Genomic DNA, 57,671 nt, shown 5'->3' with positions numbered 1-57,671 from the left:
GATCATCGTGTTCAGCATCCGTCTCGCCTCCGGCGCCCCGCGGCGCACCTTCCTCTGGATCTGGATCGGGCTTTCGGCCTTCCTGTTCCTGCGCGCCGGATCGGCGACCGCGTACCTCACTGCCGCCGCCGTCGTCGTCGTGCTCGTCACGGTGCTGCTGATGCGTCGGGCGACGAAGCCCGGCGAGCGCACGAAGTACTACGTGGGGTACGTCGTCGTGGGTCTCGGCGGTCTGCTCGCGTTGTGGCTTCTGCGCGACACGATCTTCACCGCCCTCGGCCGCAGCGCCGACCTCACCGGCCGTGAGGGGATCTGGGAGGAGGTGCTGAGCCGAGCCGCCGAGCGCCCGTGGACCGGGTGGGGCTTCGCGACCCCGTGGGTCACCGCCGACCCCGCCTTCGAGATCCGCATCATCGACCACGGGCAGCTCGTCATGCAGGCCCACAACATGTGGGTCGACGTTTCGATGCAGCTCGGCATCATCGGCGTGGTGCTGCTCGCGGTGCTGTACCTCGCGTTCGTGTGGCGTGCGTGGTTCTTCGCCATCGACCGGCCGCGGTGGGACCTCCGCGCCGATCGGCCGTACTCGCCGCTCACACTCCTACCCACGCTCGTCGGGGCGATCCTGCTCGTGCAGGGGCTCGCCGAGTCGAGTCCACTCCTGCTGTGGGGCTGGCTCTTCCTCGTCATGCTCGGCTCCAAGATCAAGCAGTCGCCCCACGTCGGCGTGGGGCCGGCCGAGCAGAGGCTCGCGATCGAGCGCGGCGACGCCGTCGAGCGCGACGAGCCCGGCGGACGCGAGCCGGGCACGCCGGCGGCCGCGGGCGGTGCGGCGGCGGACGACCTGCCGGCAGGGCGCGGCGCGTGACCGACTCGCCGCATGCCGCAGCGCCCGGATGGTTGGGCACACTGCTGGCCTCGGCATCCTTCGCCCGCGCGTTCACCCTCGTCGTCTTCGCCACCGTCTTCTCGGCGTTCGCGATCGAGCGGGTCGCCGGCCGCGTCACCTACGTGACCATCGTCAGCGGGCTCTGCGTCCTCGGTCTCGCGGTGATGATCTCGCGGCGCCGCGAGCTGTCGCTCTTACGGCTCGTGCCGACGACCGTCGTGATGTTCGTCGCGTGGGCGTTCGCGAGCATCTTCTGGTCGAGCGATTCGAGCGCGTCGTTCTGGAACTGGGTGTCGATGGCGGCGCTCGCCTTCCTCGCCGTCGTCATCGGGCACGTGCGCGACACGCTGCAGACCGTGCGCGCGCTCGGCGACGTGCTGCGCGTGCTGCTCGGCGTCTCGCTCGCCCTCGAGGTTCTTTCGGGCATCCTGCTCGACATCCCGTTCACCTTCCTCGGCATCCAGGGCAGGATCGCCGAGCTCGGGCCCGTGCAGGGCATCTTCGGCACGCGCAACCTGCTCGGGTTCGTCGCCGTGATGGCGCTCATCACCTTCCTCATCGAATACCGCACGCAGTCGGTGCGCCCCGGCGTCTCGCTGGCGTCGGTGGTGCTGGCGGGAGGCCTGGCGGTCCTCAGCGACTCCCCCACCGTCGTCGTGCTCGCCCTTGGTGTCGGGCTCGCCGTCGGCGCCCTCGCCCTCGTGCGCCACGCCCGGCCCGAGCGTCGCGCGGGCCTGCAGCTGGCCCTCGGAGCCCTCGTCGTCATCGGGGTGTTCGCGGGCTACATGGCGCGGCATCCGATCATCGCCCTGCTCGGCGCCGGCACCGACTTCTCGATGCGGGTCGAGCTGTGGAACTTCATGGTCGACATCCTGCGCCAGAAGCCCGTGCAGGGCTTCGGCTGGTTCGGGGTCTGGGATCAGGGCGAGTACCCGTTCAACGCCATCAACTTCTGGTTGAACAAGGACCACGCCACCGGGCTGAACGCCTACTTCGACGTGGCGCTGCAGCTCGGCTGGGTCGGGTTGGTGCTGTTCCTCGCGCTCGGGGCTCTGGCTCTGGGGCGGTCGTGGCTGGTCGCGGGTGAGCGGCGGTCTGTGGTGTACGCCTGGACGCCTTTGATGCTCGTCGCTCTGCTGGTGGACTCGATGTTCGAGAGCTTCACGCTCACGGGGCTCGGGTGGCTGATGCTCGTGCTGTGCGCGGTGCGTGCGGGTCAGTCGCGTTCGTGGCGCGAGAAGCTGGACAGCGGGACGGATGCTGAGGGGCCGGGCGCTGCGGAAGGTTCGGGGCTTCCGCACGCCCAGGGAGAGCAAGGGACGGCAGGGTAGGCTTCTCTCCGGCCCGACGTCTCGGCGCCCCGCCACCTTTCTCCGGAGATCATCCCCGTGACCCACGTTCCGTCTGCCGCGTTCGACCCCAGCTCAGCGACCATCGCCGTCGTGACCTTCAACCGGTCGGGCCTGCTGTCGCGTCTGCTGACGAGCATGACGACGATGGACCCGAAGCCCGGCCACATCGTCGTGATCGATAACGCTTCGACGGACGACACCACCGATGTCGTCGAGTCGTTCCGCGACGCCCTCGAGCCTTCCACCCTTGTGTACCACCGCATGGAGACCAACACCGGCGGCTCGGGCGGGTTCAGCGAGGGCATGCGGGTCGCGTACGAACTCGGCTCCGAGTGGATCTGGCTGATGGACGATGACGTCGAGGTGCTCCCCGACGGCCTCGCCAAGATGGGCAAGTGGGCGCCCCGCTTCAAGAGCATCCAGGGACGACGCTACGACTACGACGGCAGCGCCTTCTACTGGCAGTACCGGGTCGCCGAGCCCCTCGGCATCCCCATCCCCTTCGCTCCCGCTGAATTCGACGAATCCGGTTACAAGCCGATGAACTCCGGATGCTTCGAGGGCATGTTCATCCACCGCGACATCGTCCAGCAGATCGGCCTGCCCGACCCGCGCTTCTTCATCTACTGGGACGACCAGATGTACGGCTGGCTGGCGTCTCGCAAGACCCAGTCGGTGATCGTCGACGAGTTCGTGCTGCGCCGCACGCGCGAGATCAAGCAATGGGACATGGGCATCCGCCACATGAACGCCTCGAGCAACGCGTACCGCTACTACATCATGCGCAACCGCGCCTACATCAAAAAGTACTACCGCTCGCTCAACGTCTACAACCCGCTCCTGTTCGGACTCGGGACAAGCCTCACGTTCGGCAAGGAGCTCATCCGTCTGGTGTTCGTCGAGCGCACATTCCGCGGGACGTCGAACCTGTTCCGTGGCCTACGGGATGGGCGGAAGATCGCGAAGGATGCGTCGTGGCAGCCGATGCCGCCGCTCGAGGCCGCGACGGCACAGGCCTGACGGACGTTTGGAATTCGAAGTACCAAACGCCTGCTAGATTCTGATCACCCGACCGCCTGGGCGGGCTCATCGGCTCGTTTCTGGGGTGTTACGTGTCATCATCGCGCACGCAATCTCGCATCACCATCCTCCGTCCCTACCGTGCTGGTCGAACCTGGATCCTGAGCGCAGCGGTTGCCGCATCAGCGCTCGCGATCGGACTCTTCGCGAACGGCACTCCGCCCGCAGCGGGGGCTGAGACCGATCGTTCGGTGTCGGGTGTGGTGTCGCTGCCGGCAGGTGCGCCGGTGGAGTGGCTGGGTGCGGTTCAGGTGTCGGCGCAGCCTGTCTCGGGTCCGGGGTACAAGTCAGTGTGGGTGGATCCGGTGACGGGCACGTACTCGCTGACGGATCTGGCTCCGGGGTCGTATCGGATCCAGTTCTCCGTGAATCAGGTCTGGGACGGGTCGGGATTTTCGCGACCGAATCTCGTGAGTGAGTACTACGACAACACCACGGATTGGAACTCGGCGACGGTGGTCGATGTGTCCGAGGCCAGCGCCTCGAGTATCGATGCGCAACTCGCAACCGGCCGGACAATCAGCGGACGCGTGACCCTGCCGGAGGGGGCCGACCCTGCCTGGTTGAGCGCGATCTCGGTCAACGCTTCCGCGACGACGAGCGGATCCGGCTACACCCAGGTCGACCCAGCGACCGGAGCGTACTCGATCATGGGTCTCGCCCCAGGTGCGTATCAGGTGCAGTTCAACGTGGGTACCTTCTGGGACGGCAGCACGTCGGTGAAGCCGAACCTGGTGTCGGAGTACTACGACAACACCACCGATTGGACCACAGCGTCTCCGGTCGATGTCTCCACCGGAGACAAGTCCGGCATCGATGCGGCGCTGGAGCAGGGCCGCAGCATCACCGGAACCGTGACTCTCCCGACCGGTGCGCCGTCGGAATGGCTGAACTCTGTGAGTGTCAGCGCATCAACGGTCAACGGGAGCATGGTGGGTGGCCTCAGCGCGAGGCCAGACTCGACGACCGGGGAATACACCCTTACCGGGCTCGCTCCCGGCGCCTATCAGGTCGCGTTCCGGGTCATGACGCTCATGCCTGGCGCCGAGCTGCCCAATCTCGTCGACGAGTACTACGACAACGTCTACACGCCGTCTGCCGCAACACCCGTCGACGTTACAGATGCCGACGAGTCCGGCATCAACGCGACCCTGGAGTCCGGCCGCAGTATCTCGGGCACGGTGAGTCTCCCCGCCGACGCGCCAGCCGCGTGGATGCAGGCTGCTCGCGTCTCGGTGATGACCCCCCACGGCGAGTACCTCGGCTACGGCAACAACGCGCAAGTCGACACCACGACCGGCGCCTACACCCTCAAACGCCTGCCCGCGGGCGACTTCATCGTCCACTTCTCCGCCTCGAGCTACTATGACGGCACGAACTGGACCTACCCTGACATCGCGCCGGAGTATTACGACGACGCCGCCACCCGCGACGATGCCACCATCGTGTCCACGACCGTCGGCAACGCCACCGGCATCGATGCCAACCTCGGACACGGCAGCGGCTTCGACCTGGACCTGGACGCGTCCGCACTGCTGGGCACCGGCAACGGCATCGGCATCTCGATCACCGATCTCGACGGCAACGTGCTCACAAGCTATGGCGACCCGCTCCCCGAGGATGGCGACTACCCAATTCGCATGAGCAATCTCGTGCCCGGCGGCTACCGGATCTCGGTCACCACCAGTACCTGGAACGACCAGACGAACACGGCCAGCATCGGCTCTGCACAATTCCTGCGCTTCGGATCCGCGACCAGCATCCAGCTCACCGCCGGCGAGACCGCGACCGGACAGGTCACTGCCCGGCCCGCCGACGCCACTATAAGCGGAAACATCCGTGCTGAGGGGTTCACCACCACCGGCGGCATCCTCGGCAGCGTGCTTCCCTACGAGAACCTCGACGGCAACTGGACCCGCATCCCCGAGGTCCACTTCGACACCACCCAGAACGGCAACACGCCCTACTCCCTCAACGTCCCCGCTGGCACCTACACCATCGGCTACGAAACCGACCATTCCCCGAGCGGCGTCGACACCACCGAGCAATGGTGGAACAAGAAGACTTCCCTCGCAGCGGCAGACCGCATCACCCTCACCCCCGGCCAGACCCGCACCGACATCAACGGCACCATCCACCCCGAAGGAGTCGGCCCCGAGACGGAGACCCGCGTTGATCGGCTGGCCGGCGACCTTCGGTTCGACACCGCGGTAGCCATCAGCCGCGACACCTTCGATGAGAACGTGCCCGTCGCTTACATCGCCAACGCCTACAACTTCCCCGACGCGCTCTCAGGAGCCGCCGCTGCCGGCGTGAAGAACGGACCGGTCCTACTCACCCCAGCCGACAGCATCCCCGATGTCGTCAAACAAGAGCTCGTCCGACTCAAGCCACAACGCATCATCGTCCTCGGCGGCCCCAACGCCATCAACGAGGCGGTACGTCAACAACTCAACGGATTCACGACTGGCAAAGTTGATCGGCTGGCCGGCGACCTTCGGTTCGACACCGCGGTAGCCATCAGCCGCGACACCTTCGATGAGAACGTGCCCGTCGCTTACATCGCCAACGCCTACAACTTCCCCGACGCGCTCTCAGGAGCCGCCGCTGCCGGCGTGAAGAACGGACCGGTCCTACTCACCCCCGCCGACAGCATCCCCGATGTCGTCAAACAAGAGCTCGTCCGACTCAAGCCACAACGCATCATCGTCCTCGGCGGCCCCAACGCCATCAACGAGGCGGTACGTCAACAACTCAACGGATTCACGACTGGCAAAGTTGATCGGCTGGCCGGCGACCTTCGGTTCGACACCGCGGTAGCCATCAGCCGCGACACCTTCGATGAGAACGTGCCCGTCGCTTACATCGCCAACGCCTACAACTTCCCCGACGCGCTCTCAGGAGCCGCCGCTGCCGGCGTGAAGAACGGACCGGTCCTACTCACCCCCGCCGACAGCATCCCCGATGTCGTCAAACAAGAGCTCGTCCGACTCAAGCCACAACGCATCATCGTCCTCGGCGGCCCCAACGCCATCAACGACGCTGTAGTGACTGCTCTAGCCGAGCAACTTGCGAACGACTGATCGAGATCAAACGGACAGAGTTTCAGGGCATCGCGGCCGCCCCGACTCCCGATCAGCCGACGGGATAGTCGGCGTTGTAGCGATCGAGCACCTCGTCGATCGGCGCATCCATTGCGAGGTGGTGCTTGTCGAGGTAGAGACCGCGCGTGCAGAAGCGGCGCAGGTCGCGCTCGCTGTGCGATACGAAGAACAGCGTGCGCCCGTCGCCGAGGAGTTCGTCGATGCGCTTGTAGCACTTCTCACGGAATGCCTTGTCGCCGACGGCGAGGACCTCGTCGACGAGGAGGATTGGCTCTTCGAGCTGCGACACTACGGAGAACGCGAGCCGGACCTTCATGCCGTTGCTGAGGTGCTTGTACGGTGTGTCCACGAAGTCGTCGAGTTCGGCGAAGTCGATGATGCCGTCGAAGCGGCGGGCGACCTCGGCTTTCGACATCCCGTGCAGGCCGGATGTGAGCCGCACATTCTCGCGCACCGTGAGGTCGCCGACGAATCCGCCGGTGATCTCGATGAGCGGTGCGACGCCGCCGTTGACCGATACCGACCCCTCATCGGCCAGGAGCACCCCCGCGACGAGTTTCAGCAGTGTCGACTTGCCCTGACCGTTGCGGCCGACGACGCCGATCGACTCGCCAGGACTCACGTCGAAGCTCACTTCTCGCAGCGCCCAGAACTCACCTGGCTTAGACCGGCGGGTCGAGTCGGAGAACAGGTCCTTGATGCTGCGCCGACCTCGTCTGTTGCGACGGAAGCGCACACCGAGGCCCTGCACCTCGATCGCGAGACCGGATGCCGTCATCACAGCTCCTTCAGCACGGGGCGCTCGAGCCGCCGGAACACCAAGATCCCGAGGGCGAGGAAAAGAAACGACATGATGGCGCCCATCCCGATGACCCACGAATCCCATTCCTCCACGAAAAAACCGACCCGGTAGAGGGCGAAGATGCCCGACAGCGGGTTGAACGCGGCGAGCGTCTCGAAAGCGCCAGGGAGATCCTCGACGCCGTAGATCACCGGAGACGCGTAGAACAACGCGCGCAAAATGAGCTTCGTTGTGCGCTCGAGATCGCTCCAGATGACGCACAGCGGGGCGACGAGGAGGCCGAGGCCCACAAGGAGCACCGTCTGCAACGCGATCGCGACGGGGATCCAGAGGAGCCCCCAGTTGAGTTGCGCGGGGTGGTCCGAGAAGAACGAGAGCACGACGAACAGAGCCAGAACGGGCAGCGAGCACAGAAACTCGATGCCCTTGCTGAGCACGATCCGGTTGACCCAGATCGACCGGGGAATCGCGGTCGACCGCACGAGGCGCGCATCCTTGTTGAACGCGCGCGTGAAGTCCGACACCGAGGAGTTGAACCATACCCAGGGCAGCAGCGCGGTGATGAGGAACACGATGTACGGCTCGTGACCCACCGTGCGCTGGAATACCTGGGTGAACACGAACCAGTAGATCGCGCTCATGACGAGCGGGTCGAGGATCGACCACAGGTATCCGAGTGCGCTCGTGGCGTAGCGCACCTTGAGGTCGCGCGCCGACAGCAGCCACAGCGAGTGGAGGTAGCGCCGGGGCGATCCGGGGGCGCCGACGGCGGCAGTGGTCACGATGTCGAGTCTATGCGGGCGCGATCACGCCAGCTGGTTGTTCCACATCGATAGGGCGGAGCCGATGGCCATGTGCATGTCGAGATATTGATACGTGCCCAACCGGCCACCGAACAGAACGTCCGACTCTCCCTTGGCGAGATCACGATACGCGATCAGACCCGCCCGATCCTCCGGAGTGTTCACCGGGTAGTACGGCTCGTCGGTGCGCGACGCGAATCGCGAGTACTCCCTCATGATGACGGTCCGGTCGGCGGGATAGCGCTCGGCGCGCTCAGGGTGGAAATGCCTGAACTCGTGGATCCGCGTGTACGGGACGTCCGCGTCCGCGTAGTTCATCACCGGGGTGCCCTGAAAGTCTCCCACGTCGAGCACTTCACGTTCGAAGTCGAGGGTGCGCCACGAGAGGGCGCCTTCGGCGTAGTCGAAATAGCGGTCGACGGGGCCGGTGTACACGATCGGAACCTGGCCTACCGTTGCCCGCTTGTTCAGCGGCTGCGACTCGTCGAAAAAGTCCGTGTCGAGTTCGACGGCGATGTTCTCGTGGTCAGCCATGCGCTCGAGCCATGCGGTATATCCGTCTGCCGGCAGCCCCTCCCACGTGTCGTTGAAGTACCGGTTGTCGTAGTTGTAGCGAACCGGGAGACGGCTGATGACCTCGGCCGGCAGGTCCTTCGGATCGGTCTGCCACTGCTTCGCCGTGTAGTCCCGGATGAAGGCTTCGTAGAGCGGGCGCCCGATCAGCGCGATGCTTTTTTCCTCGAGGTTCGCGGCGTCCTTCGCATCGAACTCGCCGGCCAGCTCGTGCACGAGCGCACGCGCCTGTTCGGGCGAGTACGCGGCCTGGAAGAACTGGTTGATCGTCCCGAGGTTGATCGGGAGCGGGAACACCACCCCTTTATGGTTCGTGTACACGCGGTGCACGTAGTTCGTGAACGTCGTGAACCGGTTGACGTACTCCCAGACCACGGCGTTCGACGTGTGGAACAGGTGTGCGCCGTACCGATGCACCTCGATGCCCGTCGTGGGCTCGTTCTCGCTGTACGCGTTGCCCCCGATATGGCTGCGACGATCGATCACGGTGACTTTGCGGCCGGATGCCGCGGCCCGCTCCGCAATGGTGAGGCCGAAGAATCCGGAGCCTACGATGAGCAGATCCATGCGACAGGCTTTCTGGTCTGGCCGAGGAGCGATGTGCGGTCAGGCGGAAACTCCGCCGATCTGGAAGTCTACGCAGGGACGAACACGGGAGAGAATCTCACGCCGATGGACTGCGCGGCTCCCAGACTGATCTCGTAGGCTCTTCGCGCCATGACACACGAGATCTTCGTCCCCTTCTGGGGAGACCCCGGGCTCCTTTACCAGACCGTCGAATCCGTCCGCGCCCAGCGCAATCCTGACTGGCGACTGGTCGTGATCGACGACTGCTATCCCGACGAGGGCGTCCCGGCCTGGTTCGCGGGGCTCGACGATGAGCGCATCGTGTACGTGCGCAATGAGGTCAACCTGGGCATCACTGAGAATTATCGTGAGGCGATCCGGCGGGCCACGACGCCCTACATCACGATCCTGGGCTGCGACGATCTCCTGCACCCGAACTACCTGGACGTCGTGCTCACGACGATCGCCGCCGTTCCCGATGCCGACGTCGTACAACCCGGGGTGGAGGTGGTCGACGAGAACGGCGCGGTGGTCCGTCCGCTCGTCGACCGAGTGAAGACCCGCATCCTCGCTCCCAGGGGCGGACCGGGGATCGCCGTCCTGCGCGGCCAGGCGATGGCGACAAGCCTGATCAAGGGCGATTGGCTGTACTGGCCCTCGCTTACTTTCCGCACCGAGACGCTGCGGCGCATCGACTTTCGGGAAGGCCTCCCGATCATCCAGGACCTCGCGCTGCTCATGGACGTGGCCTTCGACGACGGGTGCCTCGCCTACAACCCGACGCTGGCCTTCTCCTATCGCCGACACGGAGCGAGCGCATCTCAGAAGACACTCCTCGACGGCCGACGCTTCCGGGATGAGCGCACCTACTATTCGCAGGCGCAAGCGCTGGCCACCGCCAAGGGATGGAAGAGGACAGCTGCGACGGCGCGTCTGCGGCTCATGTCCAGGCTGCATGGCATCGTCGAGCTCCCCGGTGTGATCCGGCACGGAACGGGCTCGGGGCTACAATCTACGCTGGCGCACATCTTCGCCATCGCCATCTAACGCACGCGCGGCGCTTCGAACGAGCGCGTCCGCCATTCTTTCGTTCTGGAGTTCGCGTATGCCCGATCACGTGCTCATCACCGGCGGCGCCGGCTTCATCGGCACGCGTCTCGCACGGCGCTTCGTCGACGCCGGCCACACGGTGACCGTATTGGATTCGCTGATCCCACAGGTGCACGGCGACGACCCTCACGCCACCTCGGCGCTCTTGCGATCGCTCGACGGTGTCGCCGACGTGATCGAGGGCACCGTCACGTCCAGCGACGACCTGCGGCGCGCGCTGTCCGGCGCCGGCATCGTCGTCCATCTCGCCGCCGAGACGGGCACCGGCCAGTCGATGTACGAGATCGACCGGTACGTCGAAGCGAACGTCGGCGGCACCGCCAAACTGCTCGACCTCCTCACGAATGAGCAGCACTCGGTGACACGCATGGTGATCGCCTCATCGCGTTCGATCTACGGCGAGGGCTCCTACCGCACCAAGGACGGTCGGATCGTCTACCCGCCGCACCGCGCGGACAGCGACATGGCCGCCGGGGACTTCGAGGTGCACATGCCGGGTGAGGGCCCGATCGAGATCGTCCCCACCGACGAGACCGCGAAGCTTCACCCGTCTTCGGTCTACGGCATCACCAAGCAGATGCAGGAATCGCTCATCATGACGGTCGCCCCAACGATCGGCATCGAGCCCGTCGCGCTCCGCTACCAGAACGTGTACGGTCCAGGACAGTCGCTCAAGAACCCGTACACGGGCATCCTCTCGATCTTCTCGACGCTCATCCGTCAGGGTAAGGAGATCAACATCTTCGAGGACGGCCTGGAGAGCCGCGACTTCGTCTATATCGACGATGTCGTGGAGGCCACGTTCCTCGCCGCGACGTCACCCGCCGCGGTCGGCGGCGTCTTCAATGTGGGCTCGGGAGTCGCCACCACCGTGAACGAGGTCGTCGCCGCACTGTTCGAGGCCTTCGGGCGCGACGTGCCCACTCGCGTGTCGGGCAACTACCGACTCGGCGACATCCGACACAACGTGGCTGACACCACGAGACTCCGCACCGTTCTCGACTACGCGCCCGGTGTGCCTTTCCGCAACGGCGTCGCCCGATTCGTGGAATGGGTCCTGACCGAGCCGGTTGAGGGTGACATGTACCAACGCTCCCTCGACGAGATGGCGGCCAGAAACCTCTTGAAATGAGTATCGCCACCGCGCTCCGCGGCGCGCCTTATCCGTATCGTGCGAACAGCCTCAATCTGTTCCGGCTGTTCCTTGCAGCGCTCGTCCTCTTCGCCCACAGCTGGTACATCGCCGGTCGCGGCGAAGGTCCGCATCTGCAGGGCGAGAACCTCGGTGGGTGGGCCGTCGCCGGGTTCTTCGTGATCAGCGGCTTCCTGATCACCCGCAGCCGTATCCGAACGCCGGCAGGGGACTATCTGCTCCACCGCGTCGCACGAATCTACCCCGCGTTCATCGTGTGCCTGGTCCTGACAGCGGCGGTCTTCGGTCCGATCTCGATGCTGATCGACTACGGCTCACTGGCCGGATACGCCACGACCCCCGTGACGCCGGCGCAGTACGTATGGGGCAACCTCGGGCTCAACATCACCAGCTACGACATCGGCCGCACACTGGACACCGTGCCGTATCCGAATGCCTGGAACGGTTCCCTGTGGACTCTCTACTATGAGTTCCTCTGCTACCTCGCCGTGTGGCTTCTGGGGGCGTGGGCGCTCTTCCGCCGTTCGCTCCTCCCCGCGATCGCGCTGTTCCTCGCCAGTGTCGCGATGTGGGCGAACATCGGACTGGCGTCGCGTCTCGGACTGGATCCGAGCTACACCCTTCTTTTCAAGCTCCTCCCCTTCTTCCTGGGAGGTACGGTCGTCTACTTCGTCATCGATCGGTGGGGACTGAACAAGTGGGTCGGCATCGGATCCATCGCCGTCGCCGTCCTCATCATCGGGCTCGTGCCAGGGTGGGGCGGACAGGCTGCGTCGCCGTTCATGGCTTACGGACTGCTGTTCCTCGCCACGATCGTGCCCCAGCCGCGGTGGATCGCGCGCAACGACGTCTCCTATGGGTTCTACATCTACGCGTGGCCCGTTCAGCAACTCACGGTGCTGTTCGGAGGCACTCAATGGGGAATGGTCGCCTACATCCTGATCACGATCCTGGGCACGGCCTGCCTTGCGGTCGCGAGCTGGTTCCTGGTGGAACGTCCGGCGATGCTGCGGGTTCGCCCCACCTCTACACGCGTCCGCCCACCCGAACCCCTCCCGGGAGATATGCGGCGCGTGTGACGTAGGCTGGGACACCGTGCCTCGCGTCCTCGTCGATCTGCTCTCATACTCCGGAACCAAGGGGGGGATGGAGACGTACACGCGGGAGCTTTATCGCGCTCTGGGCGCATTGGGCGACGACTACGAGTACATCGGCTTCATCAGCAAGGAAGGCGCGCGACTCGACCGCAGCTGGTTCCCCGGCCGGATGGTCGAGTCGGGAATCAGCGGCGAGAACCGTTTCGAGTGGGCGTGGGGCGAGTTGACGCAGGTTGCGCGGGCCGCCGGTAGGCACGACGTGGATCTCGTACACTCGCCGGCCACGCTGGGGCCGCGGAAGACATCGATGCCGACCGTCGTAACGATGCACGACATGCTCTACTGGAGCCACCCGGAGCACATGTCCACCCCGCTCTACACCGCGCCCGTGAAGTGGATGGAGAGAGTGGCGGCCCGGAATGCCGCGCGTGTCATCACGATCAGCCCGACGTCTGCCGACGAGATCGTGAAGTACCTCGGCGTGTCTCGGGACCGGCTCGACGTGATCCCCCTGGCCGGCTCGGCGCCGGAGGGCATCGACCGATCACGCGCGGGAGCGAATGGGCCGATGGTCCTCGCGATGGGCAATCGCCGGCCGCACAAGAACTGGGCGGCCCTGATTCGGGCGCTGCCGTTGCTCGCCGCGGAGGATCGACCCCGGGTGATCATCACAGGCGGCCGCGGTGACGATCCGCTCAAGGCGATCGTCGACGAGACCGGCATGCACGCGTGGGTGGAACTGCGCGGGTGGGTGGGCGAAGAAGAGGTGAGCGACCTCTACTCGACAGCAAGCGCCCTCGCAATCCCGTCACTCGCCGAAGGCTTCTCGCTACCCACATTGGAGGCGATGGGGGCGGGGCTTCCCGTCATCCTGAGCGACATAGACGTTCACCGCTACGTCGGCGGCGATGCCGCGGTCTACTTCGACCCCCTTGACGACCGCGCCGTCGCGGACGCGCTGAAAACCGTTGCCACCGATCCGACCACGCTCCGGCAATTGGCCGACGCCGGCCGCGCCCGCGCTGGCGAGTTCACATGGGAGCGCACCGCGAGCGAGACGCGCGCGTCGTTCGACTCCGCATTGGGGCTTACGCGCTGAACGGATGCGTGCACGACCTCAGCGCCCCAGTCGGTCAGGCGCCGTGCTGCGGTGTGGGCGTCGTCTGCGAGGTCACCCGTCCTGACCGGATGAGCGCGACCAGATGCAGGGTCAGCCCCACGACGGCGGGAAATGTGAGAGCCAACGCGACGCGGGTGACCCAGTCGATCGGCACCACCAGCAATGCGATCGTGAGGACTGCGGCGGCTGCCCACCCGACGAGATTGGCGGCATGACGGCGAGCCGAAATCAGTGCCGGACCGGTCACCGACATCGCGGCTACGAGACCCGCGCTCAGGACGACGACCGAGACGATCCAGCCGTCGATGTGGAATCGCTCGTCGGAGACCCACGCCACCACGGGGGGCCCGACGAACGCGGCGGCCACCGCCAGCACGACCACGGCTGCGAGCACTGACGCGAGAACCCGGAAGAGCTTGACCGGGCGCACACGTCCACCCCGGAAGACGGCCGAGATCAGGAAGCTCTGCAACGCGATGATCGGGATCACGATGGGAGCACGCGTGAGGGTGACGGTGAGGAGCAGAGCGCCGAGGGTCTCAGGCACCACTCCGTCGCTCGTGACACCGATGAGCAGCGGCAATCCTGTGATGAGGACCCCGGATGCGACGGCTGCGCCGACCGTTCCGACAGTGTGGGCTGTGAAGCGACCCAGCGGCACATCGAGCCGGAAGTGGCCTGTCACTTGTCGCCTGGCGGCCAGCCAAGTGATGGCGAAGGCGAAGCCGAACGGCACCGCCACGAGGAGCGCGAGCCATTCCATAGGGAGTTGCATCGCAAACCCGCCGAGTAGCAGAGCCGCTCGGATCGCGGAGTCCAGGATCGTGATCGCGGCCACCGCCCTCCATAGCCGCAGCCCGTAGAGGAGGCCGCTGAGGACGGCTACGGCGAGGTAGCCGACCAGTCCGATCGCGAGTACAGCCGCAAGCACCAGGACCGAGCCGGGAAGGATTCGCCCACCGAAGACGGCAGCGACCACGAGACTGGTGACCACGAGAACTGCCGCTGAGACGAGCGTGAACACCCGGAGCACGGGACTCGGCTTCTGGCCGGTCGCAGGGTGGGCGGCCCGCGACACCTCCTGCTGGACACCGGCCATCGCCGATACTCCGAGGTAGATGGTCGACCAGAACACCGAGAACGCGACATAGACCGATTCCTCGGTGAGGAGCGCCGGAGCCGTCAACTGGATCGCGTAGCCGAGCACGCCGGCGACCGCAGTGGAGATCAGGACCGCGCGGAGACCGCTCGCGGTGGAGTCACTCGCTGCCATTCGGATCCGTGTCATCGGACGCGGCACGCTGCGGCGCTTCACCCGCGAGCGTTGCATCTGATCGCCGATCCGCGGATGTCACGGGCCGACCGCGGAGCTCGTCGACATCGGCACGCAGGATAGCGACCTCCTCCGCCACGCGGCGCACCTCGTCCTCCGCGAGCGAAAGCTCCCACGACAGGTGGAGTGCGACCCCGACCAGCAGGACGATCGACAATGCGAAGATCAGGTTCGAGGGCACCTCCACGCCCAGCAGATCCGACAACCCAAGCAGCAACTGGGGGAAGAGGGCGAGGACGAGCAACGCCACGCCGATGATGATCCAGAGGATCGCGTACTTCTCGCGAAGCTGGCGCCGCAGCAGCAGACTGACGATGAGAACCAGGACGACGACGGCGAAGGCGATACCCGCGAAGACGATCACGCTCTCACCTCGTTCGACTGTCGGCGTCCCCGCATGAGCGCCAGCGAGAGGGCGAAGACGCTTCGCAGCAGATAGACGGTGGCTCCGGCCGGGTTCTGACTCGGACGCCCATGGGCACGCGGCCTCATCGAGACCGGGACCTGCGTCACCGACAGACCTGAATGCACCGCACTGACGAGCGAGTCCACGGTGTCACCGAGATACTCCGCCGGATAATAGAGGACGTACTGGTCGATCGCGCGCCGATTCGCGGCGCGGAACCCGCTCGTGACATCCGTCAGGCGTGTCTTCGCAACCCGCGACAGGACTCCGGCGAGGAACTTCATGGCCCACTTGCGCGGGCCCCGCACCTCGTAGTCCCCCGCGTCGGCGAATCGCGCTCCGATGGAGATGTCGGCCCGGTCGAGGCCGCTCAGAACGCGAACGATGTCACGGGGATCGTGCTGCCCGTCGGCGTCCACCTGGATCGCGCGAGCGTAGCCGTGGCGCTGCGCGTAGGTGAAGCCCGTCCGCATGGCTCCCCCCACGCCCATGTTGAACGGGAGTCGCAGGACGCGGGCCCCCGCCTGGGCGGCGACATCCGCGGTGGCATCGGCGGATCCGTCGTCTACCACGACCACATCCATCCCCTCGATGCGATCCAGGATCTCGCGTACGGTGTTCCCCACGTTGCGGGCCTCGTTCCACGCCGGGACGATGATGAGCGTACGCTCCGACTGGGCAGGCATGATGTTCGAGTCTACGCGACCGGGATCATCCCCAGCGATCCGGACCGGGCCCAGCATGCATTCAGGAGCCGTCGTCGGAGCCGTGTTAGCCTTCCGATGCCCCGCAACGTTTCCTCGCCATCCAGGACCTCAATTGTCAACTTCAGCAGCGGAGAGCGTAGCGGTGAACTCGCCGGTCGCCTCCAATGACGCTCGCGACAGCGAGGCTCCCACAGCCCCTCGACTCAAGCGCTGGCTGCCGTTCGTCCTGCCGGTCGTCGCGTACCTCGTCCTCATCCTCCTGGGGATCACGACCTCGAACATCGGGATCGACTCGCTGCGTCAGGATCCCTCGGATCCCCTGGGGCTTCAGCTCGGCCACACCCAGGCCATCCGTTCGGATGAGTACGGCACCGGATCCCCGTTGTGGCTGGGAGAGATCGCGCGGGGCGGGTCCGACGCCACGACGCCGCTCAGCGCCCCGGCGGACTTCATCCTGCAGCTCCCCGACGGCCCGATCTCGGGGATCGTCTTCTTCGAGGGCAGCGCGCTTGCGCTCGGACAGTTCGTGCCCGCGCAGATGCTGTTCGCCATGAAGTGGTGGCTGCCGACACTGCTCCTGTTCCTCGGCCTGCCGATCTGGTTCCGACAGATCACGGGAAAGCTCCGATGGGGCTATCTGGCAGCGGTCCTCATATTCCTCGCGCCAGGCAACGCCTGGTGGTCGGGACTCGCCGTCAACACCATCGGTTTCGTCTCGGCCGCGTGCGCCCTGACGATCTTCTCCTCTTCCTCCCTCGCACGGAAGAGATACGGGACCGCCGTAGTCGGATTCGTTGTCGCGGGAATCCTGTTCGCCCGCACCCCCACGTACTATCAGCCCTTCGCCATCATGCTGTCGATTCCGTTCGTGATCGCGACAGCGTTGGTCCTCATGCTCCAGGACGTCCGCCTGCGCTCCCGCGTCCTCAGCCTGGCAGCCATCACGGCCTCGGGAATCCTGTGGACCGCAGCCCTTTTCTGGGAGAGCCGAGACGTCCTCACCGCGGGGCTCACCACGGTTTACCCCGGTACTCGACTCAGTTCCGGCGAGGCGGTGCTGCCCGGGTTCGCGCTCGGCGCCACGAACCTCGCCGGCCTCTTCGATCCCGCATCCGTCGCGCAGACCAACCAGTCCGAGATCTCGACCTCCTTCACACTGCTGCTGGGCGTCACCGCCGTGCTGGTGGCGTTCGGTGGACGATGGTGGGTCGGCAAGAAGACGTTCACTGCGGTCTTCCTGACGATGGCGGTCGCGTCGTTGTTCTGGCTGGCGTGGATCAGTTTCGACTGGGGCTCCTGGAGCGCGGCGATCCCGCTCGTCAACCGCGTGCCCGCCGGCAGAGCTGTCCTCGGCCTCGGTTTCCTGGCAACGATCACCTTCTGCCTCTTCATGTCCCAGTACCGGCCGGGGTGGGGCGGGAAGTGGATCGTCCCGTCGACGGCTGCACTCGTCGCGGGCGCCCTCTCCGCTGCCGGCGGCATCCTGTTGCGTTTAGAGGGCTTCCTGCCAGGTCTTGGCCCTCGCCGCGTCGCCCTGGCAGCGCTCATCTGCGCTCTGGTCATCTTTGCTCTGGTGCGCTGGCCCGGAAACGTGTGGAGCATGGTGTCCGCGGGAGTCGCCGCCCTGTCGTTGTCGATCGTCGTGAACCCCGTGATCTTCGGAGTCGGCGACCTGCGCGACAGCCCAACCGCGCAGAAGTTCCTCGACTGGGCCGAGACGAGTCGAGAAGACGGCACCGTGTGGGCGTCCGATTCCCCGTACGTCGACTCGCTCATGATGGCGACTGGAACTCCGTCACTGAGCGGTCGTCAGATCATCGGGCCCGATATGAGCGAATGGCGCAAGCTCGACCCGGGAAGCGCGAACGAGAACGTGTGGAACAGGGGGGGAGCACACGTGAAGTTCGAGTGGGCGGACGAGGGTCTGCGTTTCGAGCAGCCGTACCCCGATGTGATCAAGGTCGTCGCCTCACCGTGTGTGGTCCAGTCCAGGTTGACCGAGCTCGAGTACGTCGTATCGTCTGAGGAGCTCGACGCCTCCTGCCTGACGCAGATCGACACCGTCGAGTGGTTCGGGCAGTCGCAGTACGTATACGAGCTGACGCCCGAGGGCTGACACCGGAGGCGCGTCGCCCGGCCCAGCGACTGGTTCAGGAACTCAGGTCGAAGCGGACGCCCGCGGCTGCGCCGCGCAGCGCGGCGCGGATCTTCGACCACCGGCCAGATTCGAGGAGGACGACCTTCACCCAGGCCTTCGTGGTGAACCACAGGTCCTCCCAGAACCAGCGCCCCAACCCATACCGCCGGATCACGATGATGCGATTCCTCGTCGCGTAGAAGTGTCGCATCGGCGAGTAGTCCGCCAGGTAGACCCGGCGGCCGAAGAGCCGCACGGGGTGCGCATCGCCGAACCGGTGATCGAGGATCGCGTCGTAGACCTTGAGATTCTGGAACCCACTCGCCGTCGCACGCAGGCAGATGTCGTGGTCCACGTAATCAATGAAGAGTGGCTCGTCGTGCAGACCGATCTCGCCCAGCAGCTCGCGAGAGAAGAGGGACCCTGAGCTGATGAGCACGTCGGTCGGAACGGCCCCGGTGCCGGACTCCCTCGAATAAATGATCCCCGTCGCATGCGATCGGAGAGCGGGAGCGACGATTCCGACACGACCCGTGACTCCCGCACGGGCCGCAGCCAGGACCTCCAGCATCCCCCCGGTGACGGTACTGTCCTGATCGAAGATCCACACGTTGCGGTACCCCGCCGCCAACGCAGCCCGCATTCCCGCGTTGAACCCCGCCGCGACGCCGACGTTGCCGTCCTGAGGGAGTATCGTCACCGATCGATCCGCTGCCAGCTCGGAGAGCACGGAGGTCGACGCCTCCGGCGAGTTGTCGACGACGTAGACGTGGTCGACCTGATCGCGCAGCCGACGGATGTTCTCCAGGATCTCCGGCTCAGGCTTGTACGCCAGCACGACGCCCGCTGTCGTCAGCCCGATGGAATCGTTGGTGTCCGTCACAGCGGCCTTCCGCGTTCGAGTCGGGTTCGGAGGTAGTCCCAGAAGAGCGGCTTCGTGTCGAACAGCGCCAGGTATTGGTTCGAGTCCTCGCTCGTGAGCGTGAACGGCGTGTCGACCTTGCGAAGCCGCCATCCACGTGAAGCAGCGTATGCGCTCAGCCACAGGTCCTCGATGAAGCCGTATCGCGCCGGGATGCGTGTGAAGAACCCGATGTCGTGCGCGACGCTCGAGTCGCAGACGCTGCCCCCCGTGCCCACGTAATCCACCTGCTCCTGCAACTCCGGCTCGCGTCGCTCCCAGTAGCTCCCCAGGATCACGAACGCCCAGAATCCGGCGTACGTGCCCGGTCGCCAGGCCTGGAGAAGGTCCCTCACGAAGCTGGGTGAGATGTCGATGTCGTCATCGAGCATCAGGAACGGCTCGGCTGACCCACGGCGGGTTACGCGGCGCGCCACGATGAAGCGCGCGATGCCCCCGATGTTGCGTCGGCTGCTGTGAAGCTCGATGCTCGCGATTGCGCCGGTGGCGTCCAACTGGGCGATGTCCTCGAGGTAGGCCCGCGTGGCAGAGGGCTTGTTGTTCCACAGGATCAGCCGAATCGGTGGGGCGCCCACTTGCTCCGACAGCTGGCGCAGCGTGGACGCGAATCGGTGGGGCCTGTTCCACAGGCACATGACCAACGGAATACCCGCTGAGGGAATGGTGCCGGCAACTGTGTCCAGCCTGAATCCGAGGATCACATATCGGAGCACTTCAGCACGCCATGCGGTGTGACGCAACGCCGTCGCAACTGCGTGCGGCGTGCTCCGGACCCGCGCGACGACGACCCCGAGCTTGCTGCGGCAACGCCGAACGAGCACCCGAGCGGCGTTGCGGGCACGCCGGCCGACTGCGCGCGGCAGCCGTCGGAAGAAGCGGAACGCGGAGTCGACGGAGATCACGTCGCCCTCGATCATCGCGCGGCGGCGCCGTGGTCGATGAACTCGGGCTCCATGTAGACCACACCGGCAGCGGCAGCGTACTGCGCGACGTTGAACGAGGAAGCCATCCTGGCATCGTCGAGGTGCCGGCCGCTCTCATCCATGAGCGAGATGTTGACGAAGTACTTCCCGGTCAGGAATCGGGCGTCCCGAAGGACGAATTCGACGTCACGGTGCCCGACCAGCGTCTCCGGCACCGCCCCGATCCGCTCGTTGGTGGTGCCGTAGACAGCAGTCCCGAGCACGGTGTCGATCTGGACGGCGCAGCGCCATCGGTCGAGAGGACGAGGCGACTCGAGTCCGACCCGGATCCGGATGTCGCTGCCCGGGACGACTTCACCCGCCTCGTTTCCATCGATCACCTGCAGCTCGGTGGAGAGGATGCGTGGCTGGGCCTCGTCCGCCGCCGCGTCCGCATCGCTCGCGTCTCGGCCCTCATGGTCGGGCCCTTCGGCGACGCGGCGCTCGTCCAGAATGTCGCGGAACCGCGCGACCGCGACGGCCGGCTCACCGTCGTACACGATCTCGCCGGCGTTGAGGAGGACGGCGCGGTCGCAGAGTTCTGTGATCTGGCCGAGCGCGTGGCTCACGATAATGATCGTGCGGCCCTCGGACTGGAAGGTGCGGATCTTGTCGAGACACTTGCGCTGAAATGCTTCGTCGCCGACCGCCAGCACCTCGTCGACCAAGAGGATGTCCGGGTCGGTGTGCACGGCGACGGCGAAGGCCAGTCGCACGTACATGCCGGACGAGTAGAACTTCACCTGGGTGTCGATGAAGTCGCCGATCCCCGAGAACGCGACGATGTCGTCGAACTTGGCTGCCGTCTGTTCACGGGACAGGCCGAGCACCGAGGCGTTGAGGTACACATTCTCGCGGCCGGTGAGATCCGGATGGAAGCCTGCCCCGAGTTCGAGGAGCGCGGCGAGGCGCCCGCGCTCTTCGACGACGCCGGAGGTGGGATCGATGATGCCGCCGATCACCTTCAGGAGGGTGCTCTTGCCCGAGCCGTTGTGACCGATCAGACCGATCGTGCTGCCCGCGTGGATGTCGAGGCTGACGTTGCGCAACGCCCAGAAGTCCTGACGATGCCGGCGCCCCGCGCGTCCGAGCGTGACGATGCGCTCCTTGATCGAGGAGTCCTTCCGAACCGTGAATCGCTTCGAGACATCGCGGATGCGCACGACCTCAGGTGCGGAGGTCGGCGAGGAGACGGCGGTTGCGTTCATCGTGGGGTCAGAGCTCCTGAGCGAAGTTTCCCTGCAGCCGCAGGAATGCACGATGGCTGATGAATAGCAGGACCACGCCGATCACCAGCGCGATGCTCAGGCGCAGGAGAAGATCGGAGGGCTGGGGCACGTCCTCACCGGCGACCCAGAACGCGTGCTGGAATCCGATCACGGCCAGCGTGAGCGGGTTGTTCGTGTAGATCTCGAGCACGACCGGGTTCTTCACGAGGCTCGCGACCATCTGCCAGGAGTAGACGATGGGACTCGCCCAGAACAGCAGCATAGTCCCGAGCTCGACGAGGTACTGCACATCACGGAGGTAGACGTTGAGCGCGCCGAACAGCAGGCCGAACGCCGTTCCGTAGACGACGAGCACGGCGAGGGAGGGGAAGAAGTACAGGATCTCGGTATGAAGCGGCGGCTTGCCCACGAGGAGGGTCGCGCCGAGCAGCACAGCGAGCTGAATCATGAAGTTGAACAGCGCGGATCCGACGCTGGCCAGCGGAAAGACCTCTCGCGGCAGGTACACCTTCTTGACCAGACCTGCGTTGCCGAGGATCGACCCCGTGGCGCCCTGCAGGATCTCCGTGAACAGGCCCATCGCGGTCAGACCGGCGAAGATGTACACCGCGAAATCGGGAATTCCGCGTGCGGCGCCGAGGAACTGCCCGACCACCACGAAATAGATCACGAGCTGCATCAGCGGACGAGCGAGCGACCAGACGAATCCGAGGGCGGAATCCTTATAGCGTGCCTTGAGATCACGCCTGATCAGGAGATCGAGCATCTCCCTGTGTCGGAGCAACTCCACCAGCGATGCCCAGATGTCCTTAGGCTTCAGGCCGGTGGATGCCCCGACCGGCTCCAGCGGGAGTTCCTGGAGACGTGCGAAGCGCTCCGGGGCGCTCGGTTCGGGGGGAGTTGACATCCTGAAGATCCTAGCGTCGGCGTGGCTGGGGGTTCGCCCCACGGAGCCTTCAGCCACGGGGCCGACGGATTCGTCGCATGGTCCTGCCCAGAACGGTGTCGCGGCCGGCGATTCGCCGGAGTGCGGCGCCGGTGCCGGGATGGTGGAGCCGGAGGTACATCCGGACGAAGTCCACGATCCGACCGCGACCGACGTTGCCCGCACCCCGCAGGAAGTGGATCGCATCCACCGTGTCGCCGGGCAGCGTCGCGGAGAGCTGGTCGATCTTGTACTCCAGCGCCGTGTGGCTGATCGACATGTACTCAGTGGTGGCGACCGTGCGGGTGTGGTAGCCGAGCTCCCCCGCGGCGTACGACGGCATCCGCTCAAGGATGTGCGCCAACCCGCCGTCCGCATACGACTCCGCGCCGCCGAACTGCGCGTATCGCCAGTCATGGCCGACCAGCAGCCGCAGTGCCTCCGGGCGGGCGATGAACATCGATCCGTACGGAGCGAGCGGGGACACGTCGTCCAGAGGCACGTGGATGCCGAGCCTCGCGCACAACTCCTGTGCGCCCTTCTTGTTCGCCCACCACGCTCGCCCCATGGTCGGGTAGCCGATGTGGATCATCGGCGGATACACCAGCCCCAGTCCGGGTTCGCGCTGGAAGAGCGCCAAAAGGTTGGCGGTGAAGCCGGGGCTGTCGAGCAGATTGCGGAACTGCTGCGCCTTGAAGTGGCGACCGATGTTGAATCCGTCCTGAGGGGTCTTCTTCGAATGCAGCTTCACGACGAGGTCGTAGCCGCCGCCGAGGAGGATGTCGCGACAGCCGATCAGGAAGGCACTCTGGTCGCGCCCGTCATTCGACTCGACGACACGGATCTCGACGCTTCCCCTCGCCGGTCCGCGCGCATCGATGATCCCGCGGATCCGTTCCGCCCGCTCCTCATCCGGGGTGGTCACGACGAGGTCGTACGCGCCGGGAAGCGTGTCGACCCGGTCGAGCATCTCGTCGGTCATGTCCGTGTAGAAGACGTGCAGGATCGCGACGACGCGCATCGAGCGCTCGGGGAGGCCTGTGAGGTCGACGTCGGGCAGGACCTCCAGCATTCCTGCATCGGCGTTGAGGATCTTCGGAGCGACGTTGCGTGCCAGGTTCTGCCAGAGCATCGGCATCGGGTAGCCGTAGGTCTCGACCTCTTCAAGGATCTCGCGGCCCACGACCGCATGGCGATCGAGGAACGGCGGGTAGTGGAAGAAGGGGCGCCGCTTGAGGATGGGGCATCCGTCCGCGAGAAGCAGGTCGGGATTGAACAGTGCCGGATGATCGGTCGGATAGTCCTCCGACGGAAAGGCGACGGAGTGCTGGAAGCCGAATTCGTCGAAGTGGTGGGTGAACACCGCCTCGTGCGTGAGGACGGCGTCGAAGTAGCCGGGCATCTCGGGGAGGTCCCGCCAGTACGCACGCCAGGCGTCGGTGAGGAACATCTCCCGTCGGACCGCGATCCAGAAGGACTGGAGATGGTAGTGGAGAACGCCCTTCCCCGTGAACGGATTGGGCTCTTCGCGAGCGTGGTCGGTCATCCCCCAGAAGTGCACGGCCCGTGAGGCCAGCTCGTCGAGCACGGGGCGGTAGGGACGGACCGGCCCGAACCATGTGTCGTTGGTGAGGACGACCTCGTCGAAGTCGGCGAGACGGTCGCCGAGATGATCGAGCGCGTGCTTGTGCGCCCAGATGTCGAAGCCGACGTTCTCACGGACGATGACCTCGTCGGCGGATGCGGCCAGCTTGGCTCGGCCCTCGTCGTCCAGCTTCCCGTTGACCACGACGACGATATGCGCCATGTCCGCCCGCATCCCCTGGAGCGCGTAGGGGATGTAGTCGTCGATCCCGCCCCGACGATCCCACACGGCGTAGACGCACAGGCGGCGCCCGCCGTCCGGAAACGGCGCCGGCGGTGGTGCGTGGTCTTGCGTGGCATGCACGCTCAGCGGTTGCCCTGCTCGATCGCCTTCAACAGGTATCTGCCGTACCCGCTCTTGACGAGGGGTTCGGCACGCTCACGCAGCTCGTCGTCGGTCAGGAAGCCCATGCGCCAGGCGACCTCTTCAGGGCACCCGATCGACAGGCCCTGCCGCTTCTCGACGGTTCGGATGAAATCGGTCGCCTCGGCGAGGGAGTCGAATGTTCCGGTGTCGAGCCAGGCCGTTCCGCGAGGCAGGAGCTCGACCTGCAGCGAACCACGGCGGAGGTACTCCAGATTCACGTCGGTGATCTCCAGCTCTCCGCGAGGTGACGGCTGGAGATCCTTGGCGATCTCGACGACATCGTTGTCGTAGAAGTAGAGGCCGGGCACCGCGTAATTGCTCTTCGGAGTCTCGGGCTTCTCCTCGAGGGAGACGACCCGACCTTCGGGGTCGAATTCGACGACGCCGTACGCCGTGGGATCGTCCACCCAATACCCGAACACGACGCCACCGGTCAGATCCGAGTACTGCCTCAGTCTCGTCCCCATGCCCTGGCCGTAGAAGATGTTGTCGCCGAGAACGAGCGCCGCCGTGTCCGACCCGATGTGGTCCTCGCCGAGGATGAACGCCTGAGCGAGGCCGTCGGGCGACGGCTGGGCCTTGTAGGTGATCGAGATGCCGAACCGCGAACCATCGCCGAGCAGTCGCTGGAACTGATCCGCGTCCTGGGGCGTCGTGATGATGAGTACATCGCGGACGCCTGCCAACAGCAGGGTCGAGAGCGGGTAGTAGATCATCGGCTTGTCGTAAACAGGCACGAGTTGCTTCGAGATGCCGAGAGTGATGGGGTGCAACCGCGACCCTGTTCCGCCAGCCAGAATGATGCCACGCATGAAGTCCAGTCTCTCCGATCCGCCGGGCGCTCTCAAACCGAGCGGCACGCGTGTGTCAGACCGACGCCAGTGAGAACTCGTCCAGCGCGTCCCTCGTCGCACGCAACGCCGTCTTGCCGGCGCGCGAAGCGGAAGCATGACCGTTCGTGCGCAGTTCGGTCCACACGGCGTCGTCGGTGATCGCGTCGCGCAGTGACCGTTGCAGCTGGTCGCGATCGTCGCGGCCGAAAAGCAACGCGTTGTAGCCATCGAGGACTTCGTGACCGAGCCGCGGATCGATCGGTGCCAGGTAGACGGCGCCTATCGACATCAGTGCGAACGGCAGAAGGCTGGACTGCTGCTCGGTGAAGAGGACCACCGCGCGAGGCCGCAGAGCCGCGACGTCTGCGGGGCGCGCGTCGGCTTCGAGGTGGATCGAAGCGAATCGCTCGGATGCGCACACGGCATCGACCGCAGACCGATCCGCCACGCCGGCACCGATCGTGACGATGGACCGCTCGGCGTCGTCGGACAGCGCATCCGGCTCGATCGCGGGCGCGATGCGCCGCCGGACCTCCCACGCCGCCTCGGCCTGAAGCTGAGCCGCGGTCCACCGATTGGGCGCGATGTAGTCGAACTCGGGGCGGTACCCCGCGACGATCCGGGACTGCAGACCAGGATCGGCGGGATGCCAGACGCTCTCGACCGCCGGCAGCAGGTACACCGGCACTCCCCCGCCGACCGTGGCGAGCCAGACCGTCTCGGCGGCCGTCCAGTCGCAGGCGACCGCGATACCCGCACGATCAGCGAGCGCCGCGATGAGAACCTCATCGCGCGGCTCGACGACCTCGACCACCTCGGCGACGCGTCCCTCGTTGCGCAGATCAGCCGCGATCCTCGCCAGATAGTCCCGCCAGAGCGGGTCGGAAGCCGCGCCGACGACGAAGCTGACCGGGGCGTCGTCCGGCACTCGGCGAGCGAGGTAGCGCGTCTCCCAGCGTCGCCAGAATCGCCTCATCGAGGCGAGCTCGCGCTGCCCCTGGCTGTATCCGCGGGAGGCCGACTCGTGATGCACGAGCATCGCCGCCGGCTGGTAGTAGCAGCGGATGCCGGATTCCCATGCGCTCAGCCCATAGTCGACGTCTTCGAACCCGAGCCAGTACTCGTCGTCCAGTAGTCCGACACGATCGAAGGCCGCGCGCGTGATGTAGGCGCACGCGCCTGAGATCGATCGGTTGTATCCCGGGACGTTCGCCGTCGGCTTGACGGCCGGGGCGCCGACATGCAGATGCCCGAACCACTGGGGCGCGAGGATGCGCGCGTAGTAAGTCCCGGCGTACTGGATACGCCCGTCCGGATACACCAGCTTCGGGCTCACCATCCCGATCATCGGGTCGATCTCGTACGCGCTGAACTGAAGCGCTTCCAGCCACCCGGGCTTTGCGACGATGTCGCTGTTGAGCAGCACGATGTCGTGGCGGGCCGCCTTCATGCCGACGTTCACGGTACCGGCGAAGCCCAGTCTGCGGTCCTTGAGGATGACGCGGACCCGGTCGTTCTCCAGTGCCTTCAGCTGCGCCGCGACCTCGGGATCGATGTAGTCGTCCACGATGATCACTTCGTAGTCGGCGTTCACGCACGTCTCCGTGATGCTCGCCAGGGCCGCCGTCAACAGCGGGAGGTCGTTGTAGCTCGGGATCACGATGCTGACAGGGCGGCCGTGCTCCGCGAACCACGCCGTCATGGCTTCGTTCGCGGCTGTCCCCCGAGTGTTGAGAGTATAGGAGCGCTCAGTCCACGCGGACTGGACCCGCTTCTGCCATCCCGCGGGCAGCTTCCCGATCGCACGACGGGCGATGCGATGGCGGAGGCCGGACATATCGATGCGATCCCCTCGGAGACTTGACGGAAACCTCATGGTACCTACTCCCCCCTCATACTCCCGTCGGCCACGCGTTGTCGTGGTCGCCGCCGACGTCGTAGGTGCACGGATGGCCGGGCCCGGCATCAGGTTCGTCGAGATCGCGCACCAGCTCTCCTCCGTCGCTGACGTGACGCTGGCGGTGGGGATCGATGGGAGCGACGCGGCCGCGCTGGAGGGACGCGGATTCACCGTCGCGGCTTACACGGGCAGGGACGCGCTCGTCGACCTCGTCGTGGCGCACGACATCGCCTTCTGCCAGCTGATCGACGACGAGGTCGTCCGGCAGGGCGTGGCGGCGGGGTGCCGATTTATCTTCGACCTCTACAACGCCCTTCCGGCCGAGGCGATCGGCGCCGAACGCATCGGCGGATTCGATACACAGCCTCAGAAGGACGACGTGTTCCGCGGGGTGCTCGACTTCTTCCGGTTCTGCCTGCGCGCGGGAAGCTACTTCGTGACCTCCAACGAGCGCCAGCGCGACTTCTGGATCGGCTACGCGTTGTCAGCCGATGCGCTTCTGCCGAGCGAACTCGACCACCGCACGCCCGCCGACGTGATCGGACTCGTGCCGTTCGGGATGGAGGACGGCGAGCCTCAGGCGAATGAGCACGGCATTCGCGGTCGGATGGGGATCGACAACGACGACCTGGTGCTGCTCTGGGCGGGAGGGATCTGGGACTGGTTCGACGCCGAGACGCCCATCCGGGCCGTCGCGGAGCTGCGACGCGACCGACCCGACATCCACCTCGTGTTCTACGGAACCACCCATCCGAATGCGCACATCGGCAAACCGGCGACGGTCGAGCGCGCCGAGGCATTGGCGAAGGAGCTCGGCGTGTTCGGCGACGGCGTGCACTTCATCGACGGATGGGTGCCGGCGGACCGGCGGGCGGACTACCTTCTCGATGCCGACATCGCGATCTCGGCCCACAAGGAGTCTTTCGAGACGCGATACGCGTTCAGAACCCGGATTCTCGACCACCTGTGGGCGACGCTCCCGAGCATCGTCACGGAAGGCGACTGGTTCGCGGACTACATCGGCGAGCGAGGCCTCGGCGATGTAGTCGGCTACGCCGACGTCGAGGCGACGAAGCGCGCGATACTGGCCCTCGACGACTCGGCGCGCCGGGAGGCCGCGCGCCGGCGGATCGCCGACGTGCGCGAGGACTGGCGCTGGTCGGCGACCACCTCGCCCCTCCGTGACGCGGTCTCGCACTGGGAGACACGACTGCGTCCGCGCCCCGACATCCCCGCCGTCGAGCCGGCTCGCTCCCCTGTCACCGTCCCGCGAAGCCGCCTTCGCGAGGCTTTGTCGCGCTCAGTTATCGGGACGCTTTACCGTCGCCTCCGCAAACGGGGCGCCCGCTGACCCTGCGGCGACCAACCCGCCGTAGAACGGTGCCGCGGCATCCAGCACGACCGGCCACGCGTACTCCGCGGCGGTTGCTAGTCCTGCAGCCGACAACCGGGCGCGCTCCTCGGGGTCCGCGAGCAGCCGGGTGATCGCGGCGGCCAGCGCAACATCGTCATCCTGGGGGACGATCACGCAGTTGTCGCCGTCGCGACAGAAGTCCGTGTTCCCGTGGGCGTCGGTCGTGATCACCGGGCATCCCGCGGCCATCGCCTCGAGGATCGGCAGGCAGAACCCCTCGTGACGTGATGTCTGCACGAAGATCGACGCGGTGTTGTACAGCTCGTTGACCTCCGCGTCTCGCGGCCGCTCCCGATAATCGGCGCGCTCGTCCTCCAGGATGCCCGGCTCCGTCCCGAAGAGCTGAAGACGTGGGCGGCCGTCCCCCATCGACCTCCACGCACGCTCGGTCATCGCGAAGTTCTTCTGGAAGAAGGACCGCCCCAACGCCAGGATCGTGTCGTCGTCGCGCGACCACTCGGGAAGGACCCGAAAGACCTCGGGGTCGTAGCCCAGACGCAAGATCGTCGGTGTCACGCCGATCTCCTCCAGCTCGCGCTCCTGGTAGGAAGCCTGGGTGACGCTCGCGAATTCGCGGCGGTAGCTGGCGACGACGGCCGACCTCGCGACTGCGTCATCGGGATAGAACCACGTCTCGAACTCCTGGATGAAATACACCGGGATTCCATGGCTCACGGTCGCGAGCCACACGATCTCCGCCGTCTCCCACCAGGTGGCGATCTTCACCGCATCCTCGTTGCGCAGCGACAACAGCAGGTCGTCGTAGTTGCGATACGTCACGACGTCGACCTCGAGGTCGAACCACGTCGGGCTGCCTTGGAGCGACCAGATTGCGACGTCGAAGCCTCGCGCTGCCAGGCCGTTCGCGAGTTCGAAGACGATGCGGATACCGCCGCTGATCGAGGTCGCGTTCAAGACGAAGATGATGCGTGGCTTGCCGTTCTCACCCGACACCCTTCGTTCGAACAGCCATCGCCGCTGCTCGCCCTCGATCTCGAGCCGTGGCAGTTCCCGCACGGGGACGACCGTGCTGCTCAGGCAGAGCGTCCGGAAGTTTCCGGCCCAGCCGTGGCGCACCAGCCGTCCCACCTGGGATTCGAGCGTCAGCCCGGCGAGTTGCCTCGCGGCGATGTCGACGCGGTCGATGGCGTAGGAAGTCGCATAGAAGCAGTGGGCAGCGGCTGTCAGGACATACCGCGGAACAGAGCCCTGCCTGTAGTCGGCCGAACCCGGCAAGGACGGGCCGACGTCGCCGGTCCTACGGTCGACCTCATAGCCTGCAGCGGTTCCCTCCGGCGATGCGTACGCCGGCGTCACGAAGCCGATCTCACGATCATGGTGATATTCATACGCAGCGTGCTGAAGCTGGGCGATCGCCTCAGGGTCGGGGAGCGGCTGGGTCGCGTCCACCAGGACGAAGTCCCAGCGGCGGCGGGTTCGATGCATCCATTCGAGGATGCCGGCGAGGTCGACGCTCGGCGCACCGTCTCGCCCGTCGGCCACGGTGAACGCGTCGGCATCGAGAACGCGGGCGTGGTGTGCGAGTTCGGGGGCGAGAAGCATGTGCGCGCGGAGAACGGCGTTCGTCCGCGCCAGCCAGTTCGCCACGTCCTCGTTGGAGGGTCCGAACACGACGACGACGAGATGCTTCCAGTGCACGCGGTGCCACATGGCTGCACGTTGCGATGTCAGCGTCGTTGTGACGCCGTTCGCGAAGGTCGAGCCGTGCCGCGCGCGGCCGAGATGCAGGGCGCGGCGGTGTGATGCGTAGCCTCGCGGGCCGAGCCTCAGCAGCGAAGCGCCTTCCCCCAGCAGAGCCGCGAGCCGATCGACGGCGCCGGCCGCAAACCGGGCTGCTCGTTGGATGATTCGTCTGAGCATGGCTTCCGATCCACCGTCGTCTGGCAACTATCGCCGAGTCTAAACACTCAATCTGATCAATCCAGGCAAATCCGGATGCGGTCGATCGGCTAGGGTCATCGCGTACCGCGCGTCGCTCGCGCGGACCTGCCGCCACCCGAACGCGGTGGTCACGACACGACGAAGGCTTTGCATGATCGCCATGACGATGATGGTCCGCGACGAGGCGGACATCGTGAGTGCCATGATCCGACATCACATCGATCAGGGCGTCGACCTCTTCCTCGTGACGGACAACGGCTCGGTCGACGGAACGAGGGAGATCCTCGAGTCGTTCTCCCGTGCCGGCAGCATCGAACTCGCGCACGATCCGCGTCATCTCAAGCAGCAGCACGAAGTCGTCACGCGCATGTCCCGCGAGGCCGCCAGACGGGGAGCGACGTGGGTCCTCAATGCCGACGCCGACGAGTTCTGGATGGCCAGGACGCCGGGGCGCACGATTCGCGAGGAGCTGGACGACATCGATCCAGCCATCGGCTCGTTCTCCGTCCCCGTCATCGACATGACAGGGTCGCCCGCACTCAGCGGCACCGGCTTCCAGAGGCTGGTGTATCGCGACGAGCGCCCCGAAGCCCTGCTGAAGGACCGCGGCATCCACGCACACTCCACGCCGAACGTGGCCTTCGTTCCGCGCGAGGACGTGGTCGTCGCGCAGGGGAACCATTTCGTCGACGTGGAGCCGAACGGGACGCTCGATGCAGACCGCGGCCTGACCGTTTATCACTTCCCCTGGCGTTCCTGGGAGCAGTTCTCCCGAAAAGTCGAGAACGCGGGCCGCGCATACGACGCGTCGCCGCATCTTCAGCCCAGCGCGAACCATCACGGCATGCGGGACTACCGGCGCTGGCAGGACGGCCTCCTCACCGCGTCGTATGTCTCCCGACATCCGTCGCCCGAAGACCTCGCTGAGGGGCTAAGGAATGGGTGGTTCACGGAAGACCGAACGATCGCGGATCTGTACCCCTCCCCTGTCCCCGATGTCTCGTTCCCCGAGGCGGAGGCGACCGCAGACCGTGCCCTGATGAAGAGGCTGGCGCCCATCGAGGAGCGCATCCAGCGGCTCGAGGTCGAAAAGCGGCAGGCGACCGATGATCTGGCGTTCGCGCGTCGCCACGTCGCCGAGCTCGACGAAGTGGTCGCGCGACTGCGGGAGCAGGTCGATCGGCTCGAGCGGGAGCGCGAAGAGGCGGCAGAGCGGATCGCCCGACTCGAGCAGACGCGGGTCGTGCGGTCGGCTCGACGTCTCGGGTTGCTCCGCGACTTCTGAGCCGAGCCCGCGGCCGAGTCGGGTCGCTGCCCACCGGTACCCTTGTGGGATGCGAAAACTCCTCGTGACCGGCGGAGCCGGGTTCATCGGCTCGAACTTCGTCCACCACGTCATCGCACACACCGACCACCACGTCACCGTGCTCGACAAGCTCACCTATGCCGGAAACCTGGCGTCGCTGGATGGCCTTCCGGAGGACCGGGTGAGGTTCGTGCAGGGTGACATCGCGGATGCGTCGCTCGTCGACGAGTTGTTCGCGGACGCCGACGCCGTAGTCCACTACGCCGCCGAGTCGCACAACGACAACTCGCTCAACGACCCGCGGCCGTTCCTGGACACCAACATCATCGGGACTTACACGCTGCTGGAAGCAGCACGCCGCCACGACACCCGTCTGCACCACATCTCGACCGACGAGGTATACGGCGACCTCCAGCTCCAGGACCCGGAACGGTTCACCGAGAACACTCCCTACAACCCGTCGTCGCCGTACTCGTCGACCAAGGCGGGCAGCGACCTCCTGGTCCGGGCGTGGGTGCGCTCGTTCGGCGTGCAGGCGACGATCTCGAACTGCTCGAACAACTACGGCCCGTATCAGCACGTCGAGAAGTTCATCCCGCGGCAGATCACGAACGTGCTCCGCGGCATCCGTCCGAAGCTGTATGGGGCGGGCGAGAACGTGCGGGACTGGATCCACGCCGACGACCACTCGTCCGCCGTGCTCACGATCCTCGACGACGGCCGGATCGGTGAGACGTACCTCATCGGCGCCGACGGCGAGAAGAACAACAAGGACGTCGTCGAATTGATCCTCACCCTCATGGGACAGCCCGCCGACGCGTACGACCACGTCACCGACCGGGCCGGCCACGACCTGCGGTACGCGATCGACTCGACCAAACTGCGCGAGGAGCTCGGCTGGCAGCCCGCCTACCGTGACTTCGAGGCCGGTCTTGCAGCCACGATCGACTGGTACCGCGACAACGAGGCGTGGTGGGCCCCTGCGAAGGACGCTACCGAAGCGTTCTACGCGACGAAGGGCCAGTGATGACCGGCTTCGGCAAGGCGCTCACCCCGACCGAGACGCCCATCCCCGGCCTCGTCGTGTGGGAGCTTCCGGTCCACGGCGACAGCCGCGGCTGGTTCAAGGAGAACTGGCAGCGCGAGAAGATGACGTCCGCGGGGCTCCCTGATTTCGGCCCGGTGCAGAACAACATCTCGTTCAACGATGCCGTGGGGACGACGCGCGGAATCCACGCGGAGCCGTGGGACAAGTTCGTGTCGGTCGCGACCGGCCGCATCTTCGGCGCGTGGGTCGACCTGCGCGAGGGCCCCACGTTCGGCGCTGTCTTCACGACCGAGCTCGACCCGTCCCGCGCGATCTTCGTGCCGCGCGGAGTCGGCAACGCGTACCAGACGCTCGAACCGGACACCGCCTACGTGTACCTCGTCAACGACCACTGGTCGGCTGATGCCACCTACACGTTCCTCAACCTGGCGGACGAGACGGCAGCCGTGCCGTGGCCGATCCCGCTCGAGCAGGTCGAGATCTCTGGCAAAGACCTCGCACATCCCCGCCTCGCCGATGTGACCCCGATGGGCCCGCGGAAGACTCTGGTCCTCGGTGCGAATGGCCAACTGGGTCAAGCGCTGCGCGCCGAGCTCGGCGATGCCCCGCACCTCGAGTACGCGACCCGCGCCGACCTCGACGTGGCCGCCACCGAGTTGCCGACCGCACGTCGCTGGCGCGACTACGCGGTGATCGTGAACGCCGCCGCGTACACGGCGGTCGATCACGCCGAGACGGACGAAGGTCGCCCGGCCGCGTGGGCGACGAACGTCGCCGGCGTCGCCGCGCTCAGCCGCATCGCCACCCAGAATGACATCACCCTCGTCCATGTGTCCAGCGACTACGTGTTCGATGGGACCGACGACAGCCCGTACGGCGAAGATGCGCCGTTCGCCCCGTTGGGTGTCTACGGCCAGACGAAAGCCGCCGGCGACGCGGTCGTCGCCACCGTGCCGCGGCACTATATCGTGCGTACGTCCTGGGTCGTCGGAGATGGCGGCAACTTCGTCCGTACGATGAACTCCCTCGCAGACCGCGGGGTCGACCCGCGGGTCGTCGACGACCAGGTCGGCCGTCTGACGTTCACTGACGAGATCGCCCGCGGCATCCGTCACCTGATCGAGAACCGGGCGGACTACGGAACCTACAACCTCACCGGCTCCGGTGAGCCGGCCGCGTGGGTCGATGTCGCGCGCGCGGTCTACGCCGAAGGCGGACACGACGCGAGTCGTGTGTCGGGCACGTCGACCGCGGAGTACTTCGCGGCCGCGACGACGCCGGTCTCACCTCGTCCCCACCGCAGTGTCCTTGACCTCGCCAAGATCACTGCGACCGGATTCGCCCCGCGCGACTGGCGCGAGCAGCTGTCCGACTATGTCGCCCGGCTTCGGGCGACCGCAGAGTAGCAAGACTGACCACGTCCCGGGCGGTACCGCCCGGGACCTCGTCAGCACCGAATCGACTGCAGGACCGCGTCGGAGAGGGCCGCCGGTCCGCCGATCAGCGTCGCCCTCGTCGTAGCGTGCGTGATCATGTAGTCCTTGACCGCCCCCATGAGGCACCCGGGGAGAGTCACGACAAGCGGTGCGCGCTGCTGGCCGGCAAGCACGGCGCCACTCAGGGCGTCCGGGAAGTCTGCACCGGATGCGATGTAGACGTGCGGCGCAGTCGATGGATACGCGGCGGAGGCCAGAAGTCTGCTCGTCTCGTACCGGTCCGCTCCGCCCTTGCGATCGACGGTGATTCCGAGTCCCGCGAGCTGGGTCGCGATGGACTCGGGGATGGCCACCGGACCTCCGGCCAGGACAGCGGTCTTCGCGCCGAGCGCCTTCAGCGCGTCGACCGTCGGGCTGTCGAGACTTGCCCAGTTGCCGTTGACGAGCATCACCGGCGCGCCCTCGGCCGCGGCTGCGCTGGACGCGGACAATGCGTCGGCGTACCCGGTCCCGGTAGCGAGATAGACCCGGGGGGCCGACGTCCAGGCGGACGCCACGACCGCGCGCGACGTGGCGAAGCGGTCTGCGCCGCCGATCCTGTCGATCTTCGCGGACGGACCGACGATCGCTGCGACTGCATCACCGACGGCCGTCGATACCGAGACCTCGCCGCCGAGGATGACGACCCGAGTCGGCTTCAGCCGAGTGATGGCAGCTGCGGTCTCGGAGGGAAGCCAGCCGGCAGCAGTGAGCAGGAGCGGAGCACCCTGGCGTGCAGCTGCGGCCGATCCGGACAGCGCGTCCGGGAAGTTCTCGCCGGACGCGAGGTACACCGTCGTGGCCTGCGCGGGGTGCGTGCGAAGAGCGATCTCCGCAGCGGTCGCCCAGCGCGTATCGCCCGCCATACGGTCGGAGGTGTACGCGATTGCCGGCGCCGGCGTGAGGTACTGGCTGCTCACCCAGAACGTCGCGCCGTCGATTCGGATGCGTGACCAGTCACTCGAGGTGCCCGTGCGGGTCACGATCGTCCCCTGGCTCAAAGACCTCGCTGGAGGATCGCACGCGGTGGTAGGCGCAAGCCTGGCATTCAGCGACGCCACATTGACCACGAACTCTCCGTCCGCTGCAGTCACGGAAGCGGGCTGTGCGCAGGCATTCGCCGGGACCTGTGTGGAGCCGAACCAGTCCGTGAAGAACTGATAGAAGTTGCGATTGCCGTACGAGGCGCACATATCCGTGGAACTGCTGTACCCCGCGCGGAGCGCCGCGGCGTTCGGCTGGTAGGGCGTGTAGTAGTAGAGATTCGCGGTCGCCTGGTTCTGAATGTAGACGGGAGCCGACCCGCATTTATCCACCCACACGCCGTTCTCGAGGAAAAGCGGATGCCACATGATGTTCCAGGTCTTGCCCGGCGCGTACCAGGTGAAGTAATTGCTCGTGCCAGGCGGGTTCGCATACCGCTTCAGCTGCCACGCGGCGTAATACACCTGATTGAAGAACCCCGCGTATCGCTCATCGCAGGCGGCGGTGTCGGGGCAGTTCTGGCCCATCGCCGCGTCATATCGCCATACGCTTGGCCAGACATGGCTGACGAGGCCCTGCTCCTTCTCGAGCATCACGAGGAAGACCTGAGGATTGATCCCGCACGCCTGCGCGACCTTGTAGATGATCCGCGAAGCGCGCTCACTCGTTCCGCCCGCGTACGCACCGCACATGGGGTCAGCTGCCGTGCTGCGAGAGGCGTCATACCAATCCTTCAGGCACGTGTACCCAGACCTGCACGTAGGCACCTTCTTCTCGAGGAACGCCTGGATTTGCGCCTCGGTCATCGAGTCCTTATAGAAGAAGACCGCATCGCTGATGATGTTGCCGGGCTGGAACTTGCTGAGGTCGGCCGCGGGACGAATCGACGCGGCAGCCTCGGTGAGGACCGGCGGTGCCGCCTGCGCGGCTGGCGGCGCCACCGGGGCCAACAGTCCGATGATCAGCGCGAAGATCGCCCCGAAAAGCCCGATCTTCGACGTTTTCGACGCGACCGCGCCCCTACTTATAGCCCCCGCCATGTGAACAGTGTGACCGATGTGACGAATGAGTACAACATCCGCAACAGAAGGGTATGCATCGACACGGAGCTCACAACCGACGCCAAGCCGAGCATGGCGTGATTATGTAACGCATCCCTACAGTTCGGCGTGCAGCATCCACACCTTGTCGGCGGCCTCGCGCCAGGAGAAGGCACGACCGCGATCCCCCGCGAGCACGCCGAGACGCTCGGCGGCGGCGGTCGACCCGATTCCCGACGCCAATGCCGCGCCGAGCGCGTCCGCGAGGCTCACAGCATCCGTTCCCGACACCAGCTCTCCCCCGTCGAACACGACCTCGTCGTGCACCGCCGACGAAGCCGCGATCACCGGCACACCGAGTGTCAGGGCATCGACCACGCGCCACGGGAACGAGGCCCGGCGCGAAGGCGCCACGAACGTAACTGCCGCGCCGAACACCGCAGCCCGGTCAGAGGCGTCAAGAACCCCCCGCACGTGCAGCACCCGCTCCGGCAGCCCGGCCGCAGAGGCGAGGTCCGCAACCGCGGGCTCGTGGCCATCCTCGACGTCGATCACGACGACAGGGAGATCGACACCGGATGCCGCGACCGCAGCGAGTCCTACATCCAGTCCCTCCGAGCCCAGCGGACCGCCCGCGAGCAGCACATAGCCCTCGGGTAACCCCAGCGACCGCCGACGCCCGACCTCATCCGTCGGCACGGCGAACCCCGACGGCGACGCCCCGGCGATGACACGCAACCGGTCTCGCAGGCCCGGTGCGATCTCCAGCAGCCGTGCCGCCAGCGAGTGCGTCGGCACCACCACCGCGTCCGCGTGCTTCACGGCGCGCTTCAGCATCGCCTTGTGCCACGCGACAACCGCGCGGGGCAACTCCGCCGGCGATTCCCACGGCCGCAGGTCCCACACCGTCACGACCGTCTGGTCATGGTCGTGCACCCGATCGTGACGCACCATCGGCGCGAAGAGCGACGGCGAGTGGATCATCCCGCCACCGATGCCGGTACCGACGCCCAACTGCAACGCAGCAGAGAGCTCCCGACGAGGCAACGCGGTCCGACGCACCCCCGCCAGCCCCGGCACCGCATCCAGCGCGCCTTCCACGCCACCGGCGGGCGCGATCGCCTCGACCTCACACCCCGACGGCGCCCCGAGCACGAGCGCCCGCGCGAGCTCGCGCGACGCCTCGGCGAGCTCCGGTTCAGATGGCGCGACCAGCTGATCCAGCATGACCCGCAGCGTGGCAACCATCACTCAGCCCCGGGGGTGGGGGTCGGCGGGTGGAGCGTCGTCTGTACGAGCTCGGCGATGTACGCGTAGTCGGGGGCGAACTCGTCGATGCCGCCCTCGGGAGTCAGCTCGAGAGTCTGCACCGGCTGCTCCTTGGCCTTGAGTCCGAGGTCCACGAGAGTCGGGATGAGCGACTGCGGCAGATCGGTCTCGACGATGTCGGCGCCGGCGTGCGCGACGTCCTGGAAGCGCGTCAGCACGACCTGCGGCGTGAACTGGGCGAGGATCGCCTCCTGCAGCTCGCGCTGACGCCGCATGCGATCGAAGTCGCTCGTCGTGTAGCGCGAGCGGGCGTACCACTGGGCGGTGTCGCCGTCCATGTGCTGCGGCCCCGCCTCGATCCAGCCGATCGCCCAACTATCGACGTCGGCCGGGTTGACCCCCTCGCCCGGCCCGCCCTTGGGCAGGCGCTCCACGACGTTGATGTCGACCCCGCCAAGCGCGTCGACCAGGGACGCGAACCCGTGCATGTCGACGAAGACGTAGTACGGAATCTCGATGCCCAGGATCCCGGACGCCGCGTCCTTCGTGGCCTCGATCGCCGGCGTCGAGCCCTGCGCCTCAGCGTCCGGATACAGTCCGACGCCGCGATCCTCGCGGCACTGCTCGACGGCGTTGGTCAGCTGGTTGATTCCACTCCCCCAGCCGCAGGTCGGGTCGCCGTGGCCTTCAAAGCCGTTCGGGTACTCGTCCTGCATCGGCCCTTCCGCGAACGGGAAGTTCGGCATGTCACGAGGGATGCCGGTGATCGTCGTCGCGCCGGTGGTGGCGTTCACCGAGACCACCGAGATGCTGTCGAACCTCATCGAGTCGCGGCCTTCGCCGCTGTCGGCACCCAGCAGCAGGATGTTGTAGTAGCCGTCCGACGGGGGCACGGTCGGGCCGCTCGCCCCGAAGATCGTGCTGATCGTGCTGCGGACGGCTCCGACGGCGTTCGACGCGTACACCGCGGTGCCGCTCGCGACCACGAGAAGCCCGACGGCGATCAGTGCAATCGCGAAGCGCGCGAGGCCGCCCGTCTTCACGAGGCGCACCAGGCGCAGCGTGTCGATCGTCAGCACGATCCACAGCACCGCGTACGCGATCAGCAGCCCCTGTGCGATCAGCAGCGGCAGCGGGCGCAGCAGCCCGAGCCAGTCAGGAAGCCACGCGCTCGTGACGATGCTCAGCCCCGCGGTCGGCGCCAGCAGCGCGAACAGCAGCGCGATGACGAGGAGCACCCACATCACCAAGGTCGCTGCGATCCCGAGCCGACCTAGTCGGCGATTGCCCGCGAGCACCTGCGCGGAACCCGGGATGAGGAAGTTCAGCCCGACCAGCCACCACCCGCGGCGCGTCATGACGGCCCGGGACGAGGCATCCGGGTATCGCATCGGCCGTTCCTGGACGAACGCCGGACCGCCCACACGGGCGGTGGCGGTGGTGCGAGGCGCGCTCACGACGCTCACAGCGACTCCTTGAGCCGCCGGTTCTTCTGCTCGACCTGCGCTTCGAGGTCGCGCGCGTACGCCTCGACGCGATCCGCGACCTCGGGATCGGACGCCCCGAGGATGCGCGCGGCGAGGAGTCCGGCGTTCTTCGCGCCGTTGATGGAGACGGTGGCGACCGGGATGCCGGCGGGCATCTGCACGATGCTGAGGAGCGAGTCCATGCCGTCGAGGGTCGCCAGCTGCACCGGTACCCCGACGACCGGGAGGGCGGTGAGGGATGCCAGCATCCCGGGCAGGTGTGCCGCGCCTCCGGCGCCGGCGATGATGACCCGAAGGCCTCGCGCGCGCGCCTCACGCCCGTAGCGGACGAGCTTGTCCACCGTGCGGTGCGCCGACACGACCTCGACCTCGTGCGGGATGCCGAAGTCGGTGAGCGCCTGAGAGGCGTCGCTCATGACCCGCCAGTCGGAGTCGGAGCCCATGACGACGCCGACGAGCGGCGCCTCGGAGGAATGAAGGGGCGCAGTCACTCGTCAAGGCTAGGGGGCGAGGCTGGAAACTCCCCGCAACGGCGCGCTTCCGGGGACTTCAGTCCAGGAAGAAGGATGCTGCGGCCCGCGCCTGGTAAGCCACGTCGTCGAGTTCGTCGCCGACGACGTTGACGTGACCGACCTTGCGGCCGGGGCGTGGCGCCTTGCCGTAGGTGTGGACCTTCGCCTGGGGGTGCTCGTCCATCGCGGCGGCGAAGCGCGCGTCGAGGGACTCCTCGGCCGGCCCGCCCAGGATGTTGACCATCACGGCCCACCCGGCGACCGGGTCGGTGTCGCCGAGCGGCAGGTCGAGCACGGCGCGCAGGTGCTGCTCGAACTGGCTCGTGACGGCACCGTCTTGGCTCCAGTGGCCGCTGTTGTGCGGGCGCATGGCGAGCTCGTTGACGAGAAGTCGCTCGTCGGTCGTCTCGAAGAGCTCGACCGCCAGCATCCCGGTCACACCCAGACCCTCGGCGATGGAGACGCCGATCTGAGCCGCCACCTGCTGTAGGCGGTCGCTCGAGTGCGGGGCGGGCGCGATCACCTCGGCGCAGACGCCGTCGCGCTGCACAGTCTCGACGACCGGGTACGCGCGGACAGCGCCCGACGGCCTGCGAGCCACCTGCTGCGCGAGCTCGCGCGTGAAGTCGACGAGCTCCTCGACGAGGAGGGCGCCGCCGTGGGCGTCCTCGGCGAGGGTCGCGAACCAGTCGTCGGCCTCGGTGCCGGCCGACACGACGCGCACGCCCTTGCCGTCGTACCCGCCGCGGGGCGTCTTGACGACGGCACGGCCGCCGTGGTCGTCGATGAAGGCCTGCAGCTCGTCGGCGTTCGTGACGGCCGCCCAGTCGGGCTGCGGCATCCCGAGCTCCTGCAGGCGTGCGCGCATGACGAGCTTGTCCTGAGCGAACTTCAGTGCGTCGGGGCCGGGGTGTACGGAGATCCCCTCCCCGACGAGGGTCGCCAACACGTCTTGCGGCACGTGCTCGTGGTCGAAGGTGACGACGTCGACGTCGCGGGCGAAGGCGAGCACGGTGGCGGCGTCGCGGTAGTCGCCGACAGCGGTCGCGGCGAGGGATGCCGACATCCCCTCGTCCTCGGCGAGCACCCGGATCTCGACTCCGAGCTCGACCGCCGGCGCGATCATCATGCGGGCCAGCTGCCCACCCCCGACGACTCCGACTCGCAGCGCCATGCCATTCCCTCTCGTAAGCCTCCCTCCATCATCCCGCACCCGCGGGACGACGAACGCGCCAGGTCAGCCCTGCGGCAGCGGAGGCCTCGGGGGAACCGTGGGCTGCGGCCCGGGCGGAAGCGGCTGGGCGTCGCGGTGCGCGAGGATCTGGTTGACCTCGACCTGGTCGACGAGCGCCTCGTGCACGAGCTCGGCGCTGGGGATGTTCGCGAGCTTCAGAGGCTCGTCGACGCCGTTCGTCAGCGTGATCGTGCCGGCGCCCCACATGCGCTGCAGCAGGCCACGGTGAACCTTGAGCGTGTAGCCACGGACGTGCGCCAGCTCACGGCGCTTGACCGCGAAGACGCCGCGGCGCTCCATCACGCGCCGCGTGGTGATCGTGTAGATATGGCCCGCCCACGCCAGATACGGCACCACGACGAGCAGCAGCACCACGAGCGCGGCGCCGGCGAGCAGCATCCAATTCTCGAAAGGAGCGGGCAGGTTGCCGTAGAAGTAGCCGCAGGCGCCGGCCACGGCGATCAGCACGAGCGCCGACCACGCGAGGCGCCGCGCGTGGGTGCGGAAACGCGCGACGAGCAGTTCCGGCGTGGGCGCACCGGGTGCGGGCGTCAGCGGCCTGCCTCCGTAGCTCGTCGGCTGCGTCATGTCCCCATTGTGCGGGTAACGGCGGACAGCGCGCTGATCACCCGCCGTTTTCCGTCACGCGCTGCGTTTCGACTCGCAAGCTCGCTCAACGGCCGGGAGAAGTTTCCCCGGGAGAAGCTCGCTCGCCGGGAAGAGAATCACTCGGCCGGGCGGCTCCGCACGTGCACCACGTCTCCGGCCGAGACGACGCTCTCGAACTCGGCGTCCTGCACGACCACCAGCCGCCCGTCGGGATCGATGCGCTGCGCACGCCCCCACAGGGTGTCGCCGTTCGGCAGCGACACCGCAACGTCGCTCCCCAGAGTGCTGCACAGGGCCTCGACTTCGGCGAGCACGCCCGAGGCCGCCGCGTCTCCGCCCGCCGCGCCCAGCGCCTTCAGCTGCTCGTCGAGCGCGCCGAGGTAGTTCGCGAGCAGCCGGTCCTCGTCGCAGGTGAGCCCCACCGTAGCGAAAGAGGTGGCGGTCGCGACGGGGAGGTCCACGGACTCCATCCGGGTGTTCACGCCCGATCCGATCACGACGACGTCGGGATGCCCCGGCACCACTTCCGCCAGGATGCCGCAGACCTTCGCGCCGTCGAGGAGCACGTCGTTCGGCCACTTGAGCGTGGCGGAGTGCACCGACCCGACCAGCTGCGCCGCGATCGCGCGGGTCATCGCCGCCCCCGCGATGAGCGGGATCCACCCGCGCGCGGCGACCGGAAGAGCCGACGCGTCGACCGCGACCGACACGGCGAGCGCCGAGCCCGGCGGGGTCACCCACGTCCGGTCGAGACGCCCGCGGCCTGCGCGCTGATCGTTCGTCAGCAGCAGCGACAGATGCGGCCACTCGTGCGGCGCGTCGACGACGTGCCGGGTGACGTCGGCATTGGTCGAGTCCGTGGTCTCGACGACCTGGACGCGCGGACTCACGGCGGCGGTGAGCGGGAACCCCTCGGGCGAGAACGTCATGCGCCTCACGCTACGCCCCTCGTCGCGTGCGGAAACCTACCCTTTCGCGATTCCAGGCCGCGAGGCTTCGCGAAAGGGCAGAGTTCCGCACCGTCGGGCTCCGAGGATGGACAGCGGATGCCGCAACCCCTTGTGCGAACCCTCCAACAGATCGACCGGACCCGCCGATAGGGTGGAATCCGTGACTCAAGCGCCAGAGCAGCCCGACCTGTCGACGACCGCCGGCAAGATCGCCGACCTCCGCGCCCGCTTCCAGGAGGCCGTCCTCGATCCCGAGGAGATCGCCAAGGAGAAGCAGCACGCGAAGGGCAAGGGCACCGCCCGGGAGCGCATCGAGATGCTCCTCGACACCGGCAGCTTCGTCGAACTCGACGAGTACGTGCGCCACCGCACCACCGCTTTCGGCATGGACCGCTCGCGCCCCTACGGCGACTCCGTCGTCACAGGTGTCGGCACGATCCACGGCCGCACCGTCGCGGTGTACTCGCAGGACTTCTCGACCTTCGGCGGATCGCTGGGCGAGGTCGCCGGCGAGAAGATCATCAAGGTGATGGAGTTCGCCCTCCGCAGCGGCATCCCGATCGTGGGCATCCTCGACTCCGGCGGCGCACGCATCCAGGAGGGCGTCGTCGCCCTCGGCAAGTACGGCGAGATCTTCCGACTCAACACGCGGGCGTCGGGCGTGATCCCGCAGATCTCGATCATCATGGGCCCGGCAGCGGGCGGCGCGGTCTACTCCCCCGCCCTCACCGACTTCGTCGTGATGGTCGACAAGACCAGCCAGATGTTCGTCACAGGCCCCGACGTCATCAAGACCGTGACCGGCGAGGACGTCGGCATGGAGGAGCTCGGCGGCGCGCACACGCACAACACCCGTTCGGGCGTCGCGCACTATCTCGCCGAGGACGAGGACGACGCGATCGACTACGTGCGCTCGATGCTCGGCTTCCTCCCCGACAACAACATGGCGGAGCTGCCGGTCTACGAGACGGGCTTCGAGTTCGAGACGACGGATGCCGACCGCGCACTGAACGCGATCATCCCCGACTCGCCGAACCAGCCGTACGACATCCACCAGGTGATCCGCGGCATCGTCGACGCCGAGGACTTCCTCGAGGTGCAGCCGCTGTTCGCGCCGAACATCGTCATCGGCTTCGGCCGCGTGGAGGGCCGCTCGGTGGGCATCATCGCCAACCAGCCGTCGCAGATGGCCGGCACGCTGAACATCGAGGCCGGCGAGAAGGCCAGCCGCTTCGTGCGGTTCTGCGACGCGTTCTCGATCCCGATCGTCACCCTCGTCGACGTGCCCGGCTACCTCCCCGGCACCGACCAGGAGTGGACGGGCGTCATCCGCCGCGGCGCGAAGCTCCTCTACGCGTACGCCGAGGCGACGGTGCCCCTCGTCACCGTGATCCTCCGCAAGGCGTACGGCGGCGCGTACATCGTGATGGGCTCGAAGCAGCTCGGCGCCGACGTCAACCTCGCCTGGCCGACGGCCGAGATCGCCGTCATGGGCGGCCAGGGCGCCGTCAACATCCTGTACCGCGGCGAGATCAAGAAGGCCGAGGAGAACGGCGAGGATGTCGCCGCCGTGCGCACCCGCCTCGCGAACGAGTACACGTACAACGTCGCCTCGCCGTTCCTCGCCGCCGAGCGCGGCGAGCTCGACGGCATCATCGAGCCTGCCGCGACCCGTGTCTCGATCGCCAAGGCCCTCCGCGCCCTGCGCGGCAAGCGCGCGAGCCTCCCGCCCAAGAAGCACGGGAACATCCCGCTGTGAGCCTCGCAGACGGAGGGGCGACGGATGCTGCGCCCCAGGGCCCGACCATCGAGGTCCATCGTGGTGCGCCCACGGAGGAGGAGCTCGCCGCGCTCATCGCCGTCGTGAGCGAGGCCTACACGGGTGAAGCCGCCGAGGCCGTCGCGGACGACCGCGAGACCCGCACCGGATGGCAGCTGTCGCAGCGTTCCCTCCGCCAGCCGCTGAACCGCGATCTCGGCTGGGGCAGGTTCGGCGGCGCCTGAATCAGGCCGCCTCGGGCTGCCGAACGGCATTCCTGGACCGGGTCCACCGTGTTCGCGTTTGTCCCCCGAAATACCTACAGACACATCCCTTGCAACCCCGAGATACTTGACTCGCTGGAACGCTTCTGCGTTCGGTCGATCCGACACCGCTTAGCGGATGCCCCGGGTCCGGCCATGCGGATGGTTTTCGGGTAACCGTCCGCGCAGGCGAGGGGCGGGCGGCTTCGCCGCCCCTCGCCTCCTTCAACTCCCGCTCTCCGTCCGGAATCCCCTCCCCCTTTCCGGCGGAGAGCGAGTCTGCCATCGAGGCGCGCTCATCTGGTCCTCGCGAAAACGCGGGGCCGCAGCATCCATCACCGTCTTGACGAGGCGCTCACACGACTCTGTCGAGGGATTGCGCGGTTGCGGGTCAGGCCCTGCCGGGGTGCGGGATCTCGCGCCAGAGGTCGACGGAATCCTCGTCGCTGGGGCCGCCCACCGAGGGCGAGCGACCGACGACGGTGACCGCGACGCGCTCGTCCGGCGATGTGCGGATGTAGAGGCGGTCCGAGCTCGCCGCGCGCAGCGCCTCGGCCAGCTGGGCGCGGATGATGCCGAGGGTCTCGTCGTCGACGTCGTCGAGTCCGCCCTCGTCGAGCACGGTGACGTTGGCGCCGCGGCGCCGCGCGCGTTCGAGCTCGGCGCGCACCTCGTCATCGAGGAGGCGGGGTCCGCGCATCTCGTCGCGCAGCCGGCCTTCCGCGATACGTGCCTCCAGACGGTCGGCGTCGCTGAGCACGCCCGCGTGCGCGACGGTGCGCGTGAGCACGGGACCCGCGACGGCGAGCGCCCGCTGCACCTGCACGCGCCGCTCACGCTGGCGCACGACCTGCGACGTCTGCCAGCCGGTGGCAGCCCGCTGCAGCCGCGTGAGGCGCGAGGTGTCGCGGGCGGCACGGTCCATCGAGAACACCAGCAGCTGGGCGCACGTCACCCACACGATCGAGCCGACGAGGCCGAGTGCGAGGGCGTTGAGCGGACCCATCCAGAGAGACGACGCGATCGCGAGCAGGACGATACCCGCCCAGGCGGTCCAGGGGCGCCGGCGCACCATGACGATGGTCATCAGCGCGCCGATCCCTCCGAGGTACCAGGTCGCGAAGGACGCCATGCGGGCCGTCTCGCCGACAGCGAGCGGGATCGCGTTCGGCACGATCAGGGCGCACGCCAGGGCGAGCGCCTGCGCGGTCGCCGGCAGCGGCAGCGGACCGCGGATGCCTTCGCCCGCGGGGTGCGGTGCCGCCTGCGCCTCGAGACTCTCGGGCGACTCTTCGGTCGATCCCGTCGCAACGCCAGGCTCGACGCGGTGCGACGCGGGTTGCCAGAAGATGCACAGCCACGTCGTCGCGAGATAGAAGCCGACCACGATGACGATGATGAGCGGGTGAGGGATCGGCTGCCCTGTCCACAGCAGACCTCGCGCGGCGAAGTACGCCGTGAACGCGACGCCGAGCACGGTGAGAACGTTCTTGACGCTGATCATGACGACGGCTCCTGCCACGTGAGCCGCACGACGGTGCCGTGGGGTCCCGATTGCAGATCTGCGCGTCCGCCCACGGCCGCGACGCGCGCGACGATCGACGCGCGGATTCCGAGACGGTCGTCCGGCACGGCATCCAGGTCGAATCCCTCGCCCGCGTCGTGGACCTCGACGCGGACGGTCCCGTAGGCGGCTCTCAGCACCACCCCGAGCCCGGCACCGCCGGCGTGCTGGACCGCGTTCGCGACGGCCTGCGTCGCTGCCAGCGCGATGGCGCGAGCCACGCGCCCGGGGATGGGCGGGGCATCGGCGTCGATCTCGCGCTGCACATCGACGTCGACCCCCAGCTCGCTGGCGGCCTCGGCGATCTCCTCGGCCAGCGCAGCCGGAGCCCACGGTTCGTCGGGGCCCTCGTGCTCGTCCTGCTCGGTGTTGGCCAGCCGGGTCAGCGCCTCGCGGGCCATGGTCGCCGCCAGCGTGCGCTCGCGAGGAGTGGTGGCCCTCTCGGCGGCGATCAGCGCCGCGAGGACGCTGTCGTGCATCAGTGCCGCCACCGCGACACGCTCCTGCTCGGCGGCATCGGCCGCAGCGGCCTGCGCGTACGAGGAGACCGCCTGCGCACGGGTCTTGTCGACGTTCACCGCCACCGACCGGAACAGCCACCCCAGCGTCAGGATGATGCCGCCCAGGATGAGCGCGAACGTCACGTCCAGGATCACGACCGCCCAGTATTCGGGCGCGAATGCGACCTGGATCATCCGCACGACACCGAACAGAAGCGGCAGCGCGATCGTGAAGGCGATCTGGAGCGGAAACGGGAAGGCGAGCACGGCGGCGAGAGTCGCGAGGTTCAGCAGGTACCAGATCCACGGCTCTTCCGTGGTCGGCGGCGCCACGCCGGCTGTCGCGACCGGCCACACCATGAGGACGAGGACGTAGACGATCGCGAACACGCCGGCCGCGGGGCGCACACCGCGGCCGATCACACAGGCCAGCACCATCACTCCGAGGGCGCCGAAGAGGACGATCATCAGCGGGACGTGCCACCCCGGTCGCTCGGGGGCGGGACCGAGAGCGCTCAAGAACGACTGGAGTCCGAGGATCAGCGAACCGAAGCCGCCGGCCACGAGCGAGATGATGCGCTCGACGCGGGACCGTGTGAACGATCCGATCCCGGCGGTCGTCTGTGGCGAGTGCGGGATCTGCCCCCACGCCGTGTCGAGCACGCCGGTCTGTGCGTCACCGGCCACGCGTGACGTCTCCCGGGTCCGCCGACGGCTCGACGAGGATCCCGTCCTCGACCGCGCGGTGCAGCAGGTCGATCTTCGTCGGCGCGGGCCTGCCGACCTCGACGTACTTGACGCGGATGCGCGTGATGTTCTCCTTCGCCGTGGAGTACGCGACCCCGAGGCGATCGGCGACGACCTTGAGGGGGAGCCCGGCGGCGTAGAGGCGGAGCACGTCGCGCTCACGCGCCGACAGCTGTGCGTCGGCGAAGGCGCGGTCGCCCTCGACGGCGCTGGCCCACTCGACGTTGTTGAGCGGCTCTCCGCGCGCGACCGTGCGCACCGCCGCCATCACATCGCCGATGGGCGAGGACTTGCTGACGACGCCGGCCGCACCGGCGGACAGCGCCTCTCGCACGGCCGCGGGCCTGTCGGCCACGCTGTGGATGATGACGCTCGAACCGTCGAGCACGAGACGCCTGACGTTCTCGGTGACCGTGGTGCCGTCGCCGAGCGTCAGGTCGAGCACGACCACGTCGGCGGGAGCCTGTCGCGACATCGCACGCCAGTCGACGTACTCGGTGACGGTGTTGCCCGAGAAGGCGACGCTCATGGTCTCGGCGCGCGCACACGCCGCCTCGAGGCCGAGCCGGACCGACTCGTGATCATCGATGAAGGCCACCCGCGTCATGCCGCCAGCCTAGCGACGAGTGTCACGCGCGGGTGAGAACCGCCACGGCCTCGACGTGATGCGAATTCGGAAAAAGGTCCAGGCCATCGACACTTGCGACCTCGTACCCGCCGGCGCGGAAGGTCGCGATGTCGCGCGCGAGCGCGACCGGGTCGCAGGCGACGTAGACGATCGTCGACGGTGCGAGCGCGGTGAGATGATCGACCACGTCGCGGCCCGCTCCCGAACGGGGCGGGTCGAGCAGCACGACGCCCCGCGACAGCCGTTCGCGTTCGGGAACGGATGCCTCGGCCGCGAGCCGCGCGAGCCACCGATCGACGCGTCCGGTCTCGGCACGTGCGCCCACCCAGTCTGCGAGGTTCTCCCCCGCGTGCTCCGTGGCGCGTGCGTCGGACTCGACGCTCGTGACGCGGGTCGAGGGGCCGCCGAGGTCGCCGAGAGTCGCGGCGAAGAGGCCGACGCCGCCGTAGAGGTCGAGGTGGGATGCGTCGGGGTCTACGACGGGCGCATCGCCGGGGAGCGCGTGGAGCGCCGCGGAGACGGTCGTGGTGAGGGTGTGCGCCGCCAGGCGGTGGACCTGCCAGAACCCGCCGGCGTCGACGCGGAAGTCACGGCCGCCGACGCGCTCGAGGACGACCTCGGGTGCGGGAGCCTTGCGAGGCCGGGAGGAGGATGGTCGAGCGCCGCGACCGCGGCGGTGCGCAGCATCCGTTCCCCGCTCCGGCCGTGGAAGCACACGGACGCGACCGTCCGCGGGCTGGATGAGGTCGATCCGGCCGGGCTCGCCGCCGTTCAGCGCGAGCGCGGCCCGCTCGACCTCAGCGGTGGCGAGCGGGAGGTCTTCGAGCGCGACCACCCGATGGCTGCGCGCGGCGTACTGGCCGACGTTGCCGTCGGCATCGACGTGCAGGCTCACGCGGGTGCGCCAGGCGGTGCCGTCGACGGACTCGCCGTCGGCCTCCGCGCCGCCGTCCGCGAGGACCGGGGTGACGCCGCTCATCGTGGCGACGGGCTCGGGGATGCCTCCGAACCGCTGCAGCGCGTCCTTCAGCACCTCGAGCTTGAGGGCGCGCTGGTGCTCCAGCGCGATGTGGCCGAAGTCGGCACCGCCGGGGCGCTGGTCGGGCGGTACGTCGACGTCGGCCTGCCGCCACACGTGCAGCTGCCGGTGCGGCGAGGCCTCGAGGACCTCGAGGGTCTCGCCGCGCCAGAACGACTTCTTCGCGGTGTCGGTGAGCCGCACGCGCACGCGCTCGCCAGGGATCGTGTCGGGCACGAACACGACGCGTCCCTCGTGCCGCGCGACGAACACGCCGCCGTGGGCGACGCCCGTGATATCGAGATCGAGGAGGTCGCCGGTTTCACTCACCCGACGAGCCTACGTCCCGGCCCCTCGGTTCCGTATTCAGGATCGCTGCTCGCCAGCCGGGTGCGAGCCCGCGAGATTCCGCGGTCGGCGGGCGGGCGCCGTGTCATCCATCCTGAATTGCGAACGGGGCAAGCCGCGTACGGTGGGGTCATGCGCGTCTGCCTCGCCTCGACCTCGCCCGCCCGGCTCATGCTGCTCGGGCAGTTCGGCATCCGTCCGCTCACGGTGGCCCCCGACGTCGACGAAGAGGCGGTCATCGCGGCGGTGGAGGCGGCCGAGGCGCGGACGCTCGCCCCCGACGAGCACGTGCTCCTGCTCGCGCGGCGCAAGGCGGCGGACGTCGCGGCGCGGCTGCGCGACGACATCCCGGACTTCGACGGCGTCGTGATCGGCGGCGACTCCATGTTCGAGATCGGCGGCGAGGTGCTGGGCAAGCCGTACACGCCCGAGAACGCCGCCGCCCGCTGGCGTGCGATGCGCGGGCGCACCGGCGTGCTGCACTCCGGGCACGCCGTGGTGCGCATCGAGCCCGGCGAACCTCCGCGCGAGGTGCACGCGACGGCCGCAGCATCCGTCTCCTTCGTCGCGGATGTGACGGATGCTGAGATCGACGCGTACGTCGCCACCGGTGAGCCTCTGCACGTGGCCGGGGCGTTCACCGTCGACAGCCTGGGCGGGGCGTTCATCGAGCGGGTGGACGGCGATCCCTCGACGGTCGTCGGGATGTCGGTGTCGACGCTGCGCCGGCTCGTGCGCGAGGTCGGCGTCGAGTGGACGGCGCTGTGGAACACGTCGGATCCGTCGCTCGAGCGGACCGACATCGGCGAAAAGTCGTTGTAGTAGGAATCCCACGTTTCTGGTCGGTTCTTGTACGAACCGCTCAAATTCCCTCGGGATGCCGTCGGTAGGCTGGCACTCATGCCTCAGATCGCCAAGGTTCTCGTTGCCAACCGCGGCGAGATCGCCGTTCGCGTCATCCGCGCCGCCCGCGACGCCGGAAAGGCGTCCGTCGCCGTCTACGCCGATCAGGATCGCGACGCCATGCACTCGCGCCTCGCCGACGAGGCGTACGCCCTCGAGGGTGCGACCAGCGCCGAGACGTACCTGTCGATCGACAAGATCCTCTCCGTCGCGCGCCGCTCGGGTGCCGACGCGGTGCACCCCGGCTACGGCTTCCTCGCCGAGAACGCCGACTTCGCCCGCGCCGTCATCGCGGCGGGCCTGGTCTGGATCGGCCCGTCCCCCGAGGCGATCGAGGCCCTCGGCGACAAGGTGACCGCCCGCGCGGTCGCCGAGAAGGTGGGCGCACCGCTCGCCCCCGGAACCCCGGGCCCCGTGGCCGGCGCCGACGAGGTCGTCGCGTTCGCCGAAGAGGTCGGCCTGCCGATCGCGATCAAGGCCGCGTACGGCGGCGGCGGGCGCGGCCTCAAGGTCGCCCGCACCATCGACGAGGTGCCCGAGCTGTTCGAGTCGGCCACGCGCGAGGCGATCACCGCCTTCGGCCGCGGCGAGTGCTTCGTCGAGAAGTACCTCGACAAGCCGCGTCACGTCGAGACCCAGTGCCTCGCGGATGCCGCGGGCAACGTCGTCGTCATCTCGACGCGCGACTGCTCGCTGCAGCGCCGCCACCAGAAGCTCGTGGAAGAGGCACCTGCGCCGTTCCTCAACGAAGAGCAGAACAAGATTCTCTACGACGCCTCGAAGGCGATCCTCAAGGAGGTCGGCTACGTCGGTGCCGGCACGTGCGAGTTCCTCATCGGCGCCGACGGCACCATCTCGTTCCTCGAGGTGAACACGCGCCTCCAGGTCGAGCACCCGGTCTCGGAAGAGGTCACCGGCATCGACCTCGTGCGCGAGCAGTTCCGCCTCGCCGAAGGCGAGGAGCTGGGCTACGGCGACCCGAAGCCCGAGGGGCACTCGATCGAGTTCCGCATCAACGGCGAGGACCCGGGCCGCGGCTTCCTCCCCCAGCCCGGGCCGATCCACGTGTTCAAGACGTTCGGCGGCCCCGGCATCCGTCTCGACTCGGGCGTCACCGCCGGCGACAGCGTGTCAGGCGCGTTCGACTCGCTGCTCGCGAAGATCATCGTCACCGGCCGCGACCGCGCCGAGGCGCTCGAGCGCTCGCGTCGCGCGCTCGACGAGTTCGAGGTGTCGGGCCTGCCCACGGTGCTGCCCTTCCACCGCGCCGTCGTGCGCGACCCCGCGTTCACCGCCGAGGACGGCCGCTTCGGCGTCTACACGCGGTGGATCGAGACCGAGTTCGTGAACGATATCGCCCCGTGGGACGGCGAGCTCAGCGAGCCGACTCCCGCCGAGGCGCGTCACACGGTCGTCGTCGAGGTCGCCGGCCGGCGCCTCGAGGTGAGCCTGCCCGACCGCGTCGTGGCGCCCGTGGGTGTCGCCGGACGCCCGGCGGCCGTACCGCCGTCGCGCCGCTCGCACTCCCCCTCGGTCGTCGCGGGTGCCTCGGGCGACGCGGTGAAGTCGCCGATGCAGGCCACGGTCGTGAAGGTCGCCGTCGAGGAGGGCCAACAGGTGGTCAAGGGCGACCTCGTCATCGTCCTCGAGGCGATGAAGATGGAGCAGCCCATCCAGGCCCACAAGGACGGCGTCATCGGCGCCATCAACGCCGACCCCGGCACGACGGTCTCGGCCGGCCACCAGCTCCTCACCATCTCCTGACGCCCCTCGACGCAGGGCCGAGGGCGCGGCAGGATGGCCGGATGGATGCCGCAACCGGCGATGCGCCCGAGGTGTCGGCGCTCGCGATCAACGTCGTGATCCCGCCGGAGTTGCGCTGGACGGACGTGCGCCGCGGCGAGGAGTTCGAGCTGCAGTCGCTCACGGTGCGTCTGCTGCCCGACCGCTCGGTCGCGGTGAAGGCGTACGGCCGCCCGACGGCGGGCGGGCGCGGCGCCTACGTGTCGTTCGCGATGCCCGACCGTCCGGAGCTGCGGGCGCTGGTCGACGCGGCCGCGAACCGCGCAGCCGACCTCTGGCGCGCCAACACCGGCCTCGGCTGACGCCGGACTCTCCCCGCGGGCGGCGGGCCGCAGCATCCGTTCACATCACGTGATCTCGCCGAGCGCACTCGTCGTGTACGCGAACAACGGGTGCGCTCGGTGAGAGCACACGATGTGAACGCGCGCGTCAGCCGCCGTAGACGTTGTGGTCGACGACGTGCATCGCGCGTGAGGCATCCGTGATGCTGCCCGACAGCGACGGGTAGACGGCGAAGACGCGGGAGACCTGGTCGACCGTCAGGCGGCGCTCGACGGCGATCGCGATCGGGTAGATGAGCTCGGAGGCGCGGGGGCCGACGATGACGCCGCCGATGACGGTGCCGCTGCCCTCGCGGGCGATGATCTTGACGAAGCCGTCCTTGATGCCCATCATCTTGGCGCGCGGGTTGGCCGCCAGGGGCAACTTGTGCACGACGCCGTTGATGTGACCGTCCTCGATGTCGTTCTCCTGCCAGCCGACGGTCGCGATCTCGGGCGCGGTGAAGATGTTCGAGGTGATGCGGCGGCGCTCGAGCGGGATGACGACGTCACCGAGCGCGTGGAAGACGGCCGTGCGTCCCTGCATCGAGGCGACTGAAGCGAGCGGGACGAACGTGGTGCAGTCGCCCGCGGCGTAGATGTTCGGCACCGAGGTGCGCGCGACGCGGTTGACCTGGATGTGTCCGGATTCGGTCATCTGCACGCCGGCCTGCTCCAGGCCGATGCCGGCGGTGTTCGGGATCGAGCCGACCGCCATCAGGCAGTGGCTGCCCTCGACGGTGCGGCCGTCCGACAGGGTCACGACGACGCCGTCGCCGGTGTTCTCGACCTTGTCGGCCCGTGACTTCGAGAGCAGCTTCATGCCGCCGCGCTTGAAGACGCGCTCGAGGACGGCGGCGGCGTCCTTGTCCTCCCCCGGGAGGACCTGGTCGCGGCTCGACACCAGGGTGACCTTCGCGCCGAGGTTCATGTACGCGCCGGCGAACTCGGCGCCGGTGACGCCCGAGCCGACGACGATGAGGTGCTCGGGCAGCGCCGTCATGTTGTAGAGCTGGGTCCACGTGAGGATCCGCTCGCCGTCGGGCTTCGCGCTGGCGAGCTCGCGGGGCGACGCGCCGACCGAGACGACGAGCGTATCGGCCTCGATGCGATCGAAGTCGGTGCCGCCGGGGCCGGTCGACACCACGACGGCGTTGTCGCCCTCGAGGCGGCCGTGGCCCGAGATGATGCGCACGCCCGCCTCGGCGAGCGAGGCGCGCATGTCGTCGGACTGCTGGCGGGCGAGCGTCAGGAGGCGCTTGTTGACGGCGGTGAGGTTGATGGCGATCTCGGGCTTGAGCGGCTTGCCGTCCTTGCCCTTCGCGAACAGCTGCACGCCGAGGTCGCCGGCGCCCGCGATCGCGACGGCCGCGTCGGCGGTCGCGATGAGCGACTTCGACGGGACGACGTCGGTGATGACGGCCGAGCCGCCGATGCCGGCGCGTTCGACCACCGTCACCTCGGCTCCGAGCTGGGCGGCGGCCAGCGCCGCTTCGTAGCCTCCGGGTCCGCCGCCGAGGATGGCGACGCTCTGGGTGGTCTCGAAGCTGATCGACATGAATTCCATTCTCCCCTGCCGGGCGCCCTGGGCACGACACAGCGACACTCCCGGGCGCGCGCGAAGGCGGCTTCGCTGGCCCTCGTCGCCGTCCGTTCCTAAAGTGGTCCCATGTCAGACACCACCGGCAATCCTCTCGACGACCCCACGGCCGACCCGTTCGCGGTCGCCGCCGCCGCCGCGGAGGACATCGCCCGCATCACCGGCGTCGAGCGTCACGACATCGCGCTCACGCTCGGCAGCGGCTGGGGCAGGGCCGCGGAACTCCTCGGCGAGACCACCTCGACGTTCCCCGCCACCCAGGTGACCGGCTTCAGCGCTCCGGCCCTCACCGGCCACGTCGGAACGCTGCGCAGCATCGTCACGCCGAAGGGCCGCCGCGTGCTGGTGATCGGTGCCCGCACCCACTACTACGAGGGCTACGGCGTGCGCCGCGTCGTCCACAGCGTGCGCACCGCCGCCGCCGCAGGCGTGCGAACGATGGTGCTCACGAACGGCGCCGGCGGCATCAAGCACACCTGGACCCCCGGTCGCCCGGTGCTCATCAGCGACCACATCAACATGACCGGCGACACGCCCCTCGAGGGCGCGACGTTCATCGACCTCACCGACCTCTACTCGCTGCGGCTGCGCGATCTCGCACGCTCCATCGATCCGACCCTCGACGAGGGCGTGTACACGCAGTTCCGCGGGCCGCAGTACGAGACCCCGGCCGAGGTGCAGATGGTCAAGTCGTTCGGCGGGCACATCGTCGGCATGTCGACCGCCCTCGAGGCGATCGCCGCGCGGCAGGCGGGCATGGAGATCCTCGGCTTCTCGCTCATCACCAACATGGCCGCGGGCATCCAGAAGACCCCGCTCAGCCACCAGGAGGTGCTCGACGCCGGCCGCGAGGCCGAGCCGGTCATCTCGTCGCTGCTCGCCCGCGTGATCGGGGCGCTGTGAACGGCGGGGACGTGCAGGAGCCCGCCCGCGACGAGGTTTCGACGGGAACGGATGCTGCCGCCGACGTCCTCGCGCGAGCGCACGCGTGGCTCGCACAGGACCCCGATGGTGAGACCCGCGCGGAGCTGCGCGCGCTCATCGATGCCGCGGAATCGGGGAACCCCGCCGCGGTCGAAGACCTCGAGGACCGCTTCTCCGGACGCCTGGCCTTCGGAACCGCCGGACTGCGCGGCGCTCTCGGTGCCGGCAGCAACCGCATGAACCGCGTGCTCGTGGCGCAGGCCGCCGCGGGACTGGCCGCGTACGTGCGCGAGCAGGCGGGGCTCCCGCCGGTCGGCGTCGAGGCCGCGTCAGCCTCGCATGAAGACGACACGGATGCTGCCACCGCCGCCCACGAGAGCACGGCCGACGACGAGGTCGTGGTCGCACCCGCGGAATCGGGTGATGAGCCTGCCGACCAGGCCGCGACCGAGGACGCCGCGACGGATGAGACGTCCGCGGTCACGGAGCCCGAGGGCGCCGATGAGGCGGCGAACGCCGATGCGGATGCTGCCACCGAGGCCGACCAGACCGCGGATGCCGCGCACGACGATGAGGGCGCAGCATCCGCTCCCGACGAACTCGCCGAGCCGTCGGCCCCCGAACTCACCGAGACACCGTCGGCCGACGCGCTCGAGGCCGAGGGGCCGGAGGTCCCGGGCATCCTCGACGACGCACCGATCGTGGTGATCGGCTACGACGGGCGCCGCAACTCCGATGTGTTCGCGCGCGACTCGGCCGAGATCTTCGCGGGCGCGGGGCTCCGCGCGATCCTGATGCCGCGACTGCTTCCCACGCCCGTGCTCGCATTCGCGGTGCGGCACTTCGGCGCCGCCGCCGGGGTCATGGTCACGGCGAGCCACAACCCGCCCGACGACAACGGCTACAAGGTGTACCTCGGCGGTGCCGACGACGGCTCGCAGATCGTTTCGCCCGCCGATGCCGAGATCGCCGCGCACATCGAGCGCGTGGCCGACGCCGGCGACATCAGCACGGTTCCGCGGTCGCTCGGGTTCGAGCTCGCGACCGAGAGCGTCGTCGACGAATACGTCGCCGCGACCGCGGCGGTCGCTCCCGCACCCGCTGCAGCCGAGGGCCTCACCTGGGTGTATACGGCGATGCACGGCGTCGGCTGGGAGACGTTCTCGCGCATCCTCGAGACGGCGGGCTACCCCGCGCCGGTGCCGGTCTCGGCCCAGCTCGAGCCCGACGGCGCCTTCCCGACCGTGGCGTTCCCGAACCCGGAGGAACCGGGTGCGATGGACCTCGCCTTCGAAGCCGCTCGCGAGGCCGGAGCCGAGCTCGTGATCGCGAACGACCCCGACGCCGACCGGCTCGCCGTCGCCGTTCCGGACGAGTCCGCCGAGGGCGGCTGGCGCCGCCTCACGGGCAACGAGATCGGCCTCCTGCTCGGCTGGCGCGCCGGGCGACTCGCGACCGCAGACGGCCCCGCCGAGAGGGCCTCGCTCGCGTGCTCACTGGTGTCGTCGCCCGGGCTCGAGGCCGTCGCCGAGCACTACGGCCTCGACTTCCACGCGACGCTCACCGGCTTCAAGTGGATCTCCCGCGCGCCGGGGATCGTGTTCGGCTTCGAGGAGGCGCTCGGCTACCTCGTGAACCCCGGCACCGTGCGCGACAAGGACGGCATCTCGGCCGCCGTCGCGATGCTGGGCCTGGTGACCGAGGCACGGGGCCGGGGGGCGAGCCTCGGCGACCTGCTGACCGAGTTCGACGAGCAGTTCGGCGCGTTCGCGAGCGACCAGGTCTCGATCCGCGTCGAGGACGTGTCGCAGATCGCCGCGATCATGGCGGCGCTGCGCGAGCGGCATCCCTCGTCCGTCGGCGACGTCGCGGTCGAACGCATCGACGACCTGCTCGACGGCATCGACGACCTGCCGCCCGGCGACGTGCTGCGCCTGTGGCTCGTCGACGGCTCGCGCGTCATCGTGCGCCCGAGCGGCACCGAGCCGAAGCTCAAGCTGTACCTCGACGTCCGCGGCGAGTCCCGCGAAGACGCCACGGCACGCATCGCCGCCCTCGCGGACGGCGCCCGCGCGCTCCTCGCCGAGTACGGCGGCTGACCGGTCGTGCTCCTCACCTCGCCCGTCACGCTCGAGAACGCGCACCTCCGCCTCGAACCGCTCTCCCCCGAGCACGAGGCCGACCTGGCCGCCGCGGCGGTCGGGCTGGAGCACACCTGGTACACGTCGGTGCCGCGCCCGGAGGGCATCGCGGCCGACATCGCCCAGCGGTCGACGTGGCGCGACGAGGGTCACATGAACCCCTGGGCGGTGCGCCGGCTCGACACCGGTCGGGTGGTCGGCGAGACCACGTTCTGCAACATCGATCAGGCCCACCGGCACGTCGAGATCGGCCACACCTGGATCGCGCTCGAGGCGCAGCGCACCTTCGTGAACACCGCGTCGAAGCTGCTGCTGCTCGCCCACGCGTTCGAGCAGTGCGACGCGATCGCGGTCGAGTTCCGCACGCACTGGCACAACCGCCAGTCCCGCGCCGCGATCGCGCGCCTCGGCGCCAAGCAGGACGGGGTGCTCCGCAACCACCGCCTCGGCCCCGACGGCACCCTCCGCGACACCGTGGTGTTCTCGATCCTCCCGACCGAGTGGCCCGCCGTGCGCCTCGACCTCACCGAGCGCCTCGCCCGCGGCTGACGCGACGACGTTTGGCGCCGCCTCGAGTCGCAGCATCCGTTCTCCGGCTCGTTTGGGGTATCGGGGCGCACTGCATGCATTCGGGGCGCACTCTGCACGCCCCAATCGTGCGCCACGCGCCCCAAACCCGAGACTGCGCGGAACGAATGCTCCCCCCAATCGTGCGCCACGCGCCCCAAACCCGAGACTGCGCGGAACGAATGCTCCCCCCGAGACCCTGCCCCATCGCCCGGGGGGTGCGTCTCATAGCGTGGTGTCACTTCCCACGGGGTCCTCGTCGTCGTTGACGTAGGAGGGCCATCGTGGGAGACCAGTTGTTTCCGCCAAGAAGCAAAGAAGTGATCCCACGATGACCCAGA

At 68.0% G+C, this 57,671-nt stretch carries 48 protein-coding genes (2 of these 48 cut by a window edge); 22 read left to right on the top strand and 26 right to left on the bottom strand.

Going from position 1 to position 57,671, the window contains the following annotated elements; genetic code table 11:
* The 4 genes from ACVN90_RS05260 to ACVN90_RS05245 all read left to right on the top strand — a co-directional run.
* On the top strand, positions 1 to 868 hold the 3' portion of the coding sequence (locus ACVN90_RS05260) for an O-antigen ligase family protein (protein ID WP_475101110.1). The gene continues 611 nt to the left of window position 1, outside the view; only the last 868 of its 1,479 coding nucleotides appear in the window; its start codon lies beyond the left edge, outside the window; the stop codon is at positions 866 to 868.
* The gene (locus tag ACVN90_RS05255; protein WP_475101109.1) at positions 865 to 2,220 is read left to right on the top strand and encodes an O-antigen ligase family protein; all 1,356 of its coding nucleotides are present in this window, start codon (positions 865 to 867) and stop codon (positions 2,218 to 2,220) included. Before ACVN90_RS05260 ends, ACVN90_RS05255 begins: the two co-directional genes overlap by 4 nt.
* Before the next feature lie 57 nt (positions 2,221 to 2,277).
* Positions 2,278 to 3,261, top strand: a complete 984-nt coding sequence (locus tag ACVN90_RS05250; RefSeq protein ID WP_475101108.1) for a glycosyltransferase family 2 protein — start codon at positions 2,278 to 2,280, stop codon at positions 3,259 to 3,261.
* A 92-nt stretch (positions 3,262 to 3,353) separates the two neighbouring features.
* Entirely contained in the window at positions 3,354 to 6,404 is a 3,051-nt protein-coding gene (locus ACVN90_RS05245; protein ID WP_475101107.1) for a cell wall-binding repeat-containing protein, read from the top strand.
* Between the two features lie 52 nt (positions 6,405 to 6,456).
* On the opposite strand, the gene ACVN90_RS05240 is transcribed toward ACVN90_RS05245, so the two are convergent.
* Genes ACVN90_RS05240 through glf form a run of 3 tightly spaced genes read right to left on the bottom strand, consistent with a single transcriptional unit; the run spans position 6,457 to position 9,170 of the window.
* Positions 6,457 to 7,203, bottom strand: coding sequence for an ABC transporter ATP-binding protein (locus ACVN90_RS05240; RefSeq protein WP_475101106.1), 747 nt, complete (start codon positions 7,201 to 7,203; stop codon positions 6,457 to 6,459).
* A complete protein-coding gene (locus ACVN90_RS05235; RefSeq protein WP_475101105.1) occupies positions 7,203 to 8,009 on the bottom strand; it encodes an ABC transporter permease in 807 nt (268 codons plus the stop codon). Before ACVN90_RS05235 ends, ACVN90_RS05240 begins: the two co-directional genes overlap by 1 nt.
* Before the next feature lie 24 nt (positions 8,010 to 8,033).
* Positions 8,034 to 9,170, bottom strand: coding sequence for a UDP-galactopyranose mutase (gene glf, locus ACVN90_RS05230; protein WP_475101104.1), 1,137 nt, complete (start codon positions 9,168 to 9,170; stop codon positions 8,034 to 8,036).
* Between the two features lie 150 nt (positions 9,171 to 9,320).
* Between glf and ACVN90_RS05225 the strand changes: the two genes are divergently transcribed.
* From ACVN90_RS05225 to ACVN90_RS05210, 4 genes are all read left to right on the top strand, one after another.
* Positions 9,321 to 10,217 carry a glycosyltransferase gene (locus ACVN90_RS05225; RefSeq protein WP_475101103.1) on the top strand — a complete coding sequence of 299 codons (897 nt, stop codon included), beginning with the start codon at positions 9,321 to 9,323 and terminating at the stop codon, positions 10,215 to 10,217.
* A gap of 58 nt (positions 10,218 to 10,275) precedes the next feature.
* Positions 10,276 to 11,412, top strand: coding sequence for an NAD-dependent epimerase/dehydratase family protein (locus ACVN90_RS05220; RefSeq protein ID WP_475101102.1), 1,137 nt, complete (start codon positions 10,276 to 10,278; stop codon positions 11,410 to 11,412).
* On the top strand, positions 11,409 to 12,512 hold the full coding sequence (locus ACVN90_RS05215) for an acyltransferase family protein (RefSeq protein WP_475101101.1): 1,104 nt from the start codon (positions 11,409 to 11,411) through the stop codon (positions 12,510 to 12,512). Before ACVN90_RS05220 ends, ACVN90_RS05215 begins: the two co-directional genes overlap by 4 nt.
* Before the next feature lie 67 nt (positions 12,513 to 12,579).
* The gene (locus ACVN90_RS05210) at positions 12,580 to 13,629 is read left to right on the top strand and encodes a glycosyltransferase family 4 protein (RefSeq protein ID WP_475101100.1); all 1,050 of its coding nucleotides are present in this window, start codon (positions 12,580 to 12,582) and stop codon (positions 13,627 to 13,629) included.
* Between the two features lie 34 nt (positions 13,630 to 13,663).
* Here the strand turns inward: ACVN90_RS05210 and ACVN90_RS05205 are convergent, their stop codons facing one another.
* The 3 genes from ACVN90_RS05205 to ACVN90_RS05195 are packed head-to-tail and all read right to left on the bottom strand — an operon-like array spanning position 13,664 to position 16,075.
* Positions 13,664 to 14,923, bottom strand: a complete 1,260-nt coding sequence (locus ACVN90_RS05205; RefSeq protein ID WP_475101099.1) for a polysaccharide biosynthesis protein — start codon at positions 14,921 to 14,923, stop codon at positions 13,664 to 13,666.
* The gene (locus tag ACVN90_RS05200; protein WP_475101098.1) at positions 14,910 to 15,347 is read right to left on the bottom strand and encodes a DUF2304 domain-containing protein; all 438 of its coding nucleotides are present in this window, start codon (positions 15,345 to 15,347) and stop codon (positions 14,910 to 14,912) included. The genes ACVN90_RS05205 and ACVN90_RS05200 overlap by 14 nt, the downstream gene beginning before the upstream one ends.
* Complete coding sequence (locus tag ACVN90_RS05195; protein ID WP_475101097.1) at positions 15,344 to 16,075, bottom strand: glycosyltransferase family 2 protein; 732 nt, start codon at positions 16,073 to 16,075, stop codon at positions 15,344 to 15,346. The genes ACVN90_RS05200 and ACVN90_RS05195 overlap by 4 nt, the downstream gene beginning before the upstream one ends.
* A gap of 163 nt (positions 16,076 to 16,238) precedes the next feature.
* On the opposite strand from ACVN90_RS05195, the gene ACVN90_RS05190 reads away from it, so the two are divergent.
* Positions 16,239 to 18,212 (top strand): DUF7657 domain-containing protein, encoded by a 1,974-nt coding sequence (locus ACVN90_RS05190; protein WP_475101096.1) that lies wholly within the window; start codon positions 16,239 to 16,241, stop codon positions 18,210 to 18,212.
* Between the two features lie 34 nt (positions 18,213 to 18,246).
* On the opposite strand, the gene ACVN90_RS05185 is transcribed toward ACVN90_RS05190, so the two are convergent.
* From ACVN90_RS05185 to ACVN90_RS05155, 7 genes are all read right to left on the bottom strand, one after another.
* Complete coding sequence (locus tag ACVN90_RS05185; protein ID WP_475101095.1) at positions 18,247 to 19,116, bottom strand: glycosyltransferase family 2 protein; 870 nt, start codon at positions 19,114 to 19,116, stop codon at positions 18,247 to 18,249.
* Positions 19,113 to 19,790 carry a hypothetical protein gene (locus ACVN90_RS05180; protein WP_475101094.1) on the bottom strand — a complete coding sequence of 226 codons (678 nt, stop codon included), beginning with the start codon at positions 19,788 to 19,790 and terminating at the stop codon, positions 19,113 to 19,115. The genes ACVN90_RS05185 and ACVN90_RS05180 overlap by 4 nt, the downstream gene beginning before the upstream one ends.
* Before the next feature lie 278 nt (positions 19,791 to 20,068).
* Positions 20,069 to 21,325 (bottom strand): ABC transporter ATP-binding protein, encoded by a 1,257-nt coding sequence (locus tag ACVN90_RS05175; RefSeq protein ID WP_475101093.1) that lies wholly within the window; start codon positions 21,323 to 21,325, stop codon positions 20,069 to 20,071.
* Between the two features lie 7 nt (positions 21,326 to 21,332).
* Positions 21,333 to 22,253, bottom strand: coding sequence for an ABC transporter permease (locus ACVN90_RS05170; RefSeq protein WP_475101092.1), 921 nt, complete (start codon positions 22,251 to 22,253; stop codon positions 21,333 to 21,335).
* A 49-nt stretch (positions 22,254 to 22,302) separates the two neighbouring features.
* Complete coding sequence (locus tag ACVN90_RS05165) at positions 22,303 to 24,219, bottom strand: rhamnan synthesis F family protein (protein ID WP_475101091.1); 1,917 nt, start codon at positions 24,217 to 24,219, stop codon at positions 22,303 to 22,305.
* Between the two features lie 2 nt (positions 24,220 to 24,221).
* A complete protein-coding gene (rfbA, locus tag ACVN90_RS05160; protein WP_475101090.1) occupies positions 24,222 to 25,094 on the bottom strand; it encodes a glucose-1-phosphate thymidylyltransferase RfbA in 873 nt (290 codons plus the stop codon).
* A gap of 55 nt (positions 25,095 to 25,149) precedes the next feature.
* Positions 25,150 to 26,952: a glycosyltransferase family 2 protein gene (locus tag ACVN90_RS05155; protein ID WP_475101089.1), complete on the bottom strand. Its 1,803-nt coding sequence runs from the start codon at positions 26,950 to 26,952 to the stop codon at positions 25,150 to 25,152.
* 112 nt (positions 26,953 to 27,064) lie between these two features.
* On the opposite strand from ACVN90_RS05155, the gene ACVN90_RS05150 reads away from it, so the two are divergent.
* On the top strand, positions 27,065 to 28,366 hold the full coding sequence (locus ACVN90_RS05150) for a glycosyltransferase family protein (RefSeq protein ID WP_475101088.1): 1,302 nt from the start codon (positions 27,065 to 27,067) through the stop codon (positions 28,364 to 28,366).
* Here ACVN90_RS05150 and ACVN90_RS05145 read toward each other — a convergent pair.
* The gene (locus ACVN90_RS05145) at positions 28,316 to 30,100 is read right to left on the bottom strand and encodes a glycosyltransferase family 4 protein (protein WP_475101087.1); all 1,785 of its coding nucleotides are present in this window, start codon (positions 30,098 to 30,100) and stop codon (positions 28,316 to 28,318) included. The genes ACVN90_RS05150 and ACVN90_RS05145 overlap by 51 nt on opposite strands.
* A 382-nt stretch (positions 30,101 to 30,482) precedes the next feature.
* Between ACVN90_RS05145 and ACVN90_RS05140 the strand changes: the two genes are divergently transcribed.
* Genes ACVN90_RS05140 through ACVN90_RS05130 form a run of 3 tightly spaced genes read left to right on the top strand, consistent with a single transcriptional unit; the run spans position 30,483 to position 34,091 of the window.
* The gene (locus tag ACVN90_RS05140; protein ID WP_475101086.1) at positions 30,483 to 31,616 is read left to right on the top strand and encodes a glycosyltransferase family 2 protein; all 1,134 of its coding nucleotides are present in this window, start codon (positions 30,483 to 30,485) and stop codon (positions 31,614 to 31,616) included.
* A gap of 49 nt (positions 31,617 to 31,665) precedes the next feature.
* Positions 31,666 to 32,664 carry a dTDP-glucose 4,6-dehydratase gene (rfbB, locus tag ACVN90_RS05135; RefSeq protein ID WP_475101085.1) on the top strand — a complete coding sequence of 333 codons (999 nt, stop codon included), beginning with the start codon at positions 31,666 to 31,668 and terminating at the stop codon, positions 32,662 to 32,664.
* Complete coding sequence (locus tag ACVN90_RS05130) at positions 32,664 to 34,091, top strand: sugar nucleotide-binding protein (RefSeq protein WP_475101084.1); 1,428 nt, start codon at positions 32,664 to 32,666, stop codon at positions 34,089 to 34,091. The genes rfbB and ACVN90_RS05130 overlap by 1 nt, the downstream gene beginning before the upstream one ends.
* Before the next feature lie 41 nt (positions 34,092 to 34,132).
* On the opposite strand, the gene ACVN90_RS05125 is transcribed toward ACVN90_RS05130, so the two are convergent.
* The 7 genes from ACVN90_RS05125 to ACVN90_RS05095 form a co-directional block, all read right to left on the bottom strand.
* A complete protein-coding gene (locus ACVN90_RS05125; RefSeq protein WP_475101083.1) occupies positions 34,133 to 36,085 on the bottom strand; it encodes a cell wall-binding repeat-containing protein in 1,953 nt (650 codons plus the stop codon).
* A gap of 216 nt (positions 36,086 to 36,301) precedes the next feature.
* Positions 36,302 to 37,432, bottom strand: a complete 1,131-nt coding sequence (locus ACVN90_RS05120) for a glycosyltransferase (protein ID WP_475101082.1) — start codon at positions 37,430 to 37,432, stop codon at positions 36,302 to 36,304.
* Complete coding sequence (locus ACVN90_RS05115; protein ID WP_475101081.1) at positions 37,432 to 38,919, bottom strand: LCP family protein; 1,488 nt, start codon at positions 38,917 to 38,919, stop codon at positions 37,432 to 37,434. The genes ACVN90_RS05120 and ACVN90_RS05115 overlap by 1 nt, the downstream gene beginning before the upstream one ends.
* Positions 38,916 to 39,383: a 5-(carboxyamino)imidazole ribonucleotide mutase gene (gene purE, locus ACVN90_RS05110; protein WP_475102065.1), complete on the bottom strand. Its 468-nt coding sequence runs from the start codon at positions 39,381 to 39,383 to the stop codon at positions 38,916 to 38,918. Before purE ends, ACVN90_RS05115 begins: the two co-directional genes overlap by 4 nt.
* Positions 39,384 to 39,489: 106 nt before the next feature.
* A complete protein-coding gene (locus ACVN90_RS05105) occupies positions 39,490 to 40,626 on the bottom strand; it encodes a 5-(carboxyamino)imidazole ribonucleotide synthase (RefSeq protein WP_475101080.1) in 1,137 nt (378 codons plus the stop codon).
* A 63-nt stretch (positions 40,627 to 40,689) separates the two neighbouring features.
* Positions 40,690 to 41,274: a PH domain-containing protein gene (locus ACVN90_RS05100; protein WP_475101079.1), complete on the bottom strand. Its 585-nt coding sequence runs from the start codon at positions 41,272 to 41,274 to the stop codon at positions 40,690 to 40,692.
* A gap of 137 nt (positions 41,275 to 41,411) precedes the next feature.
* A complete protein-coding gene (locus ACVN90_RS05095; RefSeq protein WP_475101078.1) occupies positions 41,412 to 42,224 on the bottom strand; it encodes a biotin--[acetyl-CoA-carboxylase] ligase in 813 nt (270 codons plus the stop codon).
* Between the two features lie 172 nt (positions 42,225 to 42,396).
* On the opposite strand from ACVN90_RS05095, the gene ACVN90_RS05090 reads away from it, so the two are divergent.
* Together ACVN90_RS05090 and ACVN90_RS05085 are read left to right on the top strand one after the other, a co-directional pair.
* Positions 42,397 to 44,004: an acyl-CoA carboxylase subunit beta gene (locus ACVN90_RS05090; RefSeq protein WP_475101077.1), complete on the top strand. Its 1,608-nt coding sequence runs from the start codon at positions 42,397 to 42,399 to the stop codon at positions 44,002 to 44,004.
* Positions 44,001 to 44,249 carry an acyl-CoA carboxylase subunit epsilon gene (locus tag ACVN90_RS05085; protein ID WP_475101076.1) on the top strand — a complete coding sequence of 83 codons (249 nt, stop codon included), beginning with the start codon at positions 44,001 to 44,003 and terminating at the stop codon, positions 44,247 to 44,249. The genes ACVN90_RS05090 and ACVN90_RS05085 overlap by 4 nt, the downstream gene beginning before the upstream one ends.
* A gap of 409 nt (positions 44,250 to 44,658) precedes the next feature.
* Here ACVN90_RS05085 and ACVN90_RS05080 read toward each other — a convergent pair whose 3' ends face one another.
* Genes ACVN90_RS05080 through ACVN90_RS05065 form a run of 4 tightly spaced genes read right to left on the bottom strand, consistent with a single transcriptional unit; the run spans position 44,659 to position 49,054 of the window.
* A complete protein-coding gene (locus tag ACVN90_RS05080) occupies positions 44,659 to 45,771 on the bottom strand; it encodes a hypothetical protein (protein WP_475101075.1) in 1,113 nt (370 codons plus the stop codon).
* Entirely contained in the window at positions 45,768 to 47,018 is a 1,251-nt protein-coding gene (locus ACVN90_RS05075; RefSeq protein WP_475101074.1) for a sensor histidine kinase, read from the bottom strand. The genes ACVN90_RS05080 and ACVN90_RS05075 overlap by 4 nt, the downstream gene beginning before the upstream one ends.
* On the bottom strand, positions 47,008 to 47,685 hold the full coding sequence (locus tag ACVN90_RS05070) for a response regulator (RefSeq protein ID WP_475101073.1): 678 nt from the start codon (positions 47,683 to 47,685) through the stop codon (positions 47,008 to 47,010). Before ACVN90_RS05070 ends, ACVN90_RS05075 begins: the two co-directional genes overlap by 11 nt.
* 22 nt (positions 47,686 to 47,707) lie before the next feature.
* Positions 47,708 to 49,054: a class I SAM-dependent RNA methyltransferase gene (locus ACVN90_RS05065; RefSeq protein WP_475101072.1), complete on the bottom strand. Its 1,347-nt coding sequence runs from the start codon at positions 49,052 to 49,054 to the stop codon at positions 47,708 to 47,710.
* A 150-nt stretch (positions 49,055 to 49,204) separates the two neighbouring features.
* Here ACVN90_RS05065 and ACVN90_RS05060 point away from each other — a divergent pair, with 150 nt between their 5' ends.
* The 3 genes from ACVN90_RS05060 (at position 49,205) to ACVN90_RS05050 (ending at position 52,080) form a co-directional block, all read left to right on the top strand.
* Positions 49,205 to 49,894 (top strand): Maf family protein, encoded by a 690-nt coding sequence (locus ACVN90_RS05060; protein WP_475101071.1) that lies wholly within the window; start codon positions 49,205 to 49,207, stop codon positions 49,892 to 49,894.
* 78 nt (positions 49,895 to 49,972) lie between these two features.
* Entirely contained in the window at positions 49,973 to 51,739 is a 1,767-nt protein-coding gene (locus ACVN90_RS05055; RefSeq protein WP_475101070.1) for an acetyl/propionyl/methylcrotonyl-CoA carboxylase subunit alpha, read from the top strand.
* A gap of 41 nt (positions 51,740 to 51,780) precedes the next feature.
* Entirely contained in the window at positions 51,781 to 52,080 is a 300-nt protein-coding gene (locus tag ACVN90_RS05050) for a hypothetical protein (protein WP_475101069.1), read from the top strand.
* 127 nt (positions 52,081 to 52,207) lie between these two features.
* Here the strand turns inward: ACVN90_RS05050 and ACVN90_RS05045 are convergent, their stop codons facing one another.
* A complete protein-coding gene (locus ACVN90_RS05045; protein ID WP_475101068.1) occupies positions 52,208 to 53,665 on the bottom strand; it encodes an NAD(P)H-quinone dehydrogenase in 1,458 nt (485 codons plus the stop codon).
* A 102-nt stretch (positions 53,666 to 53,767) separates the two neighbouring features.
* Here ACVN90_RS05045 and ACVN90_RS05040 point away from each other — a divergent pair, with 102 nt between their 5' ends.
* The 4 genes from ACVN90_RS05040 to ACVN90_RS05025 form a co-directional block, all read left to right on the top strand.
* Complete coding sequence (locus tag ACVN90_RS05040) at positions 53,768 to 54,601, top strand: purine-nucleoside phosphorylase (protein WP_475101067.1); 834 nt, start codon at positions 53,768 to 53,770, stop codon at positions 54,599 to 54,601.
* Between the two features lie 11 nt (positions 54,602 to 54,612).
* A complete protein-coding gene (locus ACVN90_RS05035) occupies positions 54,613 to 56,721 on the top strand; it encodes a phospho-sugar mutase (RefSeq protein ID WP_475101066.1) in 2,109 nt (702 codons plus the stop codon).
* A gap of 6 nt (positions 56,722 to 56,727) precedes the next feature.
* On the top strand, positions 56,728 to 57,312 hold the full coding sequence (locus tag ACVN90_RS05030; protein WP_475101065.1) for a GNAT family N-acetyltransferase: 585 nt from the start codon (positions 56,728 to 56,730) through the stop codon (positions 57,310 to 57,312).
* A gap of 349 nt (positions 57,313 to 57,661) precedes the next feature.
* Positions 57,662 to 57,671 carry the start of an IS256 family transposase gene (locus ACVN90_RS05025; protein WP_475098597.1) on the top strand. It continues 1,259 nt past the right edge of the window, so the window shows 10 of its 1,269 coding nt (coding positions 1–10); it begins with the start codon at positions 57,662 to 57,664; its stop codon lies beyond the right edge, outside the window.

It is taken from the genome of Microbacterium sp. F01, from assembly GCF_056156365.1.
The sequence above is the reverse complement of the archived record's forward strand: the minus strand, read 5'-3'. Positions and strand labels throughout refer to the sequence as shown.

What these genes read in the sequence shown, in the direction of transcription:
- rfbB (WP_475101085.1), top strand. Translation starts at nt 31,666, where the DNA reads ATGCGAAAACTCCTCGTGACCGGCGGAGCCGGGTTCATCGGCTCGAAC.
- rfbA (WP_475101090.1), bottom strand. Translation starts at nt 25,094, where the DNA reads ATGCGTGGCATCATTCTGGCTGGCGGAACAGGGTCGCGGTTGCACCCC.
- ACVN90_RS05195 (WP_475101097.1), bottom strand. Translation starts at nt 16,075, where the DNA reads ATGCCTGCCCAGTCGGAGCGTACGCTCATCATCGTCCCGGCGTGGAAC.
- purE (WP_475102065.1), bottom strand. Translation starts at nt 39,383, where the DNA reads ATGGGCTCCGACTCCGACTGGCGGGTCATGAGCGACGCCTCTCAGGCG.
- ACVN90_RS05045 (WP_475101068.1), bottom strand. Translation starts at nt 53,665, where the DNA reads ATGGAATTCATGTCGATCAGCTTCGAGACCACCCAGAGCGTCGCCATC.
- ACVN90_RS05205 (WP_475101099.1), bottom strand. Translation starts at nt 14,923, where the DNA reads ATGGCAGCGAGTGACTCCACCGCGAGCGGTCTCCGCGCGGTCCTGATC.
- ACVN90_RS05105 (WP_475101080.1), bottom strand. Translation starts at nt 40,626, where the DNA reads ATGGCGCTGCGAGTCGGAGTCGTCGGGGGTGGGCAGCTGGCCCGCATG.
- ACVN90_RS05175 (WP_475101093.1), bottom strand. Translation starts at nt 21,325, where the DNA reads ATGAACGCAACCGCCGTCTCCTCGCCGACCTCCGCACCTGAGGTCGTG.
- ACVN90_RS05095 (WP_475101078.1), bottom strand. Translation starts at nt 42,224, where the DNA reads ATGACGTTCTCGCCCGAGGGGTTCCCGCTCACCGCCGCCGTGAGTCCG.
- ACVN90_RS05170 (WP_475101092.1), bottom strand. Translation starts at nt 22,253, where the DNA reads ATGTCAACTCCCCCCGAACCGAGCGCCCCGGAGCGCTTCGCACGTCTC.
- ACVN90_RS05055 (WP_475101070.1), top strand. Translation starts at nt 49,973, where the DNA reads ATGCCTCAGATCGCCAAGGTTCTCGTTGCCAACCGCGGCGAGATCGCC.
- ACVN90_RS05210 (WP_475101100.1), top strand. Translation starts at nt 12,580, where the DNA reads ATGGAGACGTACACGCGGGAGCTTTATCGCGCTCTGGGCGCATTGGGC.
- glf (WP_475101104.1), bottom strand. Translation starts at nt 9,170, where the DNA reads ATGGATCTGCTCATCGTAGGCTCCGGATTCTTCGGCCTCACCATTGCG.
- ACVN90_RS05130 (WP_475101084.1), top strand. Translation starts at nt 32,664, where the DNA reads ATGACCGGCTTCGGCAAGGCGCTCACCCCGACCGAGACGCCCATCCCC.
- ACVN90_RS05060 (WP_475101071.1), top strand. Translation starts at nt 49,205, where the DNA reads ATGCGCGTCTGCCTCGCCTCGACCTCGCCCGCCCGGCTCATGCTGCTC.
- ACVN90_RS05120 (WP_475101082.1), bottom strand. Translation starts at nt 37,432, where the DNA reads ATGGTTGCCACGCTGCGGGTCATGCTGGATCAGCTGGTCGCGCCATCT.
- ACVN90_RS05155 (WP_475101089.1), bottom strand. Translation starts at nt 26,952, where the DNA reads ATGTCCGGCCTCCGCCATCGCATCGCCCGTCGTGCGATCGGGAAGCTG.
- ACVN90_RS05050 (WP_475101069.1), top strand. Translation starts at nt 51,781, where the DNA reads ATGGATGCCGCAACCGGCGATGCGCCCGAGGTGTCGGCGCTCGCGATC.
- ACVN90_RS05220 (WP_475101102.1), top strand. Translation starts at nt 10,276, where the DNA reads ATGCCCGATCACGTGCTCATCACCGGCGGCGCCGGCTTCATCGGCACG.
- ACVN90_RS05240 (WP_475101106.1), bottom strand. Translation starts at nt 7,203, where the DNA reads ATGACGGCATCCGGTCTCGCGATCGAGGTGCAGGGCCTCGGTGTGCGC.
- ACVN90_RS05070 (WP_475101073.1), bottom strand. Translation starts at nt 47,685, where the DNA reads ATGACGCGGGTGGCCTTCATCGATGATCACGAGTCGGTCCGGCTCGGC.
- ACVN90_RS05140 (WP_475101086.1), top strand. Translation starts at nt 30,483, where the DNA reads ATGATCGCCATGACGATGATGGTCCGCGACGAGGCGGACATCGTGAGT.
- ACVN90_RS05225 (WP_475101103.1), top strand. Translation starts at nt 9,321, where the DNA reads ATGACACACGAGATCTTCGTCCCCTTCTGGGGAGACCCCGGGCTCCTT.
- ACVN90_RS05150 (WP_475101088.1), top strand. Translation starts at nt 27,065, where the DNA reads ATGGCCGGGCCCGGCATCAGGTTCGTCGAGATCGCGCACCAGCTCTCC.
- ACVN90_RS05215 (WP_475101101.1), top strand. Translation starts at nt 11,409, where the DNA reads ATGAGTATCGCCACCGCGCTCCGCGGCGCGCCTTATCCGTATCGTGCG.
- ACVN90_RS05100 (WP_475101079.1), bottom strand. Translation starts at nt 41,274, where the DNA reads ATGACGCAGCCGACGAGCTACGGAGGCAGGCCGCTGACGCCCGCACCC.
- ACVN90_RS05080 (WP_475101075.1), bottom strand. Translation starts at nt 45,771, where the DNA reads ATGATCAGCGTCAAGAACGTTCTCACCGTGCTCGGCGTCGCGTTCACG.
- ACVN90_RS05180 (WP_475101094.1), bottom strand. Translation starts at nt 19,790, where the DNA reads ATGTGCCTGTGGAACAGGCCCCACCGATTCGCGTCCACGCTGCGCCAG.
- ACVN90_RS05145 (WP_475101087.1), bottom strand. Translation starts at nt 30,100, where the DNA reads ATGTGGCACCGCGTGCACTGGAAGCATCTCGTCGTCGTCGTGTTCGGA.
- ACVN90_RS05040 (WP_475101067.1), top strand. Translation starts at nt 53,768, where the DNA reads ATGTCAGACACCACCGGCAATCCTCTCGACGACCCCACGGCCGACCCG.